The organism is Ideonella sp. A 288 (assembly GCF_002198735.1).
In the GTDB taxonomy this organism is placed as follows: Bacteria; Pseudomonadota; Gammaproteobacteria; order Burkholderiales; family Burkholderiaceae_C; genus Pseudaquabacterium.
This window is the reverse complement of record NZ_MWLO01000131.1, coordinates 1-54,053: the sequence shown is the minus strand read 5'-3', so window position 1 is coordinate 54,053 and position 54,053 is coordinate 1. Positions and strand designations below refer to the sequence as shown.

At 70.6% G+C, this 54,053-nt stretch carries 55 protein-coding genes, 1 pseudogene and 1 riboswitch (1 of these 57 running past the window's edge); of the genes and pseudogenes, 33 read left to right on the top strand and 23 right to left on the bottom strand.

The genetic code is table 11. The features are described from left to right. The 3 genes in view from hpaE to EOINJALH_RS18080 are tightly spaced (each overlapping or abutting the next) and all read right to left on the bottom strand, a layout consistent with a single transcriptional unit that may run on beyond the window. Positions 1–50 carry the start of a 5-carboxymethyl-2-hydroxymuconate semialdehyde dehydrogenase gene (gene hpaE / locus EOINJALH_RS18090; RefSeq protein ID WP_088282602.1) on the bottom strand. 1,411 nt of this gene lie to the left of the window's left edge, so 50 of the gene's 1,461 nt are visible here — the first part of the coding sequence; its start codon is at positions 48–50; its stop codon lies beyond the left edge, outside the window. Then, a complete protein-coding gene (locus EOINJALH_RS18085; RefSeq protein ID WP_088282600.1) occupies positions 47–832 on the bottom strand; it encodes a fumarylacetoacetate hydrolase family protein in 786 nt (261 codons plus the stop codon). The genes hpaE and EOINJALH_RS18085 overlap by 4 nt, the downstream gene beginning before the upstream one ends. Continuing rightward, positions 829–1,509, bottom strand: a complete 681-nt coding sequence (locus tag EOINJALH_RS18080; RefSeq protein ID WP_088282598.1) for a fumarylacetoacetate hydrolase family protein — start codon at positions 1,507–1,509, stop codon at positions 829–831. The genes EOINJALH_RS18085 and EOINJALH_RS18080 overlap by 4 nt, the downstream gene beginning before the upstream one ends. 147 nt (positions 1,510–1,656) lie before the next feature. Between EOINJALH_RS18080 and hpaR the strand changes: the two genes are divergently transcribed. Together hpaR and EOINJALH_RS18070 are read left to right on the top strand one after the other, a co-directional pair. Beyond that, positions 1,657–2,118, top strand: coding sequence for a homoprotocatechuate degradation operon regulator HpaR (hpaR, locus tag EOINJALH_RS18075; protein ID WP_088282596.1), 462 nt, complete (start codon positions 1,657–1,659; stop codon positions 2,116–2,118). Between the two features lie 150 nt (positions 2,119–2,268). Further along, positions 2,269–2,613, top strand: a complete 345-nt coding sequence (locus tag EOINJALH_RS18070; protein ID WP_088282594.1) for a hypothetical protein — start codon at positions 2,269–2,271, stop codon at positions 2,611–2,613. A gap of 71 nt (positions 2,614–2,684) precedes the next feature. Here the strand turns inward: EOINJALH_RS18070 and EOINJALH_RS18065 are convergent, their stop codons facing one another. Continuing rightward, positions 2,685–2,936 (bottom strand): HypC/HybG/HupF family hydrogenase formation chaperone, encoded by a 252-nt coding sequence (locus EOINJALH_RS18065; protein ID WP_088282592.1) that lies wholly within the window; start codon positions 2,934–2,936, stop codon positions 2,685–2,687. A 164-nt stretch (positions 2,937–3,100) separates the two neighbouring features. Between EOINJALH_RS18065 and EOINJALH_RS18060 the strand changes: the two genes are divergently transcribed. From EOINJALH_RS18060 to EOINJALH_RS18025, 8 genes are all read left to right on the top strand, one after another. After that, entirely contained in the window at positions 3,101–3,580 is a 480-nt protein-coding gene (locus EOINJALH_RS18060; protein WP_199873414.1) for a hydrogenase maturation protease, read from the top strand. 5 nt (positions 3,581–3,585) lie between these two features. Continuing rightward, positions 3,586–4,008 carry a hydrogenase expression/formation C-terminal domain-containing protein gene (locus tag EOINJALH_RS18055; RefSeq protein WP_144290076.1) on the top strand — a complete coding sequence of 141 codons (423 nt, stop codon included), beginning with the start codon at positions 3,586–3,588 and terminating at the stop codon, positions 4,006–4,008. Further along, on the top strand, positions 4,001–5,059 hold the full coding sequence (locus EOINJALH_RS18050) for a hydrogenase small subunit (protein ID WP_088282586.1): 1,059 nt from the start codon (positions 4,001–4,003) through the stop codon (positions 5,057–5,059). The genes EOINJALH_RS18055 and EOINJALH_RS18050 overlap by 8 nt, the downstream gene beginning before the upstream one ends. A gap of 5 nt (positions 5,060–5,064) precedes the next feature. After that, positions 5,065–5,724 carry a nitrate reductase gene (locus tag EOINJALH_RS18045; protein WP_088282584.1) on the top strand — a complete coding sequence of 220 codons (660 nt, stop codon included), beginning with the start codon at positions 5,065–5,067 and terminating at the stop codon, positions 5,722–5,724. Then, entirely contained in the window at positions 5,721–7,025 is a 1,305-nt protein-coding gene (locus EOINJALH_RS18040; RefSeq protein ID WP_088282582.1) for a (Fe-S)-binding protein, read from the top strand. Before EOINJALH_RS18045 ends, EOINJALH_RS18040 begins: the two co-directional genes overlap by 4 nt. 119 nt (positions 7,026–7,144) lie before the next feature. Then, on the top strand, positions 7,145–8,887 hold the full coding sequence (locus tag EOINJALH_RS18035; protein ID WP_088282580.1) for a nickel-dependent hydrogenase large subunit: 1,743 nt from the start codon (positions 7,145–7,147) through the stop codon (positions 8,885–8,887). A gap of 15 nt (positions 8,888–8,902) precedes the next feature. Then, positions 8,903–9,154 (top strand): HupE/UreJ family protein, encoded by a 252-nt coding sequence (locus EOINJALH_RS18030; RefSeq protein ID WP_088282578.1) that lies wholly within the window; start codon positions 8,903–8,905, stop codon positions 9,152–9,154. 205 nt (positions 9,155–9,359) lie between these two features. Further along, on the top strand, positions 9,360–10,235 hold the full coding sequence (locus EOINJALH_RS18025; protein WP_088282576.1) for an alpha/beta fold hydrolase: 876 nt from the start codon (positions 9,360–9,362) through the stop codon (positions 10,233–10,235). 28 nt (positions 10,236–10,263) lie between these two features. On the opposite strand, the gene EOINJALH_RS18020 is transcribed toward EOINJALH_RS18025, so the two are convergent. Then, positions 10,264–12,180 (bottom strand): LTA synthase family protein, encoded by a 1,917-nt coding sequence (locus EOINJALH_RS18020; protein ID WP_088282574.1) that lies wholly within the window; start codon positions 12,178–12,180, stop codon positions 10,264–10,266. Positions 12,181–12,346: 166 nt separating this feature from the next. Continuing rightward, positions 12,347–13,585 (bottom strand): acyl-CoA dehydrogenase family protein, encoded by a 1,239-nt coding sequence (locus tag EOINJALH_RS18015; RefSeq protein ID WP_088282572.1) that lies wholly within the window; start codon positions 13,583–13,585, stop codon positions 12,347–12,349. A gap of 193 nt (positions 13,586–13,778) precedes the next feature. Between EOINJALH_RS18015 and EOINJALH_RS18010 the strand changes: the two genes are divergently transcribed. From EOINJALH_RS18010 to EOINJALH_RS18000, 3 genes and pseudogenes are all read left to right on the top strand, one after another. Beyond that, positions 13,779–14,960: an acetyl-CoA C-acyltransferase family protein gene (locus EOINJALH_RS18010; protein WP_404872774.1), complete on the top strand. Its 1,182-nt coding sequence runs from the start codon at positions 13,779–13,781 to the stop codon at positions 14,958–14,960. 93 nt (positions 14,961–15,053) lie between these two features. Beyond that, positions 15,054–16,019: pseudogene (locus EOINJALH_RS18005) on the top strand (aldo/keto reductase). A gap of 67 nt (positions 16,020–16,086) precedes the next feature. Continuing rightward, positions 16,087–16,968, top strand: coding sequence for a diacylglycerol kinase family protein (locus tag EOINJALH_RS18000; RefSeq protein WP_158219805.1), 882 nt, complete (start codon positions 16,087–16,089; stop codon positions 16,966–16,968). A 30-nt stretch (positions 16,969–16,998) separates the two neighbouring features. On the opposite strand, the gene EOINJALH_RS17995 is transcribed toward EOINJALH_RS18000, so the two are convergent. From EOINJALH_RS17995 to EOINJALH_RS17965, 7 genes are all read right to left on the bottom strand, one after another. Further along, complete coding sequence (locus tag EOINJALH_RS17995; RefSeq protein ID WP_088282568.1) at positions 16,999–17,676, bottom strand: DUF4197 domain-containing protein; 678 nt, start codon at positions 17,674–17,676, stop codon at positions 16,999–17,001. 53 nt (positions 17,677–17,729) lie between these two features. Next, on the bottom strand, positions 17,730–18,314 hold the full coding sequence (locus EOINJALH_RS17990) for a DUF7024 domain-containing protein (RefSeq protein ID WP_088282566.1): 585 nt from the start codon (positions 18,312–18,314) through the stop codon (positions 17,730–17,732). Further along, a complete protein-coding gene (locus EOINJALH_RS17985; RefSeq protein WP_088282564.1) occupies positions 18,311–19,444 on the bottom strand; it encodes a mannosyltransferase family protein in 1,134 nt (377 codons plus the stop codon). The genes EOINJALH_RS17990 and EOINJALH_RS17985 overlap by 4 nt, the downstream gene beginning before the upstream one ends. A 3-nt stretch (positions 19,445–19,447) precedes the next feature. Then, positions 19,448–19,885, bottom strand: a complete 438-nt coding sequence (locus tag EOINJALH_RS17980; RefSeq protein ID WP_088282562.1) for a GtrA family protein — start codon at positions 19,883–19,885, stop codon at positions 19,448–19,450. Continuing rightward, the gene (locus EOINJALH_RS17975) at positions 19,878–20,834 is read right to left on the bottom strand and encodes a glycosyltransferase family 2 protein (RefSeq protein WP_234413912.1); all 957 of its coding nucleotides are present in this window, start codon (positions 20,832–20,834) and stop codon (positions 19,878–19,880) included. Before EOINJALH_RS17975 ends, EOINJALH_RS17980 begins: the two co-directional genes overlap by 8 nt. A 197-nt stretch (positions 20,835–21,031) precedes the next feature. Beyond that, positions 21,032–22,840, bottom strand: coding sequence for a GGDEF domain-containing protein (locus EOINJALH_RS17970; protein ID WP_234413911.1), 1,809 nt, complete (start codon positions 22,838–22,840; stop codon positions 21,032–21,034). Then, on the bottom strand, positions 22,837–23,937 hold the full coding sequence (locus EOINJALH_RS17965; RefSeq protein ID WP_088282556.1) for a 5-methyltetrahydropteroyltriglutamate--homocysteine S-methyltransferase: 1,101 nt from the start codon (positions 23,935–23,937) through the stop codon (positions 22,837–22,839). The genes EOINJALH_RS17970 and EOINJALH_RS17965 overlap by 4 nt, the downstream gene beginning before the upstream one ends. Positions 23,938–24,057: 120 nt before the next feature. Between EOINJALH_RS17965 and EOINJALH_RS17960 the strand changes: the two genes are divergently transcribed. Next, positions 24,058–25,248 carry a M20 aminoacylase family protein gene (locus EOINJALH_RS17960; protein ID WP_088282554.1) on the top strand — a complete coding sequence of 397 codons (1,191 nt, stop codon included), beginning with the start codon at positions 24,058–24,060 and terminating at the stop codon, positions 25,246–25,248. Between the two features lie 90 nt (positions 25,249–25,338). Here the strand turns inward: EOINJALH_RS17960 and lysM are convergent, their stop codons facing one another. Then, positions 25,339–25,839, bottom strand: a complete 501-nt coding sequence (gene lysM, locus EOINJALH_RS17955; RefSeq protein ID WP_088282552.1) for a peptidoglycan-binding protein LysM — start codon at positions 25,837–25,839, stop codon at positions 25,339–25,341. 235 nt (positions 25,840–26,074) lie between these two features. Here lysM and EOINJALH_RS17950 point away from each other — a divergent pair, with 235 nt between their 5' ends. After that, on the top strand, positions 26,075–27,052 hold the full coding sequence (locus tag EOINJALH_RS17950; protein WP_088282549.1) for a PEP-CTERM sorting domain-containing protein: 978 nt from the start codon (positions 26,075–26,077) through the stop codon (positions 27,050–27,052). A gap of 42 nt (positions 27,053–27,094) precedes the next feature. Here the strand turns inward: EOINJALH_RS17950 and uvrB are convergent, their stop codons facing one another. Next, the gene (uvrB, locus tag EOINJALH_RS17945) at positions 27,095–29,206 is read right to left on the bottom strand and encodes an excinuclease ABC subunit UvrB (protein WP_088282547.1); all 2,112 of its coding nucleotides are present in this window, start codon (positions 29,204–29,206) and stop codon (positions 27,095–27,097) included. 168 nt (positions 29,207–29,374) lie between these two features. Between uvrB and EOINJALH_RS17940 the strand changes: the two genes are divergently transcribed. The 5 genes from EOINJALH_RS17940 to EOINJALH_RS17920 all read left to right on the top strand — a co-directional run bounded on the left by EOINJALH_RS17940 (position 29,375) and on the right by EOINJALH_RS17920 (position 34,533). Beyond that, positions 29,375–30,571 (top strand): amino acid aminotransferase, encoded by a 1,197-nt coding sequence (locus EOINJALH_RS17940; protein WP_088282545.1) that lies wholly within the window; start codon positions 29,375–29,377, stop codon positions 30,569–30,571. A 281-nt stretch (positions 30,572–30,852) separates the two neighbouring features. Beyond that, entirely contained in the window at positions 30,853–32,271 is a 1,419-nt protein-coding gene (locus tag EOINJALH_RS17935; RefSeq protein ID WP_088282543.1) for a polyhydroxyalkanoate depolymerase, read from the top strand. Between the two features lie 8 nt (positions 32,272–32,279). Beyond that, positions 32,280–32,966 carry an electron transport complex subunit RsxB gene (gene rsxB, locus EOINJALH_RS17930; RefSeq protein WP_234413910.1) on the top strand — a complete coding sequence of 229 codons (687 nt, stop codon included), beginning with the start codon at positions 32,280–32,282 and terminating at the stop codon, positions 32,964–32,966. After that, positions 32,963–33,601, top strand: coding sequence for an endonuclease III (gene nth / locus EOINJALH_RS17925; RefSeq protein ID WP_088282539.1), 639 nt, complete (start codon positions 32,963–32,965; stop codon positions 33,599–33,601). Before rsxB ends, nth begins: the two co-directional genes overlap by 4 nt. Next, positions 33,598–34,533 carry a cobalamin-binding protein gene (locus EOINJALH_RS17920; RefSeq protein WP_088282672.1) on the top strand — a complete coding sequence of 312 codons (936 nt, stop codon included), beginning with the start codon at positions 33,598–33,600 and terminating at the stop codon, positions 34,531–34,533. The genes nth and EOINJALH_RS17920 overlap by 4 nt, the downstream gene beginning before the upstream one ends. A 31-nt stretch (positions 34,534–34,564) precedes the next feature. On the opposite strand, the gene EOINJALH_RS17915 is transcribed toward EOINJALH_RS17920, so the two are convergent. The 3 genes from EOINJALH_RS17915 to EOINJALH_RS17905 all read right to left on the bottom strand — a co-directional run bounded on the left by EOINJALH_RS17915 (position 34,565) and on the right by EOINJALH_RS17905 (position 38,217). Then, positions 34,565–35,302, bottom strand: coding sequence for an ABC transporter ATP-binding protein (locus EOINJALH_RS17915; protein ID WP_088282537.1), 738 nt, complete (start codon positions 35,300–35,302; stop codon positions 34,565–34,567). Then, a complete protein-coding gene (locus tag EOINJALH_RS17910; protein ID WP_088282535.1) occupies positions 35,299–36,234 on the bottom strand; it encodes an iron ABC transporter permease in 936 nt (311 codons plus the stop codon). The genes EOINJALH_RS17915 and EOINJALH_RS17910 overlap by 4 nt, the downstream gene beginning before the upstream one ends. 138 nt (positions 36,235–36,372) lie before the next feature. Next, a complete protein-coding gene (locus EOINJALH_RS17905) occupies positions 36,373–38,217 on the bottom strand; it encodes a TonB-dependent receptor domain-containing protein (RefSeq protein WP_088282533.1) in 1,845 nt (614 codons plus the stop codon). 81 nt (positions 38,218–38,298) lie between these two features. Next, positions 38,299–38,547, bottom strand: a riboswitch (cobalamin riboswitch). 58 nt (positions 38,548–38,605) lie between these two features. Here EOINJALH_RS17905 and zapB point away from each other — a divergent pair. From zapB to EOINJALH_RS17885, 4 genes are all read left to right on the top strand, one after another. Beyond that, positions 38,606–38,815, top strand: a complete 210-nt coding sequence (gene zapB, locus EOINJALH_RS17900; protein WP_234413909.1) for a cell division protein ZapB — start codon at positions 38,606–38,608, stop codon at positions 38,813–38,815. Next, on the top strand, positions 38,812–39,144 hold the full coding sequence (locus EOINJALH_RS17895) for a cell division protein ZapA (protein ID WP_088282529.1): 333 nt from the start codon (positions 38,812–38,814) through the stop codon (positions 39,142–39,144). Before zapB ends, EOINJALH_RS17895 begins: the two co-directional genes overlap by 4 nt. Before the next feature lie 242 nt (positions 39,145–39,386). Beyond that, complete coding sequence (locus EOINJALH_RS17890; protein ID WP_088282527.1) at positions 39,387–39,866, top strand: EVE domain-containing protein; 480 nt, start codon at positions 39,387–39,389, stop codon at positions 39,864–39,866. A gap of 9 nt (positions 39,867–39,875) precedes the next feature. Continuing rightward, the gene (locus EOINJALH_RS17885; RefSeq protein ID WP_199873413.1) at positions 39,876–40,694 is read left to right on the top strand and encodes a sulfite exporter TauE/SafE family protein; all 819 of its coding nucleotides are present in this window, start codon (positions 39,876–39,878) and stop codon (positions 40,692–40,694) included. 36 nt (positions 40,695–40,730) lie between these two features. Here EOINJALH_RS17885 and EOINJALH_RS17880 read toward each other — a convergent pair whose 3' ends face one another. Further along, the gene (locus EOINJALH_RS17880; protein ID WP_234413908.1) at positions 40,731–41,738 is read right to left on the bottom strand and encodes a sensor domain-containing diguanylate cyclase; all 1,008 of its coding nucleotides are present in this window, start codon (positions 41,736–41,738) and stop codon (positions 40,731–40,733) included. A 248-nt stretch (positions 41,739–41,986) separates the two neighbouring features. Between EOINJALH_RS17880 and ybiB the strand changes: the two genes are divergently transcribed. The 7 genes from ybiB to EOINJALH_RS17845 all read left to right on the top strand — a co-directional run bounded on the left by ybiB (position 41,987) and on the right by EOINJALH_RS17845 (position 48,337). Further along, the gene (ybiB, locus tag EOINJALH_RS17875; protein WP_088282523.1) at positions 41,987–42,928 is read left to right on the top strand and encodes a DNA-binding protein YbiB; all 942 of its coding nucleotides are present in this window, start codon (positions 41,987–41,989) and stop codon (positions 42,926–42,928) included. A gap of 170 nt (positions 42,929–43,098) precedes the next feature. Continuing rightward, positions 43,099–44,301: an NAD(P)/FAD-dependent oxidoreductase gene (locus tag EOINJALH_RS17870; RefSeq protein WP_088282521.1), complete on the top strand. Its 1,203-nt coding sequence runs from the start codon at positions 43,099–43,101 to the stop codon at positions 44,299–44,301. 273 nt (positions 44,302–44,574) lie between these two features. Then, positions 44,575–44,787 carry a 30S ribosomal protein S21 gene (gene rpsU / locus EOINJALH_RS17865; RefSeq protein ID WP_009551973.1) on the top strand — a complete coding sequence of 71 codons (213 nt, stop codon included), beginning with the start codon at positions 44,575–44,577 and terminating at the stop codon, positions 44,785–44,787. 154 nt (positions 44,788–44,941) lie between these two features. Then, the gene (locus EOINJALH_RS17860; protein WP_088282519.1) at positions 44,942–45,397 is read left to right on the top strand and encodes a GatB/YqeY domain-containing protein; all 456 of its coding nucleotides are present in this window, start codon (positions 44,942–44,944) and stop codon (positions 45,395–45,397) included. A gap of 10 nt (positions 45,398–45,407) precedes the next feature. Further along, on the top strand, positions 45,408–45,752 hold the full coding sequence (locus EOINJALH_RS17855; RefSeq protein ID WP_088282517.1) for a TIGR01244 family sulfur transferase: 345 nt from the start codon (positions 45,408–45,410) through the stop codon (positions 45,750–45,752). Positions 45,753–45,919: 167 nt separating this feature from the next. After that, complete coding sequence (locus EOINJALH_RS17850) at positions 45,920–46,519, top strand: TRAP transporter small permease subunit (RefSeq protein ID WP_088282515.1); 600 nt, start codon at positions 45,920–45,922, stop codon at positions 46,517–46,519. Positions 46,520–46,522: 3 nt separating this feature from the next. Continuing rightward, on the top strand, positions 46,523–48,337 hold the full coding sequence (locus EOINJALH_RS17845; RefSeq protein ID WP_088282513.1) for a TRAP transporter large permease subunit: 1,815 nt from the start codon (positions 46,523–46,525) through the stop codon (positions 48,335–48,337). Positions 48,338–48,446: 109 nt separating this feature from the next. Here EOINJALH_RS17845 and EOINJALH_RS17840 read toward each other — a convergent pair whose 3' ends face one another. Beyond that, complete coding sequence (locus EOINJALH_RS17840) at positions 48,447–49,529, bottom strand: TRAP transporter substrate-binding protein (protein ID WP_088282511.1); 1,083 nt, start codon at positions 49,527–49,529, stop codon at positions 48,447–48,449. A gap of 215 nt (positions 49,530–49,744) precedes the next feature. Continuing rightward, complete coding sequence (gene pmbA, locus EOINJALH_RS17835) at positions 49,745–51,130, bottom strand: metalloprotease PmbA (protein WP_088282509.1); 1,386 nt, start codon at positions 51,128–51,130, stop codon at positions 49,745–49,747. A gap of 118 nt (positions 51,131–51,248) precedes the next feature. Between pmbA and yjgA the strand changes: the two genes are divergently transcribed. Beyond that, entirely contained in the window at positions 51,249–51,809 is a 561-nt protein-coding gene (gene yjgA / locus EOINJALH_RS17830; protein WP_088282507.1) for a ribosome biogenesis factor YjgA, read from the top strand. Next, entirely contained in the window at positions 51,802–52,392 is a 591-nt protein-coding gene (mog, locus tag EOINJALH_RS17825) for a molybdopterin adenylyltransferase (RefSeq protein WP_088282505.1), read from the top strand. Before yjgA ends, mog begins: the two co-directional genes overlap by 8 nt. 56 nt (positions 52,393–52,448) lie before the next feature. Here mog and cysE read toward each other — a convergent pair whose 3' ends face one another. Both cysE and EOINJALH_RS17815 read right to left on the bottom strand, forming a co-directional pair. After that, entirely contained in the window at positions 52,449–53,228 is a 780-nt protein-coding gene (gene cysE, locus EOINJALH_RS17820; protein WP_088282503.1) for a serine O-acetyltransferase, read from the bottom strand. Between the two features lie 80 nt (positions 53,229–53,308). Then, on the bottom strand, positions 53,309–54,040 hold the full coding sequence (locus tag EOINJALH_RS17815; RefSeq protein ID WP_088282501.1) for an RNA methyltransferase: 732 nt from the start codon (positions 54,038–54,040) through the stop codon (positions 53,309–53,311). Between the last annotated feature and the right edge of the window lie 13 nt (positions 54,041–54,053).

Genomic DNA, 54,053 nt, shown 5'->3' with positions numbered 1-54,053 from the left:
TCTCGGCCTGCGACGGCCTTGCCGTCGATCAGGTGGTGGATGCGGGTCATGGGTGTGCTTCCTGGACGATGCCGTAGGCCTCGTCGCCGACGAGGGTGTTGACGAGCCGGCCGATGCCGTCGATCTCGGTGACGACCTCGTCGCCGACCTCGACGTTGACCACGCCCTCGGGCGTGCCGGTGAGGATGACGTCGCCGGCGCGCAGCGTCATGAAGGCGCTGAGGTACTCGATCAGCGCCGGGATGCGGTTGACCATGTGCCCGGTGTGCCCCTGCTGCGTGACGCGGCCGTTGACGAGCGTGCGCAGCGCCAGGTCGTGCGGATCGGGCACGTCGGCAGCGTCGACGAACCAGGGGCCGAGCACGGTGCCGCCATCGCGGTTCTTCACGCGCAGGTTGGGCCGGTACCAGTTCTCGAGGTGGTCGCGGATGGCGTAGTCGTTGCACACGGTGTAGCCCGCCACGTGGGCCATCGCGTCGGCGGCATTCACGTGCCGCGCGGTGGCGCCGATGACCACCGCCAGCTCGCATTCGTAGTGCATGAACTGCACGCCGGCCGGCCGGCGCGTGTGGCCGCGGTGGCCAACCAGCGCGCCGCGGCTCTTCAGGAACACCAGCGGCTCGTCCTGCGTGGACACCGTGAGCTCGCGCGCCAGTTCCTTCACATGGTCGGCGTAGTTCAGGCCCAGCGCGATGACCGTGCCGACCTCGAAGGGCGGCAGCCACACCACCTCGTGCTCGGCCAGCACGCGGCCGTCGGCCAACTGCAGGCCGCGGTCGTGGGGCCGGGCCTCGTGGACGGCGCCGGCGTAGGCGACCCGAGCGGTCTTCATGCGGTGGCCTCCTCGGCTGCCAGGGCCAGCGACAGCGCACCGAGCCCGTCGATCTCGACCCGGGCGTGCTGCCCCGCCCTCATCCTGGGCGCGCCGGCCGACAGGCCCAGCACCAGCACGTCGCCGGGCGACAGCGTCATGAACTCGCTGACGTCGGCCAGCAGCCGCGCGGCGCCGCGCACGCGCTCGCCAGTGGTGGTGCGGTGCACCTGCGCGCCGTCGACGAAGACGCGCACGCCCAGCGCATCGGGGTCGGCCAATCGCTCGACGCGCGGCCCGATCGGGCAGAAGCCGTCGCGCGCCTTCAGCCGCACCGACGGGCGGTAGAAGCTGGCGTGCGGCACGCAGAGTTCGGCCACGATCACGCCACCGGCGATGTGCGACAGCGCATCGGCCTCGCGCACGCGGCAGGCGGTGCGGCCGATGACCAGGCCCAGCGCGGCGCCCAGCTCGAGTTCGGCCACGTCGGCCGGCACCGCCACCGTGGCGCCATCGCCGGCCAGCGCATTGCGCGGGTGCACGTACAGCACCGGTGCGCGCGGCGGCGCCTTGTAGGGCGGCGCGTGCGCCGCGTCGCCCAGCGCGGCCAGGGCCGGCGCGTGGTTCAGCAGGCAACCCACCACCACCCCCGACAGGCGGTATGGCGCAAAGGCGAATTCGATCTCGGGCAGGGCCATGGCGGGAGCAGAAGCGACTTTGGAGGGGCCGAATCGGCGCCGCGCGCCGCGAACCGGGCTGGTTCGGGCTGCGTCGGCGACGCGATATCACTAACAAGTGAGCAATGTAGCCGCTAAAATGCGTGGACGTCAAGCCACCGCCCTGCCATGACCCGACCGGCCCCGCCTCCCTTGACCCGCCGCAACCTGCCGCTGCTGCTGCTGCATGCGCGCGAGAGCGTCTTTGCGCACTTTCGCCCCATCCTCAACGCCCATGGCGTGACCGAGCAGCAGTGGCGCATCATCCGCGCGCTGCTCGAATCGGGGCCGCTGGAGCCGCGCGAGATCGTCGGCCACTGCCACATCTCCAGCCCCAGCCTGGCCGGCGTGCTGGCCCGCATGGACGACCTGGGCCTGGTGCACCGCGAACGCCTGCCGCACGACCAGCGCCGGGTGATGGTGTCGGTCACCGCCCGCAGCCGCACCCTGGCGCGGCAGATGGCACCGCAGATCGAGGCCACCTACCAGCGCATCGAGGCCCAGCTGGGGGCCGACGTCATCGAGGGCGTCTACCGCACGCTCGACGACCTGATTGCACGCCTGGGCGAGCAGCCGGCCGACGACGAGTGACGCCGCCGGCGGGGCGTCACACGGGCACGCGGTCCCGAGACGGCCACTGCAGCAGCGCCTCGCGGAGCCGGTCGGGCTCCACCGGCTTGGTGATGAAGCCGTGCATGCCGGCCTCGAGGCAGCGGCGGCGGTCTTCGACGAAGCACCGTCGTGGGCGCACTCGACCGCCAGTCCGGCGTCGTCGAGCAGGGCCTGGGTGATCTCGCAGTTCACCGGCTCGTCCTCGACGACGGGGATGCGACGGTCGGCCAGGTCGCGACGCAGTCTCCGCCCGCCCGAACGGGCCGCGGCGAGTCGCACCGGCCCGACGTGCGGCCCAGCACGGTCTCGGGCAAGGCCGGCTGCATCGCCAGCACGTGCTGCGAGCCTTGCCAAAACTCGCGCCACTTCGGCACCATGCCATTGCAGGACGTGATCGGTCGCGTGCGGCAGGTGTGGTTCTCGTGCGGCGAAGGCGGTGTGCGCTGGGAGCACCTGGGCCGGGTGGCGCAATGAGAGCGCCGCCGTGTCGCTGAGTCATGGGCGCGCGCAGGCCGACGGCATGCGCCGTCAGTGCGCGGGCCATCTCAGGCGTCGTGCGCTTCGCGGGCCTTCGCGTCGGCCGCCAGCATCTCGTCGTACAGCGCCCAGGTGGAGCGGGCCTCGTCGGGCGTGAGCTTCTGCAGCGCGTTGCCGATGTGGACCATCAGCATGTCGCCGCGCTCGATGGTCTCGTGCTGAAGCAGGAACAGGCTCACCGTGCGTTCGATGCCCTTGGCCTCGCAACGCGCATTGAGCCCGTCGATCTCCAGCACGCACATCGGGATGCCAAGGCACATCGGGGTGTCACTCCAGGGTCATGACCGGCAGGTCGCCCGCCAAAGGGCGGCGCCGAGCGGTCACAAAGAATAGGTGGGGCGCCGGCCGCGCCAATGACCTGGGTCAAATCCGCGCGAGGTCGTGCGGCATACCGTCACGCGTATTCTGTCCGATGGGATGCGGCATGGATCTGCGAGACGACAACACGGTGCTGGTGCTCGGCCTGGGCAATCGCCTGCTCAGCGACGACGCCGCCGGCCCGCTGGCGGTGGACGCGCTGGCCGCGTCGCCGCGGGGGTGCGGGGCCGTGTTCCGCGACGGTGGCACGATCGGCCTGAGCCTGCTGCCCGAGATCGAGGACGCCGCTTCCTTCATCGCTGTCGATGCGGCACTGTTCGGCGCCGAGCCCGGCACGGTGCGGGTGTTCGAGGGCCTGGAGATGGATGCCCAGCTCAGCGGGCGCAAACGCAGCGCCCATGAGGTGGCCCTGTTCGATCTGATGGCCACGGCCGCGCTCAATGGCCACCTGCCGGCCCGCCGCGCCCTGGTGGCCGTGGAGCCGGCCAGCACCGCCCTCGGGCTCGAGCCCACACCGGCGGTGGCGGCGGCGATCCCGCAGCTGTGCGAGTCGGTGCACGCGCTGATTCAGCGTTGGAAGGCCTGACGGGCATGGCCGCTGCTGCGCCCATCGTTTCGACCGGCAGCGATGTCGCACGGGCGGTGCTGCGCGAGGTGGCGCGCCTGCTCGACGCACTGGCGCACGACCCGATGCTCGACGAGACCGTCGACCTGCACAGCCTGCCCTTGAGCGAGCCCGACCGCGAGGGGCTGCGCCAGCGGCTGGGACGCGGCGAGGTGGAGGCCGTCTTCAACCTGGCGGGCCCGACGCGCGTCACCGAGACCGCCTACGCCGGCGTCTGGTGGGTGCGACACGCCGACGCCGACGCCGACGACCGCAGCGTGCTCGAACAGATCGTCGTTGCGCGCGTGCCCGCGCTGCTGCTCGCGCACCCGGACGACATCGCCACCGCGTCGCACCGCCTCGCCGCGGAGCTCGAGACGCCGATTACCGAGGAGACCCTTGATGACTGAACCACTGCTGCTCGGCGACATGCTGCGCGAACGGGGCGTCTCGCGCCGTGCGTTCCTCAAGTACGCCAGCTACATGAGCTCGCTGATGGCGCTGCCGCCGTCGGCCGCCGCAGCGATGGCCGATGGCCTGGCCAAGGCGCGCCGGCAGGCCGTGATCTGGCTGTCGTTCCAGGAGTGCACGGGCTGCACCGAATCCTTGACGCGCTCGTTCAGCCCCAGCCTCGAGGACCTGATCTTCGACTTCATCTCGCTCGACTACCACCACACGCTGCAATCGGCCTCCGGTGAGGCGGCCGAGGAAGCGCGCCGGCAGTCGATGCGCGACAACAAGGGCAAGTACATCGTCGTCGTCGACGGCTCGGTGCCCACTGCCGACGGCGGGGTGTATTCGGTCATTGCCGGCCAGAGCAACATGGCCATGCTGGCCGAGACGGTGGAACATGCGGCCGCGGTGGTCGCGGTGGGCACCTGCGCGGCCTACGGTGGCCTGCCCGAGGCCAACCCCAACCCGACCGGCGCGGTGGCCGTCTCGAAGCTGGTCTCCGGCAAGCCGGTGATCAACATCCCCGGCTGCCCGCCGATGCCGCAGGCGATGGCCGGCACCCTGGTGCACATCCTCTCGTTCGGCCGCCTGCCCGAGCTGGACCACCTGGGCCGCCCGCGCGCCTTCTTCGGCGAGAGCATCCACGACCGCTGCTATCGGCGCCCGTTCTACGAGCGCGGCCTGTTCGCCAAGACATTCGACGACGAAGGTGCGCGGCAGGGCTGGTGCCTTTACGAACTGGGCTGCAAGGGGCCGGTGACCTACAACGCCTGCGCCTCGCAGAAGTGGAACGGCGGTGTGTCGTTCCCGATCCAGTCGGGGCATGGCTGCATCGGCTGTTCGGAGCCGCGCTTCTGGGACCGCGGCGGCCTGTACAAGCCGCTGTCGGTCGGCACCACCGATTTGCGCAAGGTCATCGGCATCACGGCGGTGGCGGGCGTGGCGCTCGGCGCTGCCTCGGCCGCCCTGGCGCGCCAGCGGCGCGCTTCCACGGACACCAAGGAGTGACGGCGATGGAACTGCTCGATTTCGCCCGCGGCCCGGCGCTCACCTTCGCCGTCGCCGTCTTCGTGCTGGGCACCCTGTGGCGCCTGGCCGGCGTGCTGCTGCTGCCACGCATGCGCGACCTCTCCCCCGCCCGCGAAGGCGCGCCGCCGCTGCTGCTCGGCGCGCTGCGCACCATCGTGCGCCGCATGTGGCCGCGCAAGGAGTTCGTGCAGGCCACGATGTTCATCACCATCAACAGTTTCGTCTTCCACATCGGGCTGGCGATCGTCGTCTTCGGGCTGGCGCCGCACATCCTGTTCATCCGCAGCCTGACCGGGCTGTCCTGGCCGGCGCTGCCGAGCAACCTCGTGCTGGCCGTTGGCGTCGTCACGCTGGCCTCGCTGCTGGCCATCCTGACGCGGCGCCTGACGCACCCGGTGATGCGCCTGCTGTCGCACACCGGCGACTACCTCAGCTGGCTGGTGACCGCGCTGCCCGTGCTCACCGGCCTGCTGGCCACTGCCCACATCGGCGCGCGCTACGAGACGCTGCTGGCGCTGCACATCCTGAGCATCGCTGTCTTCCTGATCTGGTTTCCGTTCGGCAAGCTGATGCATGCCTTCCTGTTCGTCTTTTCGCGCGGTGCCACCGGCATGCGCTTCAGCCACCGGGGAGTGAACACATGAACACCGTTGCCAAAGCCCCGGCCGCCTTCGACAAGCAGGGCGAGCAGACCGAAGAGGCCCGTGTCGACGCAGCCATGCGCAGTTTCGTGCGCGAGTTCGGCGTCACCGCCGCCGTGCACATGGAAAGCTGCGTGCGCTGCGGCATGTGTGCCGAGGCCTGCCATTTCCACGCCGCCTCGGGCGAGGCCAAGCACACGCCGATCTACAAGCTGGAGTTGTTCCGCCGCGCCTATTTCCGCGAGGCCTCGCCGTTCGCCCCGGTGATCCGCGCGCTCGGGCTGGTGAAGAAGCCGAGCATTGCCGAACTGCAGCAGTGGCAGGAACTGATCTACGACTCCTGCAGCATGTGCGGCCGCTGCACCATGGTGTGCCCGATGGGCATCGACATCGCCGAGCTGGTGAAGGAAGCGCGCCACGGCATGTTCAAGGCCGGCCTGATCCCCGAGCGGCTGGCGCTGATGGACCGCACCGCGCGGCAATGGGGCAGTCCTGCCACGCCGGCCGAAGACCTGCCCGACATCCTGGCCGAGGTGTCCGAAGAGCATGGCGTGTCCATCCCCTGCGATCTGGAGCAGGCCGACATCCTCGTCACCGCCGCGCCGGCCGAACTGGGCGACCACACCAAGGCGCTGGCCGATGCGGCCAAGATCCTCAACCGCATCGGCGTGAAGTGGACGATGCACCAGGGCGGCTTCGATGCCTCCAACATCGGCTTCAACAATGGCGACCTCGAACTGCAGGAGCGGCTGACCCGCGCGCTCATCGACACCGCGATGAAGATCGGCGCGCACACCATTCTGCTGCCCGAATGCGGCCACGCCTATGGCGCCGCCCGCTGGGAGGCTGCCAAGTGGTACGGCCATGCGCTGCCGGTGCGCATCATCCACATGACCGAGTTCCTCGATGAGCTGATCACCGGTCAGAAGATCAGGCTCAAGCCGATCGGCCAGACGGCCACCTTCCACGACCCCTGCCAGATCGTGCGCCGCGGCGGGCTGGAGGCGGCGGCGCGGCGCGTGCTGGCCGCGCTCGGCTTCGAGCTGATCGAGTTGCAGGACCACGGCATCGCCGGCTACTGCTGCGGCGGCGGTGGCGGCGTGGTGTCCAACGTGCGTGCCGCGCCGTTGCGACACAAGGTGTTCGAGATCAAGAAGAACCAGGTCGAGGCCACCGGTGCCAAGCGCTTCGTCACCAGCTGCGGCCAGTGCCGCATCACGATGGAGATGGGCGCCAAGCACGCCCACTGGGACCGCAAGACCGAAAGCCTGCTCGAGCTCGTGGCCGACAACCTTGCCGACTGAGAACGCGCCCAGGCGGCGGCAAAAGCCGGCCGCCGGCCGCCCCGTGTCAGTGGCCCTCGAGCGCCCGAGGGGGTGAGAAGACCCATGAGCGCCCTCTCGTCCTAACAGGAGAACAACCCATGTCCCGCCGTATCGTCGTCGACCCCATCACCCGCATCGAAGGCCACCTGCGCATCGAGGCCGAAACCTCCGCCGACGGCAACATCACCGGCGCCTGGAGTTCGGGCACCATGGTGCGCGGCATCGAGCTCATCCTGAAGGGGCGCGACCCGCGCGAGGCCTGGGCCTTCGCGCAGCGCATCTGTGGCGTGTGCACGCTGGTGCACGGCATCGCCTCGGTGCGCTCGGTGGAGGACGCGCTGAAGTGGTCGATTCCCGCCAATGCGCAACTGATCCGCAACCTGATGATCGCCGCGCAGCACGTGCACGACCACGTGATGCACTTCTACCACCTGCACGCGCTCGACTGGGTGGACGTGGTCTCGGCGCTGAAGGCCGATCCCAAGGCCACCTCGGCGCTGGCGCAGTCGATCTCGAGTTACCCGAAATCCAGCCCGGGCTACTTCGCCGACACGCAGAAGCGCGTCAAGCAGTTCGTGGAGAGCGGGCAGCTCGGCATCTTCGCCGGCGGCTTCTGGGGCCACCCCGAGTACAAGCTGCCGCCCGAGGCCAACCTGATGGCGGTGGCGCATTACCTGGAGGCGCTGGCCTGGCAGCGCGAAGTCGTCAAGCTGCATGCCATCTTCGGCGGCAAGAACCCGCACCCCAACTTCCTGGTGGGTGGCTCGCCCAGCCCGATCAGTGCCGGCCCCGGCAGCAGCGGCGCGGCGGCGACCACGGTCAACATCGTCACGCTCGACGAAGTGCGGCAGATCATCAGGTCCATGCAGGCCTTCGTCGATCAGGTCTACCTGCCCGACACGCTGGCCATCGCCAGCTACTACAAGGACTGGTTTGCCCGCGGCGAGGGCCTGGGCAACTTCCTCACCGTGGGTGATTTCCCGTCCAAGGGCATGGGCGATGCGTCGACCAACTTCATCCCCTCGGGCGTGATCCTCGGCCGCGACCTGTCGCACATCGAGCCGGTGGATCTGCGCGACCCGGCACAGGTGCAGGAATTCGTGGCGCACTCGTGGTACGACTACGCTGGCGGCAAGAAGACCGGCCTGCACCCGCACCAGGGTGAGACGCGGCTGAACTACACCGGGCCCAAGCCGCCGTACGAGCAGCTCGACGTCGACAGCAGCTACTCGTGGCTGAAGTCGCCGCGCTGGCGGGGCAAGCCGATGGAGGTGGGGCCGCTGGCGCGGCTGGCGATGCTGTATGCCAACAAGCACGAGCCGACCAAGGCGCTGGCCGACCATGTGCTGCGCACGCTGGACCTGCCGCTCACCGCCATCTTCTCGACCATGGGCCGCACGGCGGCACGAACGATCGAATCCAAGGTGCTGGCCGACCAGATGATGAACTGGCTCGACACCCTGGTGGCCAACATCAAGGGCGGCGACCTGTCGGTGCAGAACACCACGCTGTGGGAGCCGTCGAGCTGGCCGAAAGAGGCCAAGGGCGTGGGCTTCATGGAAGCACCGCGTGGCGCACTGTGCCACTACGTCGTCATCAAGGACGGCCTGATCGACAACTACCAGGCCGTGGTGCCCAGCACCTGGAATGCCGGCCCGCGCGATGCCGTCGGCCAGCCCGGCGCCTACGAGGCGGCGCTGATGGACCGCCACCACCTGCACGACCCGAAGCAGCCGCTGGAGATCCAGCGCACCGTGCACAGCTTCGACCCCTGCATCGCCTGCGCAGTGCATGTGGTCGACCCCCAGGGCGAAGAGCTCACCCGCATCAGCGTTCGTTGACTCGACGAGACCCCGATGCAGCGCACCACGGTCAGGGCAGTTGCCCTGCTGGCCCTGCCCCTGCTGCCGTCGCTCGCCGTGGCCCACGTGGGCGCGGGTTCGACGATGGATTTCGCAGCCGGCCTCGCGCATCCGTTGTACGGCGCCGATCACCTGCTGGCCATGGTCGCCGTCGGCGCCTGGCTGGCCGCGAGGTCGGTCCGCTTCGCCCGCGTGGCCGGTGGCGTGATCGCCGTGGCCGGAGCAATGCTGCTCGCTGCGCGGTAGCTCATCCGCATCATCTCGCGGCGGGCGACGGGAGATTTGACCGCCCTCCACTCGGCTCGAGACCGGGACCAGGCCGTGACCTGGCGAAACAGTGCCGTGAAGTGCCTCGATGAGGGCGCGCAGCCGCTGCACGGCGCTGGCGCGCGCACTGGTACTCTGAGCGGGGTCGCGACCGATCGAGATCCACAGCTGGACCGCACCCTGCATGAGCCTGCCTGCCCCCACCCCGCCTGCTCCCAGCCCGGCCGACCAGTCCATCGCCCGCCTCGACGGCCTGGCGCACCGCGTGGACACGGGCGCCGAAGGCCAGCGCATCGCCTGGCGCCTGTTCGGCCAGGGGCCGGCCCTGGTGCTGCTGCACGGCGGCCATGGCAGCTGGCTGCACTGGGCGCGCAATGTCGAGGCCCTGGCCCAGCGGCACCGGGTGCTGGTGCCCGACCTGCCGGGCTTCGGCGATTCGGACGACCTGCCCGGCCCGCCGCACGCCCCTGACCGCCTCGACCGGCTGGTGCAGGCACTGGGCCAGGGCATCGTCGACTGCCTGGGCCCACGGCCGCAGGTGGACCTGGCCGGCTTCTCCTTTGGCGGCCTGATCGCCGCCACCGCCGCCGCAGCCTGGGCGCCCGACCTGCCCGTGCGCCGCCTGCTGTTGCTCGGACCGGGCGGCCATGGCCAGCGCCGGCCCCGGCACGTGGACTTCGTCGACTGGCGCCTGCCCGACCCCGGGCAGCGCCGGGCCGCGCTGCGGCGCAACCTCGAGGCCTTCATGTTCCACGACCCGGCGCGGGCCGACGACCTGGCCCTGGCCATCCACACCCTGGCCTGCGAGCGCACCCGCTTTCGCAGCCGGGCGCTGTCGGTGGACGACGGGCTGTGGCCGGCGCTGGCGGCCTTCGGCGGCCCGGTGCACGCGCTGTGGGGCGAGCACGACGCCACCGCCGTGCCCCACGAACTGGGGCCGCTGCTGCAGGCCCGCCACGCCGGCGCCACCTGGCAGGTCATCCCCGGCGCCGGGCACTGGGCGGCCTACGAGGCGGCCGATGCCGTCAACGCGGCGATGCTCGGGGCGCTGGCACCTTGAGGCCGCCGCAGGTCGCCTGCGCGGCCGGTCAGCGAAACGGCAGGGCCAGCTTCAGGTCGCCGCGCTTGTAGGCTTCGCTGGCCACCTGGTAGTAGGCGATGGCCTCCTGGGTGAGTTCGCGCGACAGCGCGTCGTCGGGCATCGGCGCGCCGGTGAGGGCGTCCACCACCCGCACCCGGCCGTTCGGCTTGAGCTCGACCGTGCGGCCGCGCTCGTAGTAGCCCACCGTCTGGTAGTTGGCCATCACGGCGCGCTGGTGGGTCAGGCCCTCGCGCAGGATGTCCTGGCCGAAGAAGCGGCTGCGGTAGCTCATGCCCAGCAGGCCCAGCACGGTGGGCGACACATCGATCTGCGAGGCGATGGTCTCCACCCGCCCCGGCTTCACGTGCGCCGGTGAGTAGATGATCATCGGGATGTGGTAGTTGGCGATCGGCAGCTCCTGCTGGCCGCGGCCCTTGTGGGTGTGGTCGGCCACGATGACGAACATCGTGTCGCGGAACCAGGGCTTGGCGCGGGCGCGGTCGATGAAATCGCCGATGGCGTAGTCGGTGTACTTCACGCCACCGTCGCGGCCGGTCTTGCTGGGGATGTCGATGCGGCCTTCGGGGTAGGTGAAGGGCCGGTGGTTCGACGTGGTCATGACGTGGGCATAGAACGGCTTGCCGGCGGCGTGGCGGCGGTCCAGTTCGCGCAGCGACAGGGTGAACAGGTCCTCGTCGGCGACACCCCAGATGTTCTCGAAATGGATGTCGGCCTTGTCCAGCCGGGTGCGGTCGATCACCGTGTAGCCGTTGCCCGAGTAGAAGGCGTTCATGTTGTCGAAGTAGCCGTAGCCGCCGTACAGGTAGAGCGCCTCGTAGCCCTGGGCCTTGAACACCTCGCCGACGGTGAACAGCTCGTCGTTGTTCGGCCGCTTGACGATCGAGTGGCCAGGTGTGGGCGGCACCGACAGCGTCAGCGCCTCGAGGCCGCGCACGGTGCGCGTGCCGGTGGCGTACAGGCGGGTGAACAGCAGGCCCTCGTCGGCCAGCCGGTCGAGCCGGGGCGTCAGGCCCTTGCGGTTGCCGAAGGCCGACATGAACTCGGCACTGAAGCTCTCCACCGAGACCATCACCACGTTCAGCCGCTTGACGGGCCCGGGGTGGACGACCTGCCGGTCGAAGGGCCGCTGTGCCCCCTCGCCCGAGGCCGCGCCGCCCGGGATCTCCAGGCCCAGCCGGCGCAGCGCCTGCTCGCGCGGTACGGTCTTGTAGAAGCGGCCGTAGTCGATCTCGTTGGTCCAGAAGGCGTGCCAGAAATCGTAGTAGCCGTTGCCGGCCAGCTCGTTGGCCTGGGCGTCGGACGAGAACTCCTTCTGTCTCGCGTCGAGCGAGGCCACCGCCACGAAGGGCAGCGCCACCAGCACCGCCATCGAGCCCAGCCGGGCTGGCCAGCCGGCCTGCCCGGACCAGTGCGGGCGCAGCGCGCGCGCCAGTCCGGCCCAGATGGCCAGGGACAGCGCGGCCACGCCGCCCAGCAGCAGCGGCAGGTTGTAGCTCTCGCGGATGTTGCCGACGACCTCGTTGGTGTAAATGAGGTAGTCGACGGCGATGAAGTTGAAACGCGACGCGAATTCGTTCCAGAAGGTGAACTCCGAGAACGCGACGAACACCACCAGCACGCTCAGCGGCAGCAGCAGGCCGAGCAGCACCCGGCGCAGCCAGCGGCCAGACCCGTTGCGCCAGGCCAGCACCAGCACGCCCAGCGGCGCCAGGAAGAAGGTGGCCGCGCCCAGGTCGAACCAGGCGCCGATGGCCAGCGCCGGCACCAGCCGCACCGGCATCAGCGGCGCCGACTCACCGTTGTAGACGGCCAGCCCGAGGCGGACGACGGCGTTGATCGCCAGGAAGGCCAGCAACAACACGCCCAGGAGGCGCAGGCGACCCGGCAATCGGCGGTGGATCATTCGCGTGGGCTGGAAGCAACCGGAAGGGAGATCCACCGGATTGTGGGCGAGGCGGCTGAATCCATGTTCAGCCGATGCCGCCGGGCCGGGCGCCCTTCATGCTGGGTTCACGCCCGAGGCAGGCCCCCGCCACCCGCAGGCGGCAGGTGGGCCCGGGGCCGCCGCGTCAGGCCGCCTTCGCCCGCACCGCGCTGCGCTTGGCCAGTTCGATCTTGGCGATGGCGTTGCGGTGCACCTCGTCCGGCCCGTCGACGATGCGCACCGTGCGCTCGTGGGCGTAGGCCTCGGCCAGCCAGAAATCCTGGCTGATGCCGGCCGCGCCGTGGGCCTGGATGGCCCAGTCGACCACCTTGCAGCTCATGTTGGGGGCCACCACCTTGATCATCGCGATCTCGGCGCGGGCGGCCTTGTTGCCGGCCACGTCCATCTTGTGGGCAGCATTCAGGGTCAGCAGGCGGGCCTGGTCGATCATGCAGCGCGATTCGGCGATGCGCTCGGCCCAGATGCTCTGCGCGGCCAGTTCGCGGCCGAAGGCCACCCGGGTCTGCAGGCGGTCGCACATCATCTCGAGCGCTCGCTCGGCGGCGCCGATCGAGCGCATGCAGTGGTGGATGCGGCCCGGCCCGAGGCGGCCCTGGGCGATCTCGAAACCGCGCCCTTCGCCGAGCAGCATGTTGGCGACCGGCACGCGCACGTTCTCGAGCAGCACCTCCATGTGGCCATGCGGCGAATGCTCGTAGCCGAAGACGGTGAGGTGGCGCACCACGGTGACGCCCGGGGCGTCGCGCGGCACCAGGATCATCGACTGCTGGGCGTGCCGCGGGGCGTCGGGGTCGGTCTTGCCCATCACGATGAAGATGGCGCAGGTGCTGATGCCGGCGCCCGACGAGAACCACTTGCGGCCGTTGATGACGTAGTGGTCGCCGTCGCGCCGCATGCTGCACTGGATGTTGGTGGCGTCGGAGGAGGCCACCGCCGGCTCGGTCATCAGGAAGGCCGAGCGGATTTTGCCGTCCAGCAGCGGCACCAGCCACTGCGCCTTCTGCGCCTCGGTGCCGTAGCGCTCGATGGTCTCCATGTTGCCGGTATCGGGCGCCGAGCAGTTGAACACCTCGCCCGACCAGCTGACCCGGCCCATCACCTCGCACAGCGGGGCGTAGTCCAGGTTCGACAGGCCGGTGGGCGCGTGCGCGCTGTGCGGCAGGAACATGTTCCACAGGCCGGCCTCGCGCGCCTTGGGCTTGAGCTCCTCGACCAGCGCCGAGGGCTCCCAGTCCTTGCCCGCCTTCTGCTGGGCATGGCGCTCCTCGTGGTAGCGGCCTTCGTTGGGGTAGATGTGGCGGTCGAAGAACTGCGCCATGCGGTCGAGCAGTTCGCGGGTGCGGGCAGAGGGTTCGGCGATCATCGGGGCGTCTCCTGGGGAAGGGGCGGCCGGTGCGCAGGCCGCCGTGTCGGGCGCCTGCCGTGCCGGGCCAGCGGGCGATTCAACCACCCGGCCCGCTGCGGGGCGGTCGCCAACGTGACGCGATGTCAGCCTCGCGACATCCGTCCGGCCTATGCTCCGGGTTCCTGAAAGCCTAATCCAAGAGGAGCACATCATGGCTAAAGACGTCTTCGTCGTCGGCGCAGCGCGCACCGCAATCGGCACCTTCAACGGCATGCTGAAGGACACCCCCCCGATCGACCTGGCCACGCTGGCCATCAAGACCGCTCTGGAGCGCTCGGGCGCCGACGCCGGCAGCATCGGCCATGTGACGATGGGCACGGTGATCGTCACCGAGCCGCGCGACGTGTACCTGAGCCGCGTCGCCGCAGTCAACGCCGGCATCCCCAAGGAAGCCTCGGCCTACAACGTCAACCGCCTGTGCGGTTCGGGCCTGCAGGCCATCCTGCTGTCGTCGCAGGCGATCATGCTGGGCGAGGTCGAAGTGGCCGTCGGCGGCGGTGCCGAATCGATGTCGCGCGGCGCCTACCTGGTGCCGTCGGCGCGCTTCGGTGCGCGCATGGGCGACACGCAGATGCTCGACCTGATGGTCGGCGCGCTGCACGACCCCTTCCACAAGATCCACATGGGCATCACCGCCGAGAACGTCGGTGAGCAGTTCGGCATCAGCCGCCAGCAGATGGACGAGACCGCGGCCGAAAGCCACCGCCGCGCCGCCGCCGCCATCGCCGCCGGCCGCTTCAAGGACCAGATCGTCCCCGTGATGATCAAGACCCGCAAGGGCGAGGTCGCCTTCGACACCGACGAGCACGTGAAGCCCGACACCACGGTGGAATCGCTGTCCAAGATGCGCGCAGCCTTCAAGAAGGACGGCGCGGTGACGGCCGGCAACGCCTCGGGCGTGAACGACGGCGCCGGCGCGGTGATCCTGGCCAGCGGCGACGCGGTCAAGGCCCAGGGCCTCAAGCCCCTGGCGCGCCTGGTCGGCTACGCCAACACCGGCGTCGAGCCCACCATCATGGGCATCGGCCCGGTCTCGGCCACCCGCAAGGCGCTCGAGCGCACCGGCCTGTCGGTCAAGGACCTGGACGTGATCGAGGCCAACGAGGCCTTCGCCGCGCAGGCCTGCGCCGTGTCCAAGGAGCTGGGCCTCGACCCGGCCAAGGTCAACGTCAACGGCTCGGGCATCTCGCTGGGCCACCCGATCGGTGCCACCGGCGCCATCATCACCACCAAGGCGATCTACGAGCTGCACCGCACCGGCGGTCGCTACGCGCTGGTGACGATGTGCATCGGCGGCGGCCAGGGCATCGCGGCGATCTTCGAGCGTTGCTGATCCCTGCGTGCTGAGGCACGCCGCGCTGCACTAGCATCGCTCCCCAAGGCGCCCGGCTTCGTGCCGGGCGTTTTCATTTCTGGAGCGAGCCCCATGCAACTTCGACCCCTCGGCCGCTCGGGCCTGCAGGTGGCGCCGCTGGCCTTCGGCGGCAATGTGTTCGGCTGGACGGCCGATGCCGCCACCTCGTTCGCGCTGCTCGACGCCTTCGTCGACACCGGCTTCAACCTGCTGGACACCGCCGACGTGTACTCGCGCTGGGTGCCCGGCCACCAGGGCGGCGAGAGCGAGACGCTGATCGGCCAGTGGCTGGCGGCCAGCGGCAAGCGCGACCGTGTGGTGTTGGCCACCAAGGTGGGCAAGCCGATGGGCGATGGCCAGGTGGGCCTGTCGCGCCGCTACATCCGGCAGGCGGTCGAGGCCTCGCTGCGCCGGCTGCAGACCGACCGCATCGACCTGTACCAGTCGCACGACGACGACACCGACACGCCGCTCGAAGAAACACTGGGCGCCTTTGCGGAACTGATCGCCGAGGGCAAGGTGCGGGCCATCGGCGCCAGCAACTTCACGGCGCCGCGGCTCGAACAGGCGCTGGCCACCAGCGCCCGCCTCGGCCTGCCCCGCTACGAAACCCTGCAGCCGCTGTACAACCTGGTCGACCGCGCGGCCTACGAGGCCGAACTGCAGGCGGTGTGCGTGCGCCACCAGGTGGGCGTGATCAACTTCTAAGGTCTGGCGCGCGGCTTCCTCACCGGCAAGTACCGCAGCGAGGCGGATCTGGCGCAGAGTCCGCGCGGCGCCGGCGTGAAGGCCAGTTGCTTCAACGACCGCGGCTGGCGCATCCTGGCCGCACTGGACGAGGTGGCGTCCGCCTGCCGGGCCACGCCGGCCCAGGTGGCGCTGGCCTGGCAGATGCGCCAGCCCGGCATCGTGGCGCCGATTGCCAGCGCCACCTCGGTCGACCAGTGGCACGAGCTGATCGGCGCGGCACGCCTGGTGCTGGACGACGTGGCGATGGCCCGGCTGGACCAGGCCAGCGCGGTGGATGGGCCCGCCTGACTCACCCGCCGCGCCATGGGCGCGGCTGCCAGCCGGCACACCGCCGCCGGGCGACCTCGCGCCCTGCGTGCTGCTGAACCCGCAAGCGGCCGGCGGGCGGGCGGCACGCCTGCTGCCACGGGTGCAGGCGCACCTGTCGCGCCACGCGCCCGGGGCCACGCTGCAGTGCTTCCACAGTGCCGACGAGGCACTGGCCTGGCTGCGCAGCCGCCCGCGCGGCAGCCGCGTGGTGCTGGCCGGCGGCGACGGCACGGTGCACCGCATGCTGCCGGCGCTGCTGGTGCGCGGCCACCAGCTGGGCCTGCTACCCTGCGGCACCGGCAACGACACCGCCCGCGCCTTCGGCGTGCACCGGCTGGCCGCCGAGGACGCGCTCGACCTGGCGCTGCGGGCCGAGGCCCGGGCCATCGACATTGGCGAGGTGGTCTGCGGCGCGGCTTGCACGCCCTTCGTCAGCAGCCTGGCCGCCGGGTTCGATGCGGCGGTGGCGCAGCGCGCGCTGCAGGCACCGGGCTGGCTGCGCGGCCTGCCGCGCTACCTGGCCGCCACCTTCGCTGAACTGGCCGCGCTGCGCCGCTTCGGCGTCGAGGCCTGGGTCGACGGTCAGCCGCGGCCGCTGGGCGACACGCTGTTCGCGTCGACGCTGAACACCCGCAGCTATGGCAGCGGCATGCCCGCGGCGCCGGCCGCGCGCATCGACGACGGCCGGCTCGACCTGCTGGTGGCCGGGCGCTTCGGTACGGTGGGTGCCTTGGCGATGATGCCGCTGCTGCTGGCCGGGCTGCACCTGCGGCATCCACGCGTGCGGGCCCTGCCCTTCACCACGCTGCGGCTGCGCGCCGACCCGCCCCTGCCGCTGGCCGCCGATGGCGAACCCCTGCCCGACGCCACCGAACTGACGGTGCGGGTGCGGCCCGCCGCGCTGATGGCCGTGCGCCGGCCGGCCTGAGGCCGCCTGCCGGCGACGTGGCTCACCGGGTCACTTGCCGAACACCGCCTTCAGCAGCGCGCTGCCGGTGCCCACCGGGTCCTGGCGGATCTTCTTCTCTTCCTGGCCGATCATGAGGTAGAGGCCGTCCAGCGCCTTGCGCGTCACGTACTGCTGGATGGTGGCGTCCTCCTTCTTCACCAGGCCCAGGCCCGACACCTTGGCGGCCACCGAGTTGTACTTGTCGGCCAGCGAGACGCGCTCGGTGGCCGTGGTGACGATGGGCAGGAACTTCTTGCCCAATGGCTCTCGGGTCTGGCGCGAGAAGAAATCGGTCACCGAGGTCTCGCCGCCGCGCACGATGCGGGTGGCGTCCTGCAGGCTGATGCCCTTGACCGCCTCGACCAGCAGCGTCTTGGCCTCGGGCACCGCCGCCTCGGCGGCTCGGTTCATCGCGGTGACGAGTTCGTCCACCCGCTTGCCCTGGCCTGCCAGCTTGAGCAGCTTGGTGGCGTCCTTCAGGTAGCCCGGCAGGGGGATGCGCACCAGCGGGTTGCCGAGGAAGCCGTCGGGCTTGCCGAGCAGCGACACCGCGGCCTCGGCACCGCGGCCCAGTGCCTCGCGGATGCCGCTGGCGGCATCGCCCTGGCTCAGCGCCCGCGCATACAGCGGCAGCAGGCTGGAGAAGGTGGCCAATGCGATGGCCCGGGACAGTTCACGTCGTTGCATGGGGGTACTCCTGATCCACAGGCCCGATCATCGCGCGTTCCGCGGCCAGGGCGTCACGACACGCGAAGGCGGCGCAAACCGATGCCCAGCTGCCGCGGGTCGCGCGACAGGCCCAGTTGGCGCGGCGAGGCGGCATCGGGCAGGTCCAGCCGCAGGCGCAGCAGCCCGTCGGTGCCGGCCCACGCCGCCTCGGGGATGTCGAACGACAGCGTCTGCGCCGACGTCACGCGCCGTGTGCCGAGCGGCTGGCCGTTGGCATGCACGGTGACGGTCTGCGCGCCAAGGCCCTTCTGCGGCACCAGCATCGGCAGCACCTCGAGGGTCAGGTGCCGCGGCCGGTCGGTGGCGGCCAGTTGCAGGTGGATCTCGGCCACAGGGCCGTCGGACCAGGTGCCCCAGTCCTCGTGCGGGCTCCAGCCCCGGCGCGACAGGAAGGGCTGGGCCCGCCCGAAGTCGATCGTGTCGCCCAGCCGGTAAATCGGGCCGATGCCGCGGTTCCAGTGGCGCAAGGACTGGTCGATGTAGAACGCCCGGTACATCGGGCTGACCTGCGGCCGGGCGGCCAGCAGGCCGACATGGGCATAGAAGGCGGCCAGCGCGGCCACACCCGCCAGCGTGAGCAGTCGCAGCGGCCTCATACCATGTAGGTTTTCTGCGCCACCCAGGACGCCACCAGGACCACGCTCGGCGGCAGCATGGCCCACACCACCAGGTGCCGGGCGCGCGGCGAGTGGCGCAGCGCCAGACCCAGCGCCAGGAACACAGGGTACAGCGTCAACGCGTAGCGCGGCGCCGAGTGGATGCGCACCGCGGCCGGGATCAGCGTGCCGATCAGCAGGATCAGCGCCTCGGCCCGCAGGCCGCGACGGTACAGCAGCACCGCTGCCGCCAGCGACAGGCAGGCCGCGACGGCGCAGTAGCGCTCGTAGCTGCTGCCGTGCCGCAGGGCGCCATACAGCGTGGCCAGCGGATTGCCGATGCCACCGCCCCAGGACACCTGCACATGCTTGAAGGCCAGCGCGTCGCCGATCAGGTGGTGCAGGAACAGCATGTACGCGGCCAGCCCCAGCGGCACCAGCGCCAGCGCCAACACGAAGCGCTCGGTGCCATCCGCCAGCGTGGCCACGCGGCGCCAGCCGAACTGCGACAGGCCCAGCACCAGCATCGGCAGCGCGATGAAGACGCCCAGGTTGCGCGTGGCCGACAGCGCCGCGGCACACAGGCCGGCCAGCAGCCACTGGCCGCCGCGCGCCGCATGCATCACCGCCACCATCAGCAGCAGGTACAGCGATTCGGTGTAGGGCGCGCTGAAGTACAGGCTGAATGGCGAGAACGCCAGTGCCACGACCACGAAACGCGCCGTCGCGTCGTCCACCAGGCGGCGCACATGCGCGTGCAGCAGCACCAGCGCGGCCAGGAAGGCCAGGTTCACGACCAGCTGGGACGCGACCAGCATGTGCCAGCCCGTGGCCTGCATCACCAGCCGCACCAGCATCGGGAACAGCGGGAAGAACGCCCAGTTGGCAGATTCACCCGCCCCGTCGGCCGCGGGCTGGAGGTGGTAGCCGCCTTCGATCAGGTTCCAGTACCAGCCGCAATCCCAGGAGCACATCAGCCGCTCGGTGCTGCGGCCCAGGCCGAGCCGGTCGTTGGCCAGCCAGGCCATGCCCAGCACCCAGGCCCGGCTCAGCAGGCCGACGGCCAGCACCCAGGCCGCGGCCTGCCATGGCCTGTCCTGGCCGGGGGGCGACGACGGCGCTGCGGCCATCGATCAGGCGCCGCGCGCGGGCGCGTCACGCCCGGGCCGGCGCCACACCCACAGCCGGTTGATGGCGTAGAAGCCGATCGTGTACACCGCCATCGCCACCAGTTGCGCCCAGGCCGGCGGCACCCCCAGGTCGAGCAATCGCCACAGCGTGGCCAGGTTCAGCGCATAGGCCACGCCGAAGCCCGCGGCGAAGCGGACGACGGCGCCGGGCGTGACGGTGGCGCCCTCGAAGACGAAGTAGCGGTTCAGCAGCAGCGCCAGGCACAGACCGACGGCATAGCTGCCGGCGTTGGCGGCACGCGGGCCGAGCCCTGCCCCCCACAGCAGCGCCAGGAAGGCCGCATAGCCGACCGCCGTGTTGGCCAGGCCGGCCAGCAGATAGCGCACGAACTCAGCGGACAGCCCTCGCCGCGCGGCGGCGGGTGGCGTGGCCTCAGTCACGGCGCGGTTCGAGGCCCACGGTCTCGCCGACCACGTACAGCGGACGGCGCTTGACCTCGTTGTAGATGCGGCCGATGTACTCGCCGAGGATGCCCACGGTGATGAGCTGCACGCCGCCCAGGAACAGCACCGCGATGAACAGGCCCGCCCAGCCCTCCACCCAGCGGTCGGTGAACAGGCGCACGCCCAGCACGTAGACGATGCCGGCAAAGGCCAGCAGCGACGAGAGCGCGCCCAGGCCGATCGACAACTGCAGCGGCTTGGTGGAGAACGACAGCAGGCCGTCGGCGGCAAAATGGATCATCTTGCGCAGCGGGTACTTGGTCTCGCCGGCAAAGCGTTCGGCGCGCCGGTACGGCAGCGCCGTCTGCCGGAACCCCACCCAGCTGACCATGCCGCGCACGAAGCGGTCGCGCTCGGGCATCGAACGCAGCGCATCGACGACGCGGCGGCTCATCAGGCGGAAATCGCCGGTGTCGAGCGGGATGACGGTGTCCGACAGGCGGTTCAGCAGGCGGTAGAAGGCCTTGGCGGTGAACCGCTTGAAGACCGACTCGCCTTCGCGATCGGTTCGGGTGCCGTACACCACGTCGTAGCCCTCGCGCCATTTGGCGAGCATGGCCGGGATGACCTCGGGCGGGTCCTGCAGGTCGGCGTCGATCAGCACCACCGCGTCGCCCGAGGCCGCGTCGATGCCGGCCGTCACCGCGATCTGGTGGCCGAAGTTGCGGGCGAAGCTGAGGATCTTCACGCGCGGCTCGGTGGCCGCGATCTGCCGCAGCAGCGAGCAGGTGGTGTCGCGGCTGCCGTCGTCCACGAAGATCAACTCGACATCGACCTCATCGAGGCGGTCAGCCAGCGCGATCAGTTGCGTGGCGGTTTCGGCGATGACCTGTTGCTCGTTGTAACAAGGCACCACCACGGACAGCAGCGGGCGGCTGCTGCGCATGGAAGCATCCATGTTTATCCCCTGGGATTTCGTTGAGTCGAATGGGGGATTCTCGCAGAGCCGCCCCGCCCCGCAGCCGCATGGGGCAGGGCCCGTTCAGGGGGCCAAGTGATCTGCGGCAAACCATCGATGCGCGTGCTTTGCATGACAGCATGCGCAAGGCCACTCGGGCGCTGTGCCCCTGTCGGCGCCGGCGCCTATGGCGTCGCCAGCACCACCCGGCCGCGCCCGCTGCGCTTGGCCTGCAGCGCGGCATCGTCGGCGGCGCGCAGCAGTTGCTCGGGCGCGATCCACTCGCCCGCGGCCGTGTCGGCCACACCGGCCGAGAAGCTCAGTTGGGTGAGCCGGCCAGCGTCCAGGTCGAAGGTCTGCGCGCGCCAGGCCTTCAGCATCGCCGCCAGCTTGCGACGCGCCATCGCCGCGGCGGTGCGTGGCATCAGCAGGCAGAACTCCTCGCCGCCGTAGCGGCAGGCCACGTCGCTGCGGCGCAGGTGCACCGCCAGCAGGGCGCCGAAGGCGCTCAGCACCCGGTCGCCGGCCAGGTGGCCATGGCGGTCGTTCACCGCCTTGAAGTGGTCGAGGTCGACGATGACCACCGACAGCGGCAGCCGGTCGCGCTGCGCCAGCAGGAACATCGGGCCCAGCACCTCGTTCATGTGGCGGCGGTTGTACAGGCCGGTGAGTGGGTCGCGCAGCGCCTGCTGCTGCAGTTCCAACTGCAGCGCCTGCACCTCGGCCACCCGGGCCGAGAGCTGCCGGTTGATGGCCGACAGCGCCTCGCGGGCGCGTTCACTGGCCTGCCGGCGGGCGTCGATCTCCTCGTGGCGGCGCTGCGCGCGCATCAATTCGGTCTGCAGCGAGGCCGCCTGCTGCCGCGCCCGCGAGGCCATCGCCGAGCGCGCCAGGTGCGCCAGCTGCCATTCGCGCAAGGCGTGCACCGCGCCGCTCGGGTCGCCCTGCAACTGGCACAGGTCGGCACGCAGTTGCCACGCCATGCAGCGCGCGCGCAGGCTGATGCCCTCGCGGGTCAATGGATCCAGCCGGGCCAGGTGACCGAGCGCGTCGTCGAGGCGGCCGGCGCAGCGCGCCGCCTCGGCCTCGGCCACGGCCAGTTCGATGTGCGTGTCCGGCAGGCCGTCGACGTCGACGGCCGCACGCGCGCGCTGCAGCAGGTCGCTGCCCAACGCCACGTCGCCCGCCCTCAGTGCGGCGATGGCCAGGCTCTCGAACGACATGTCCTGGACACCGAGGCCGACGGCGTCGTCGCGCATCGCGAGAAGCTCATGGATCACCGGCAGGGCGTCGGCCGCGCGGCCGACGTCGGTCAGGCTTTGCACCCGGTTGATCAGCAGCGCCGCGTGGAAGAGCGGCGTGTTCATCGTCGCGCAGCGGCGCAGGCCCTCTTCGACATAGGCCAGCGCCTCGTCCTGGTCGCCCAGCAGGCACAACTCGTGGGCCAGGTTGCAGTACAGCACCGTGTCGAAGCCGTGGCCGCGGGCGGGCCCGGCTTCGCGCAGCGCCTGGTACATGTAGCCGAAGGCCTCGTCGGGCCGCCCCATCACCGAACAGCACCCGGCGATGCTGTTGAGCAGCATGCCGCGTTCCTCGTGGCGCAGCAGGGCCATGCCGCGGTCGCGCAGCGGCAGCACGATGTCCAGCGCCTCGTGCAGGCGCCCCTGCCGCCAGGTGCAGCGGGCCACGCCGACATCGGCCAGCATCTGCCCGCGTTCGTCGCCCAGGCGGGCGAAGCCGCGCCGCGCGGCGCGGAACTCGCGCAGCGCCACCGGCATCGGGCCATAGCGCATGTGATGGTAGGCCTGCGCCAACCGTGCCCAGGCCACGGCCGACGCGTCGCCCAGCCGGTCGCCCATGGCCAGCGCCCGCTCGGCCAGGGCCAGGCTCTGCGCCGAATCGCGGTACTGCAAGCGCCAGGCCCGGCGGGCCAGCCGCAGCGCCGGCCCGGCGCGCGACGGTGGGGGCGGTGCCGGCATGACGTCGGTGGTCACGACTCGCCCCACACCTCGCGCGCCACCTGCACCACGCGCTCGAGCTTGCGCCACTGGTCGTCCTGCGACAGCGCATTGCCGTGGTGGGTGCTCGAGAAGCCGCACTGCGGCGACAGGCACAGCTGCGCCAGCGGCACCACCCGCGCGGCCTCGTCGATGCGGCGCCTCAGGTCGTCGGCGCTTTCCAGATCACCCTGCTTGGTGGTCACCAGGCCCAGCACCACCTTCTTGCCGGCCGGCAGGTGACGCAGCGGCTCGAAGCCGCCGGCGCGGGCCGAGTCGAATTCCATGAACCAGCCGTCGACGTCGGTGGAGAACATGGCCTCGACCACGGGGTCGTAGCCGCCCTCGGCCACCCAGGCGCTCTTGAAGTTGCCGCGGCAGGTGTGGATGGTGACGGCCATGTCGGCGGGGCGGTCGCGCAGCGCGGCGTTGATGACCTCGGCATAGCGCCGCGGCAGCCGGTCGGGGTCGTCGCCGTTGGCGATGCAGTTCTGGCGGATCTTCGGGTCGCAGAGGTAGGCGAAGGTGATGTCGTCGAGCTGCAGGTAGCGGCAGCCCGCGGCGGCGAGGTGGCCGATGGCCTGGCGGTAGGCGGCGGCCACGTCGTCCCAGAACTCGTCGAGATCGGGGTAGGCGCTGCGCGAGATGGCCGCGCGCCCGCCGCGCAGGTGCAGCATCGACGGCGACGGGATGGTCATCTTCGGCAAGCGCGTGGTCACCGACTTCAGGAACGCAAAGTGATCGACCATGATCGGCCGGCTGCAGGCCACGCGGCCGGTGACCGACGCGATGGGCGGTTGTTCGCCCTGCCCGGCCACGGTGAACTTCTGGCCGGCATTCTCGGTGAGCGTGACACCGTCGAGCTGCGACAGGAAATCGAGGTGCCACCAGTCGCGGCGAAACTCGCCGTCGGTGACGGCACGCAGGCCCAGGGCCTCCTGCCGGCGCACGGCGGCCCGCACCGCGTCGTCCTCTATCGCGCGCAAGGCCTCGGCGGCCAGTTCGCCACGGCGCCAGCGCTGTCGCGCCTGCGACAGCTCGGCAGGCCGCAGCAGGCTGCCCACCTGGTCGGCACGGAACGGGGGACGGCTCATCGTTGGCTCGCGCGGCGGTGGACAGGCCCGCATCATCGCGCCGGGCTCAGGGTCCCCACCATCCGTGCCGCCCCTGAGGCGGTGCAGAATCGTTCGCACCCTTTCTCCGAGGCCCCACCGATGAACGCCCCCCTGCCCTTGCCTGCGCTGGACGAGATCCGCGCCCATGAGCGCGAAATGGTCGACATCCGCCGCCAGATCCACTCGAACCCGGAACTGGCCTACGAGGAGAACGCCACCGCCGACCTCGTGGCCGAGAGGCTGGCGCGCTGGGGCTACGAGGTGCACCGCGGACTGGGCGGCACCGGCGTGGTGGGCACGCTGCGCGCCGGCACGTCCAACCGGCGCATCGGCCTGCGTGCCGACATGGACGCGCTGCCCATCCTCGAGACCAGTGGCAAGCCCTGGGCCAGCAAGGTGTTCGGCAAGATGCACGCCTGCGGCCACGACGGCCACACGGCCATGCTCTTGGCTGCGGCGCGCCACCTGGCCGCCACCAGGCGCTTTGACGGCATCCTGCACCTGGTGTTCCAGCCCGCCGAAGAAGGCCAGGCCGGCGCCAAGCGCATGCTGGACGAAGGCTTCCTCGACCTGTTCCCTTGCGAGGCCATGTTCGGCATGCACAACATGCCGGGGCGCGCCGAGGGCAAGTTCGTCGCCGTGCCGGGCTTTGCGATGGCCAGTTCCGACACCGCCATCATCAAGGTGCGCGGCAAGGGCGGCCACGGCGCGATGCCGCAGACCGCCATCGACCCGGTGGTGGCCGCGTCCAGCATCGTGATGGCGCTGCAGTCCATCGTCTCGCGCAACGTGCCGCCGCTCGAGGTGGGCATCGTCACCGTCGGCGCCTTCCTGGCCGGCGAGGCGGCCAACGTGATCCCCAACGAGGCCGAACTGCGCCTGACCGTGCGCGCCTTCAAGCCCGAGGTGCGCGACCTGCTCGAGCGCCGCATCACCGAGATCGCCCACGCGCAGGCCGCCGTCTACGGCGCCACCGCCGAGGTCGAGTACGACCGACGTTACCCGTGCCTGTACAACCACCCGGCGCAGACCGCCTTCTGTGAGCAGGTGGTGCGCGACTGGCTGGGCGACGACGGCCTGATCGACAAGGTGGAGCCCGTCACGGGCAGCGAGGACTTTGCGTTCTTCCTCGAGAAGGTGCCGGGCTGCTACGTCTTCATCGGCAACGGCGTCGGCGAGCAGGGCGGTTGCATGGTGCACAACCCCGGCTACGACTTCAACGACCGGGTGCTGCCCACCGGGGCAAGCTACTGGGTGCGGCTGGCCGAAACCTACCTGAAAGCCGCGTGATGAGGGCCGCCTGATCGGGCAGGCGGCTGCCCGACGGCATGGCATCGACGATAAGCCGGGCGATCCCTCGCCAGGCCCATCGTCGCGGGCTCACAGCGGCGGGATGCGCAGCATCTGGCCCGGGTAGATCTTGTCCGGGTGCGACAACATCGGCTTGTTGGCCTCGAAGATCACCGGGTACTTGTTGGCGTCGCCGTAGAACGCCTTGGCGATCTTCGACAGGTTGTCGCCGGACACCACGGTGTGCCACTTCGATTCGTCCTGCGGCGTGTTCACCGTCATCAGGTCATTGACCGCCGTGACGCCTGCCACGTTGCCGCAGCACAGCAGCACCTTTTCCTTGGTGGCCTGGTCGTCGACCGTGCCGGCCACGGTGACGGACGCATCGCTGCCGTCGAAGCTGACGTCCAGCCCACTGACCGACAGGCCCTGGGCGCCGATGTAGTCGGCGATCGCGCTGGCGGCGGCCTTGTTGGCGGCCTCCTGGTTCTCGGGCGAGGGCGACGCAGCAGCCGCCTCCTGGGCGGCCTTGGCCTCGCCCCGGTTGAACAGCTTCTCGCCGGCTTCCTTGATGAACGACATCAGACCCATGGGGAACTCCTCGTGGTGGGTGGTTGGAACCTTGTGTCCCATGCTAGCTCAGCAGGGGCGGCAGTCGCCCATCCCTTCGGCCAGTGGGGCGGGCCGGCACGCCGGCGCTCAAGCCCGCACGGTCGGCGGCCGATAACCCGGTCAACCCCCTTGACCCCGCCGCTCCGTGCCCAACGATCCGTTTCCCCGCCGCGTCCGCCGCCGCTGCCCGTCCTGCGGTCATGCGCTCAGGCGCGTGCCGAGGCTGCCCGAGGACCGACTGGCCGACGACGGCACCCCCGCGCACCGCTACCGCTGCCGGGCCGCCACCTGTGGCTGGGAAGGCCTGATCGAGCGCGGCGCCCTCGCGGCCGCGCCACCAGCGCCCGAGCCGGCCCCGCGGCACCGCCTGCGCCAGGCCACCTGGGCCTTGGCGGGCCTGGCCGGCGTGGCCCTGGCGGCCGTGGTGGTCAACGCCGCGTCGCACCGGCAGGGCCCGTCGGCGCGCGGCAGCGGCCCCGTCGTGGCCCAGGGCGTCAGCCACGATGGCGACGCGCTGCCCGCCGATCACCCGATGCTGGCCCTGGTCGACGAGGCCGTCCCCGCACCCGCCTCGTCGCCCGACCCGGCCCTGGCCCTGCGCCAGCGCTGCGCCTGGGGCCAGCCGGGCCGCAGTCCCTACAAGGGCACGGTCGAACAGGCACTGAACGCCGCCCGCCTGCCGGCACCGCTGGTGCAGCAGGTGGCCGCCAAGATCCGCGCGCACGACGTGAGCGATCGCGTGGCCATCTCCAACGCCACCATCCGGGCCGAGGCCAGCGGCCGCGAGTACGACCCAAAAGCCGTGGTCATGACCTATGGCCGCACGCTGTGCATGGCCACCCAGGTCAACTTCAAGGCCGGCCACACCGAGCGGGCCGACCTGTACGTGGTCTCGGACGACGCCGGCAAGCGCTACTCGGTGATGGTGCCCGACGTGTGCGGCAATGTCTCGGTGCTGGCCGAACGCGGCAAGTCGCTGCCGGTGGCGGTGCTGGCGGCCGCCCAGGCCCTGGCCGACGCCAAGCCGCTGCGCCTGGCCGGCGATCCGAAGGCCGGCGACCTGCTGCAGACGCTGGGCCTGCGCGATACGAGCGCGGCGCGCGAAGTGCCCGAGCCCGGGTCGCTGCCGATGGTGGCACTGGCCTTGGCCGCGCTGGCCTGGTCGCTGCGGCGGCGTCGCACGGGCCGGTAGCCCGACGACGCACCGCCGCCGACACGCCGGCGGCCGCGGCCCTCAGCCCCCCGGCCGCCCCGCCACCAGCGGCACCACGTTGACGTCGTGCCCGCTGGCGCCGAAGGCCTGCTCGCGCAGCAGCGCCAGTTGATCGCGCACCCGCGCCGCCTTCTCGAACTCGAGATTGCGGGCGTGGTCGAGCATCTGCTTCTCGAGCAGCTTGATGCGCTTGGCCAGGTCCTTCTCGCTCATGGCCTCGACCTCGGCCGCCTCGACCATGCCGCGCAGCTTGGTCTTGTCGTCCTGCGCGCTGACCACGCCGTCGATCATCTCGCGCACTTCCTTGCGCACGCTGCGCGGGGTGATGCCCTGCTCGAGGTTGTGCGCCGTCTGCTTGGTGCGGCGCCGCTCGGTCTCGCCGATGGCCTGGCGCATCGAGTCGGTCATGCGGTCGGCATACAGGATGGCGCGGCCGTTGAGGTGCCGCGCGGCGCGACCGATGGTCTGGATCAGGCTGCGCTCGCTGCGCAGGAAGCCTTCCTTGTCGGCATCCAGGATGGCCACCAGCGACACCTCGGGGATGTCCAGCCCCTCGCGCAGCAGGTTGATGCCCACCAGCACGTCGAACACGCCCAGGCGCAGGTCGCGGATGATCTCCACCCGCTCCACCGTGTCGACATCGGAGTGCAGGTAGCGCACCTTGACGCCGTTGTCGGTGAGGTAGTCGGTCAGCTGCTCGGCCATGCGCTTGGTCAGCGTGGTGATCAGCACCCGCTCGCCGATGACCGCACGGTCGCGGATCTCCTGCAGCACATCGTCCACCTGGTGCGTGGCCGGCCGCACCTCCACCATCGGGTCGACCAGCCCGGTGGGGCGCACCAGCTGCTCGACCACCGCGCCGGCGTGCTGCTGCTCGTAGTTGCCCGGCGTGGCCGAGACGAACACCGCCTGGCGCATCTTGCCCTCGAACTCGTCGAACTTCAGCGGCCGGTTGTCCAGCGCGCTGGGCAGGCGGAAGCCGTACTCCACCAGCGTGGTCTTGCGCGCGCGGTCGCCGTTGTACATGCCGCCGAACTGGCCGATCAGCACGTGGCTCTCGTCGAGGAACATGATCGAGTCGGGCGGCATGTAGTCCACCAGCGTCGGTGGCGGGTCGCCCGGGCGGGCGCCCGACAGGTGGCGGGTGTAGTTCTCGATGCCCTTGCAGTGGCCCACCTCCACCATCATCTCCAGGTCGAAGCGCGTGCGCTGCTCGAGCCGCTGCGCCTCGACCAGCTTGCCGGCCTTGACGAACTCGTCCAGCCGCTCTCGCAGCTCGATCTTGATGGTCTCCACCGCCGCCAGCACGCGCTCGCGCGGCGTCACGTAGTGGCTCGAGGGGTAGATCGTGAAGCGCGGCACCTTCTGGCGGATGCGGCCGGTCAGCGGGTCGAGCAGGCTCAGGGCCTCGATCTCGTCGTCGAACAGCTCCAGCCGCACCGCCAGCTCGCTGTGCTCGGCCGGGAAGACGTCGATGGTGTCGCCGCGCACGCGGAAGCTGCCGCGCGAGAAATCGGTCTCGTTGCGGGTGTACTGCATGCGGATCAGCTGCGCGATCACGTCGCGCTGGCCGATCTTGTCGCCCACCCGCAGGATGAAGCGCATCTGCGTGTAGTCCTCGGGCTTGCCGATGCCGTAGATCGCGCTCACCGAGGCCACGATCACCGTGTCGCGGCGCTCCAGCACGCTCTTGGTGGCGGACAGGCGCATCTGCTCGATGTGCTCGTTGATCGACGAGTCCTTCTCGATGAACAGGTCGCGCTGCGGCACGTAGGCCTCGGGCTGGTAGTAGTCGTAATAGCTGACGAAATACTCGACCGCGTTCTTCGGGAAGAACTCGCGGAACTCGCTGTACAGCTGCGCCGCCAGCGTCTTGTTCGGTGCGAAGACGATCGCCGGCCGGCCCAGCCGGGCGATCACGTTGGCCATCGTGAAGGTCTTGCCCGAGCCGGTGACGCCCAGCAGCGTCTGGTAGGCCAGGCCGTCCTCGATGCCCTCGACGAGCTGGTCGATCGCCTGGGGCTGGTCGCCGGCGGGCGCATACGGCTGGAACAGCTGGAACGGCGAGTCGGGGTAGCTCACGAACTCGCCTTTCGGCGGGGCGTCCGGGTCGACTTCGGCGATGGCGGTCATGGGGTATCCCTGGGCGACTAAAATCGGGGCGCCTCGGCGGTCTTGCCGGTGCGCGGTCCAACCCGACAGCGTATCGCAGCCCTGCCTGGCCTGCAGCCCACCCCCCCGACTGGACCAACCGTCCACAACCCCCGGCTGCTGCCACCGCACTGACAGGAAGCACTCGCAATGACGCTCTTCGCCGCCGTCGACATGGCCCCGCGCGACCCGATCCTGGGTCTGAACGAACAATTCAACGCCGACACCAACCCGGCCAAGGTCAACCTGGGCGTCGGTGTCTATTTCGGTGAGGACGGCAAGCTCCCGCTGCTGGCCTGCGTGAAGGCCGCCGAACGGCAGCTCACCGACGCCGCCAAGCCGCGGGGCTACCTGCCCATCGACGGCATCGCCGCCTACGACAAGGCGGTGCAGGGTCTGGTGTTCGGCGCCGACAGCGAGGTGCTCAAGGCCGGCCGCGTGGCCACGGTGCAGGCCCTCGGCGGCACCGGCGGTCTGAAGGTGGGCGCCGATTTCCTGAAGAAGCTCAACCCCGCCGCCAAGGTGCTGATCAGCGACCCGAGCTGGGAGAACCACCGCGCGCTCTTCACCAACGCCGGCTTCCCGGTCGAGACCTACGCCTACTACGACGCCGAAAAGCTGGGCGTGCGCTTCGACGCCATGCTGGCCGACCTGAAGTCCGCGCCGGCCGGCACCATCGTCGTGCTGCACGCCTGCTGCCACAACCCCACCGGCTACGACATCACGCCCGAGCAGTGGACGCAGGTCATCGCGGCCTGCCAGGCCGGCAGCCTGGTGCCCTTCCTCGACATGGCCTACCAGGGCTTCGGCGACGGCATCGCCGAAGACGGCGCGGTGGTGCAGCAGTTCCTGGCCTCGGGCCTCGACTTCTTCGTCTCGACCTCGTTCTCGAAGAGCTTCTCGCTGTACGGCGAGCGCGTCGGTGCGCTCAGCGTCGTGTGCTCGACCAAGGACGAGGCGGCGCGCGTGCTGTCGCAGCTGAAGATCGCCATCCGCACCAACTACTCCAACCCGCCCACGCACGGCGCCCAGGTGGTGGCCACCGTGCTCGACACGCCCGAGTTGCGCAAGATGTGGGAAGAAGAGCTCGCCGGCATGCGCCAGCGCATCAAGCAGATGCGCACGCTGCTGGCCGAGAAACTGGTGGCCGCGGGCGTGAAGAGAGACTTCAGCTTCATCGTGCGCCAGCGCGGCATGTTCAGCTACTCGGGCCTGTCGGCACCCCAGATGCAGCGGCTGCGCAGCGAGTTTGGTGTCTACGGCGTCGATTCGGGTCGCATCTGCGTGGCGGCCCTCAACACGCGCAACATCGACGGCGTCGTGTCCGCCATCGCGAAGGTGCTTTGACCTGCTCAATGCCCTCTTTCACACAAAAGCCCGGCCCTGGCCGGGCTTTGTGCGTTCTGGCGCCGCAACTTGTCGCCCTGGCGACAGCAAGGATCGATCCGAGGGACCCTAGTACGTGTTTTTCCGTAATGACGGATTCGCGTGCAAAGCCACCATGCAAGCGTTAACATCGGTTAATTGCTGCACTGCACAAATTTAGTGTCTGCCTGTCAGGTCTTGTTCAGTCGCGCTGTCACATGATGCGCCACTGAAGTCGACCGCACTCAACCCGGAGTCACCCCATGCTTTATCAGCTGTACGAGACCCAACGCGCCCTGATGGCACCGTTCTCCGAGTTCGCCAGCGCTTCGGCCAAGCTGTACAACCACCCGCTGTCGCCGTTCACGCACATCCCGCTGGCGCAGCGGCTCTCCGCCAGCTTCGACCTGATGCACCGCCTGGCCAAGGACTACGAAAAGCCCGAGTTCGGCATCCGCACCGCCACCGTCGAAGGCATCGAGGTGGCCGTGCAGGAGCAGGTGCCCATCACCAAGCCGTTCTGCCGGCTGCTGCGCTTCAAGCGCTTCACCGACGACGCCAAGGCGCTGGAAGTCATGAAGACCCAGCCCACCGTGCTGGTGGTGGCGCCGCTGTCGGGCCACCATTCCACGCTGTTGCGCGACACCGTCAAGGCCCTGCTGCACGACCACAAGGTGCTGATCACCGACTGGACGGATGCGCGCACCGTGCCTGCCGAGGTGGGCCCCTTCCACCTCAATGACTACGTGGCCTACGTGCAGGAGTTCATCCGCTACCTGGGCCCCGAGGTGAACGTGATCTCGGTGTGCCAGCCCACGGTGCCGGTGCTGGCCGCCGTGTCGGTGATGGCCACGCACGGCGAGTTCACGCCGCGCACGCTGACGATGATGGGCGGCCCCATCGACGCCCGCAAGTCGCCCACGTCGGTGAACAACCTGGCGATGAACAAGAGCTACAGCTGGTTCGAGAACAACGTCATCTACCGGGTGCCGCCGAACTTCGTCGGCGCCGGGCGCCGCGTGTACCCGGGCTTCATGCAGCACACCGGCTTCGTCGCGATGAACCCCGACCGCCACGTCAGCTCGCACTACGACTACTTCCAGGACCTGATCCGCGGCGACGACGACTCCACCGAGGCCCACCGCCAGTTCTACGACGAGTACAACGCCGTGCTGGACATGCCGGCCGAGTACTACCTCGAGACCATCAAGACGGTGTTCCAGGACTTCGCACTGGTCAATGGCACCTGGGACGTCGACGGCACCCTGGTGCGGCCGCAAGACATCACCACCAGCGCGCTGCTCACCGTCGAGGGCGAACTCGACGACATCTCCGGCGCCGGCCAGACCAAGGCGGCGCACGGGCTGTGCACCGGCATCCCGAAGGAACGCCAGTTCCATTACGACGTCGCTGGTGCCGGCCACTACGGCATCTTCTCCGGCCGCCGCTGGCGCGAGATGGTGTACCCGGAGGTCAAGGCCTTCATCAAGCGCTTCAACGAGCCCGGCAACAAGCGCGACCTCGAGCCGGCCACCCGTCGGCTGAGCGCCAACGCCGACGTGGCCGCGGCACCCAAGGCCAAGGCCCGCGCCAAGGTTGCTGCCAAGGCCACCTCGATGGCCAGCGCCAAGACGGGCACCAAGGCCGTCGCCCAGGCCAAGCCGCGCACCCGGAAGGGATGATCCGGCCGGTGGCCGCCGCCGCCACGGTCGCCAGCGCGCACGCCGCGCTGGCCGACCGCATCGACGCCGCACTGCCGCAGACGCAGTGCACGCGCTGCGGCTACCCCGACTGCCGCGCCTACGCCGAGGCCGTGGCCTCGGGCGAGGCGGCCCTGAACCGCTGCCCACCCGGCGGCGCCGAGGGCATCCTCCGCCTCGCGGCCCTCACCGGCCGGCCGGCCCTGCCGCTGGATGAGGCCTGCGGTGCCGAGGGCCCCGTCCGGCTGGCCGTGATCGACGAGGCCTGGTGCATCGGCTGCACGCTGTGCATCAAGGCCTGCCCGGTCGACTGCATCGTCGGCGCCAACAAGCGCATGCACACGGTGATCGACGCGCAGTGCACCGGCTGCGAACTCTGCATCCCCGCCTGCCCGGTCGACTGCATCGCGCTCGTCCCGGTCAGCGGCGATCGCAGCGGCTGGGCCGCCTGGTCGCCCGCGCAGGCCGAGGAGGCCCGCGACCGCTACGCCTTCCGGCAGCAGCGCCTGCAGCGCGAACAGGTCGAGCACGACGAGCGCCTGGCCGCCAAGGCCGCCGCCAAGCTGGCCGACCTGCCCAACCTCACCCGCCTGACCGACCCCGCCGCCATCGAGCGCAAGCGGGCCGTCATCGAGGCCGCCATGGCCCGGGCCAAGGCCAGGCGAGAGGCCGCATGAAGCCGTCCGACATCGAGCCCTTCTTCGCCACGCTGGCTGCGGCCAACCCGCGGCCGGTGAGCGAGCTCGAGTACACCTCGGTGTTCGAGTTGCTGGCCGCGGTGCTGCTGTCGGCCCAGGCCACCGACGTGTCGGTCAACAAGGCCACGCGGCGGCTGTTCCCCGTCGCCAGCACGCCGCAGGCGATGCTGGCGCTGGGGCAGGAGGCGGTGTGCGAGCACATCCGCACCATCGGCCTGTACCGCAACAAGGCCAAGCACCTGCTGCAGACCTGCCGCCTCCTGGTCGACCGGCATGGCGGCCGGGTGCCACGCTCGCGCGAGGCGCTCGAGGCGCTGCCGGGCGTGGGCCGCAAGACGGCCAACGTGGTGCTCAACGTGGCCTTCGGCGAGCCGACGATGGCGGTCGACACCCACGTCTTCCGCGTCGGCAACCGCACCGGCCTGGCGCCAGGGCGCACGCCGCTGGCGGTGGAGCAGCAACTACTGCAGCGCGTGCCGGCGCGATATGCCGTCGACGCGCACCACTGGCTGATCCTGCACGGCCGCTACGTGTGCACCGCCCGGGCGCCGAAGTGCAGCGCCTGCGGCGTGCGCGCCTGGTGCGATTTCGCCCGCGCGCAGCCGGCGGCATGACGACGCTGCGCCAGGGTGGCGACGCCGGTGCCGAGCGCGCCTGCCGACGCGGCGCGGCACCTGCCGCACGCGTGGCCGGCCTGGTCGCCGCGTTGCTCCTGGCCGCTGCGGGCGCGCAGGCCGCGCCAGTGAACGTGCGCGACGACGGCGGGCAGGTGCTCACCCTGCCGGCGCCCGCGCGGCGCGTGGTGGCGGTGTCGCCGCACCTGGCCGAGATGGTGTTCGCCGCCGGCGGTGGCGACCGCCTGGTGGGCGTGATGCGCTACAGCGATTTCCCGCCCGAGGCAGCCCGGCTGCCGGTGATCGGCGACGCCTTCGCGGTGAACCTGGAGGCCGTCGCGGCGCTCAAGCCCGACCTGCTGCTGGTGTGGCGCAGCGGCGTCAACCCGCGGCAGCAGCAGCGCCTGCGCACGCTGGGCGTGCCGGTGTACGAGAGCGAGACCACCAGCGTCGAGGGCATCGCCGACACGCTGCGGCGCCTGGGCCGCCTGCTCGGCACCGAGCCTGCGGCCGAGGCCGCCGCGGCACAGACCGAAACGGCCTGGGCCCAGTTGCGGGCCCGCCATGCCGGCCGGCCGCCGGTGCGGGTGTTCTACCAGCTGTGGCACGAGCCCCTGATGACGGTGAACCAGGGCCACCTCATCGACCAGGCCATCCGCGCCTGCGGCGGCGTCAACGTGTTCGCGCAGCAGCCCGGGCTCACGCCCACCGTCAGCTGGGAGGCCGCCGTGGCCACCAACCCGCAGGTGGTGGTCACCGGCGCGGCGCGCGACGAGCCGCCACACCTCGAAGGCTGGCAGCGTTTCTCGCGCGTGGAGGCCGTACAGCAGCACCGCCTGAAGGTGCTGGACGGCCACCGCCTGGCGCGCATGACGCCGCGCTTCGTCGAGGGCGCGCAGGCGCTGTGCTCGGCCATCGATTCGGCGCGTTAGCGGCAAGCCACCGCCGCGCACCGACGGCCGGCTACTCGGCCACCCACACCCCGCCGGCCTCGCGCCAGTCGCACCCGTACACCTGCCGCAGCGTGTCGACGGTCAGGATCTCGGCCAGAGGCCCGGCACGCCAGCGGCCGTCGCCCAGCAGGGCCAGGCCATGCGTGCCGGCGCGGGCGATCCAGTTCACGTCGTGGGCGCTGGCCACCAGAGCCGCCTCGCCACCGGGCGGCACCAGCGCGGCCAGCCAGCGCGCCACCTGGGCCTGGTGCGCCGGGTCCTGGAAGGACACCGGCTCGTCCATCAGCATCAGCGGCGCCCCCTGCAGCGCGCATTGCGCCAGCGCGATGCGCTGCCGCTCGCCGCCCGACAACTGCCGCACGCCGCGCTGCACCAGGTCTTGCGCGCCCAGCGCGGCCAGCACCTCGTCGACGCTGCGCGCGCTGGGTCGCACGGTGGACAGCGCCAGCAGGCGCTCGACGCTGATCGGAAAGCGGTCCACTGACTGCTGCGGCGCGTAGGCGCGTAGCCACGCCGCATCGGCCGGCGCCCAGTCGGCCTGGCGCCGGCCCATCCAGCGCAGCTCGCCCTGCGTCTGCGGCACCGACAGCCCGGCCAGCGCCCGCAGCAGCGTGCTCTTGCCAGCGGCGTTGCGGCCGATCACGCACCAGCGCTCGCCGGGCATCACCCGCCAGTCCAGGCCCTGCAGCAGCCAGCGGCCGGCGGCGTGCAGGCCCAGGCCACGGGTCTCGAGCAGCGGCGTCGTCACCGGGCCTCCCGTGTCAGCACCACGATGAACAGCGGCGCGCCCAGCAGCGCCATTACCGCACCCACCGGCAGTTCCAGCGGCGACACCACGGTGCGGGCCAGCAGGTCGGCCCAGATCAGCAGGGCCGCGCCGCCGACGGCCGACATCCACGCGAGGTCGCGGCTGCGCTGAACCCCCACCAGGCGCAGCGCCTGCGGCACCACCAGGCCGACGAAGCCGATGGCCCCGGCGCTGGCCACCGCCATGCCCGTGGCCAGCGAGGCCGACACCAGCAGCAGCAGGCGCAGCCGCCGCACCGGCTCGCCCAGCAGGGTGGCCACCTCGGTGCCCAGCAGCAGGCGGTCGATGGCGGTGTGCCAGCGCAGCAGCAGCAGCACCATCAACACCGCGCCGCCGATGCACGCGGCGCCGCCGCGCGCGCCCGACAGGTCGCCCACCAGCCAGAACACCGCGCCGCGCAGTTGCTGGTCGGGCGTGATGGCCAGCAGCAGCGTGGCCACCGCGCCGCACAGCGCGGCCAGCATCGCGCCGGTGAGCACCAGCCGCGGCGACGCGTCGTCGGCGGCGGCCAGCGCCGATCGCGTCAGCGCCAGCAGCGCCAGGCCCGCCGCCAGTGCGCCCAGCGCCGCGCCCAGCCACAGGCTGGCGCCGGCCATCAGGGCCAGCAGGCCACCCACCGACGCGCCGCCCGAACTGCCCAGCACGTAGGGGTCGGCCAGCGGGTTGCGCAGCAGCACCTGCATCGCCAGCCCGGCCATCGCCAACAGCGCGCCCACTCCCGCGGCCGCCGCCACGCGCGGCGCGCGCAGCGTGGCGATCAGTTCGGCGTCCAGCCCCGCGGCGCCGAACGACAACCCGGCCGCCAACGACAGCCCCAGCAGCGCCAGCAGGCCGATGGCCAGGGCGGTGAGGCGGGCGCCGGTCAGGCCCATGGCATCAGCGCGACACCGCGCTGTGGTCAGTGCAGCGCGCTGCCGCGCCGTGGTCGGCGCAGCGCACCGCGGCGCTGGCGGGGCTGGAGCGAGCGGCCATGCAACGCTCCGGGCGGTCCATCGCGCGCTGCACGCCGATCACAGCGCCATGCGCCACCGCAGGCCCATGAACAGGCCACGTGGCGGCTGCAGGTAGCCGCCCGCGGTCTCGTAGTGCGCATCGCCCAGGTTCTCGAGGCGCACGAACCACTGGCCCTGCGGATGGAAATCCCACTGCGCCGTCAGGTCGGCCACGGTGTAGGCCGCCAGCGTGGTGCCGTCGGCCTCGGGCCGCGCGCCGGCATGGCGGGCGGCCAGTCCGACGCGCCAGCCGCCGCCGAGGTCCTTCGAGGCGGACACCGAGGCCAGCCGCTCGCTGCGCCGCACGCGCACCTGCCCGGTGTCTTCGTCCACCGGCCGCTGCAGCGTCAGGCCGGCGCGCAGGTCGATCGACGCCACGCGGCCGGCGTGCGACAGCTCGAGCCCGCGGTTGCGGGTGCGATCGATGTTGCCGAAGGCAAAGGTGCGGGTGTCGTAGTCGATCTCGTCGCGCACACGGGTCTGGAACCAGGTGGCGCGCAGGCGTTGGCCGGCCGCGGCCCACTGCACGCCCAGCTCGGCCGAGCGCGAGGTCTCGGGCCGCAGCGCGGGGTTGCCGAAGAACGGTGCGTGCAGGTAGCCCAGCGGCGGCGCGCTGAAGGCATTGCCGGCGCTGGCCAGCAGCTTCCACTGCGGATCGAGGGCCCACGACCAGCCAACATTGGCGCTGTTGCGCGAGCCCACGCCGCCGATGTCGTCGTGCCGCAGGTTCAGCGACAGCGACTGCGCCCCCAACGCGGCCTGCACGCCGCCGAACACGGCCCACACGGTGCGCGCCCGGTCGTAGATGCCGCCGAAGCCGTCGTTGGTGTCGATGCGCTGGCGCTGCAGTTCAGCGCCGGCCACGGCCGACAGCCCGGACTGCAACGCCAGTTCATTCGACCAGTTCAGCGCATCGACGGTGGTGCGGTAGCGGCCCAGCGACCCGAACTCGCCGGTCTCGTCGTACGAGGCGTCGTCGCGCTGCGTCGACAGCGACAGGCGGCTGGTCCAGCCGGTGCCGAGGCGGTCGTCGCTGCCCAGCCGCAGCATCTGCTTGCGCGTGCGGCTGCACTGCACGTCGGCCGGCGTGGCAAAGAAGCTGTCGTAGTCGAGCCGGCCCTCGGTGTGCAGCAGCCCCGCGCTCAGCGTGTGGCCGTCGGCCCAGGCGTGCGACAGGTTCAGCGTGGCGCTGGTGTTGCGGTAGCCGTCGCGGTCGGGGTTGGCCGCGGGCACCCGGGCGGCGTCGAGCACCGACAGGCCGCGGTCGCGCTGGGCCGACAGGCCCGCCGACCACTGCGTGGCCCCGGTGCCGCCGGAGGCCTGCGCCGAGGCGCGTGCGTAGCCACGCGCACCGCCCTCGCCGACCAGCGACAGCCGCGGCTCGCCGCCACGGCGGGTGAACACCTGCACCACGCCGCCGACGGCGCCGCTGCCGTACAGCGCCGAGACATTGCCGCGCACGATCTCGACGCGCTCCACCTGGTCGAGCATCAGGTGCTCGACGCCCACCTGCCCGGTGGCGTCCTGGCGCGACAGCGGCACGCCGTCGACCAGCACCAGCACCTGGCGCATCGGCGCGCCGCGCACGAACAGCGACGTGGCCGTGCCGCGGCCACCGTTGGCGGCCAGTTGCAGGCCGGCCTCGGCGGCCAGCAGCGCGGCCAGGTCGACCGCCTGCGTGCGCTCGATGTCGGTGCGCGTGAGCACCGTGGTGTGCGGCAGCGCATCGGTCAACGCCTGCGGCGCGCGCGCCGCCGTGATGACCACGGTGGAAGCGTCGTCGGCCTGCGCCGACAACGAGAAGACGACGGCGCACGCCGCCGCCACGGAAGCGGCGCGGGGCGCCTGGAGACGAATCAACATGGGAACGAGGACCTGGAACACAACGCCTGCCCCCGCTTCCCCGCGAGGGCCATGGCCATGCGGCCGCACCAGGCGTGAACCCTGTGCGACCCCCTAGTTGGCCGGTATCCGGGCTGGCGGAGGCAACCCCTGTGGCCTTCCCGGCCGAGCGTTCGGCCAGTGGCTTGCAGTCACAGGAGCGGGGACATGCCGTGAGGCGATCCCGTCCGCTTACCGTTGCGGGGGCAGCGCAGGTTGGGTGACGTCCGGCGGACGCGGCACCTTCCTGCTTCCCGTTTAACCCGACCCCGCATGACGCGCGGCCGGAGCACCAACGGGCGAATCCTAACAGTGGCACCTGATGCGAAGCCTACAATCCGTGACCCCCACAGCAGTCAATGTGCCGTCCATGTCCAGACTCGATGAACTTGCAGAGCGCATCGAACGGCTCGCGCTGAGGCACGAGGAACTGCGGCGCACCAATGCGCTGCTCGAGCAGCAACTGGGCAGCGTCACCGCAGAGCGCGACAGCCTGAAGTCCCGGCTGGCTGCGGCCCGCGCGCGCATCGACGCCCTGCTCGACCGCCTGCCGGCCGAACCCACGCGAGACGGCGCATGAAGCAGATCGAAGCCACCATCCTGGGCCAGAGCTACGCACTGGCCTGCCCGCCCGGCGGCGAGCAACTGCTGCGCGAGGCGGTGGCCATCGTCGACCGCGAAATGAGCGGTATCCGCGACGCGGGCAAGGTCAAGGCGCGCGAGCGCATGGCGGTGCTCGCGGCACTGAACCTGGCCTACCAGCGCGCAGAGCAATCGGCCGCCGCGGCACTGGCCCCGCCGCCTGCGCCACCCATGTCCACCCCCCCTTCCACCGGCGTGGATTTCGACATCGAACAGTTGATCCGGCGCATCGATTCCGCACTCGGCGACGATGGCCATCTGCTGTGACTAAATCGTCGACACAAGACGCTCGGAGCCTGCTTAGAATGGGCTCGTCCGTCGCAGGTTGTGGGTTTTAATTCTCTGAACCGATGCTCGTTGAGCAAGGGCTTGGAACATCGCGAAGCTGGTGCGATCGTCTCGCGTCAGATGAACCCGAAGCCTCGCTGACCTCGCCCACCTGGATCTGACCACTTGGGTTCAGGAAAGCGGCCCGCGGCCCGCGGCGGACACCCCACCCCTCCCCCACGATGCCCGGCTTCTGGCTGATGAAGAGCGAGCCCGACGAGTGCTCGATCGACGACCTCGCGCGCGCGCCGGGCCAATGCGTGCCCTGGGTGGGCGTGCGCAACTACCAGGCGCGCAACTTCATGCGCGACGCCATGGCAGTGGGTGACGGCGTGCTGTTCTGCCATTCGTCCTGCGCCGATCCCGGCATCGTCGGCGTGGCCGAAGTGGCCAGCCGGGCCTACCCCGACGCCACGCAGTTCGACCCCACCAGCCCGTGGTTCGACGCCAAGGCCACGCGCGAGGCGCCGCGCTGGCTGCACGTGGACGTGCGGCTGCGCCACAAGACGCGCCTGCTGTCGCTGCGCGAGATGCGCAGCCGCCCCGAACTGGCCACGATGCGCGTGCTGCAGGCGGGCAACCGGCTCTCGATCACCCCGGTCAGCGAGGCCGAGTGGACAGCCGTGCTGGCCTTGCTGGGCGCCGCCGGGCCGCGCCCCTGAGAACACCTGATGGATTTCCTCAACCCCCTGCTGGTGGCCGAGTTGCTGCTTCTCGGCTGCTGCACCGGGTTCCTGGCGGGGCTGCTCGGTGTCGGCGGCGGCATGCTGATGGTGCCCTTCCTCACCATGATCCTCACGCACCGTGGCGTCGAACCTGCGCTGGCCGTGAAGATGGCCATCGCCACCTCGATGTCGACGATCCTGTTCACCTCGATCTCCAGCGTGCGCGCGCACCACAGCCGCGGTGCGGTGCGCTGGGACCTGGTTCGGCGCATGGCGCCGGGCATCGTCATCGGCGGGCTGGTCGCCGGGGCGGGGGTGTTCGCGCTGCTCAAGGGCGCGGTGCTGTCGATGTTCTTTGCGCTGTTCGTCGGCTTCTCGGCCACGCAGATGCTGCTCGACCGCAAGCCCGCGCCGACGCGCCAGATGCCCGGGCCGCTGGGTTCCGGCGCGGTGGGTGCAGGCATCGGCTTCCTGTCCAGCCTGGTGGGTGCCGGCGGCGCCTTCGTCTCGGTGCCGTTCATGACCTGGTGCAACGTGCCCAGCCACAACGCCGTGGCCACCAGCGCGGCGCTGGGCTTCCCGATCGCACTGGCCAGCACCGTGGGCTACGTGGTCGGCGGCTGGGGCCTCGACACCGGCGTGCCCGGCACGCTGGGCTACCTGGTGCTGCCGATGCTGCTGGTGATCGCCTCGTCGAGCGTGATCATGGCGCCACGTGGCGCCCGGGCCGCGCATGCGATGAACACCCGGCAGCTCAAGCGCGTGTTCGCGGTGCTGCTGTACGGCCTGGCCGCGTACATGGCCTGGCGGGCGTTCAGCACCTGACCGGCCCGACCCGGGCGACCCACCCGGGTGCCGGCCCTACTTGACCGGATCGAAGCGGATCGCCGCCAGCGCCACGGCATTGCCACCGCGGCGCCGCGCCTCGGCCAACGCCGACTGGCAGGCCTGCACCACCTCGTCCTGCGAATGGGCGGTGTGCGGAAAGCTGGCCACGCCCATCGACACGGTGAAGCCCAGGTCCTGGCCATCGACCACGATGAGCTGCGTGGCCACCTGGCGCCGCAGGCCCTCCATCCGCGAATGCGCGGTGGCCAGGCCGACGCCCGACAGCAGCACCGCGAAGTGGCGGTCGTCGATGCGGCACGAGGCGTCCATGGCCCGGGTGTTGCCGCGCAACAGGCGGCCCATGGCCTCGTGGATGCGCTCCTGGGCCCGGTCGCCGATCTGGCGCACGCGGTCGGAGAACTCGTCCAGCGCGATGTAGACCAGCGCGAACTCGCGGTGCTCCCGGTTGGACAGGTCGACCTCGCGGCGCAACTGGTCCTCGAAATGCGATGGCGTGTACAGGCCGGTGGCGGCGTCCCGCAGGCCCTGGTCGGCCAGTTCGCGGCGCAAGGCCTGGCTGGCCTTCTGCTCGCGCTCGATCTGCTCGAGCGCCGATTTCATCTGTGCATCGCGTTGGCGCTGCGGCACCAGGTCTTGCCAGACGCAACACAGCAGTCGGCGGCCGCCCAGCGCACAGGGCACGCGCAGCACATTGAACTCGCGGCGCTCGCCCCGCAGTTCGAACCGGTGCTCGCCCACCTGCACGCTGTCGCGCGCCACGGCGGTCTGGTCGGCGGTGCGCAGGGCCTGGGCCAGGCTGGCGTCGAAGCCATCGGCATCGGTGCGCCCAACCGCCTCGGCCGGGGCCATGCCCAGCAGCGCCGCCAAGGGTGCGTTGATGTGCACGTAGCGGCCGTCGACCGCGTCCTTCAGCCCGACCGGCAGCCCCTGCTGCCGAGCCAGCGCCAGCAAACCTTCGCCCATCGCCTGAAGCGCCAGAGCCTCGGCGGGGAGTTCGCTGCGATCGACCGGTGGCGGCATGACACTCCTATCTCGCGATCTTCGCGGCAGCCGGCATGGCCGCGGATCCACATGCTTCGCAGCCATGATAGCCGGGCCGCCGCGCCGACTGTCACCCAACTGGTGCGCGATCGTCGCCCTTTTGCGGCCGCTGCAACGGCCAGCCCTCATCCGCCGATCCCGAATCTTGCGACACTGGGGGTTGGCACGCCGGATTCGCGACCTCATCGCAACGGCACTTCTCTCCATCGCGGCACAGAAAGCGTTCCTTGAGCATCGCCCCCTACCTGAAGGAGATCGGCCGCGGCCACGCCGGCGCCCGCGCGCTCGACGTGGCCCAATCCACAGACCTCATGCGACAGGTGCTCGATGGCACCGCCACCGACCTGGAAGTCGGCGGCTTCGCGCTGGCCATGCGCATCAAGGGCGAGACCTGTGACGAACTGGTCGGCTTCTCCCGCGCGCTGGAGCCCCACCTGGCCTGCGTGCCCAGTGACAAACCGGTCCTGGTGATCCCCAGCTACAACGGCGCCCGCCGCCTGCCCAACCTGACCCCGCTGCTGGCGATGGCCATGGCGCGGCGCGGCGCCCGCGTGCTGGTGCACGGCCCGCGGCGCGACCCGACCCGCGTGACCAGCGCCGAGGTCTTCGCCGCGCTCGGGCTGCCCGCCTGCGATGGCGCCGCGGCCGTGCACGCCGCCTGGCGGCGGGGCGAGCCGGCCCATGTGCCCACCGACGTGCTGAGCCCGGCGCTGCAGCACCTGCTCGACGTGCGCTGGGTGGTGGGCCTGCGCAACTCCGGGCACACCATGGCCAAGCTGATCGCCCCGGTGGCCGGGGCGCCGGTGCTGCGGCTGGCCAGCCACACCCACCCCGAGTTCGGCCGCCTGATGGGCGAGTTTGCCCAGGCCACGGGCGCCAGCATGATGCTGCTGCGAGGCACCGAAGGCGAGCCGGTGGCCGACCCGCGCCGCTGCCCGCGCATGGACCTGTGGCTGAACGGCCGCCTCGACGACGCGATGGGCTGCCCGCCCCAGGACGGCCCGCTGGTGGAACTGCCGGCGCTGCCGCGCGAGATCACCGCGGCGAGCACCGCCGCCTACACCCAGGCCGTGATCGCAGGCACGCAGTCGCTGCCGGCACCGATCGAGCGCCAGGCCGGGCTGCTGGCGCAAGCCCTGGCCCAACTGCAATCGGCCCACGCCGGCTGAGAGTCTGAGAGTTTTTCGATCATGCCCGCTCACCACCCCCAAACGCACCCACTCGTTGTTGCAAATGCTCGCCATAGCCCGAGCTATGGCTGTGCTTTGCGCCTAGATCGGGCGCGTCTGGGGGCGTCGCTCGGGCACGCTCGAATTCCTCTAAGCCTCTGAGCCCACGGATGCGCCCGTTCGACGCCGTGGTCATCGGCGCCGGGGCTGCCGGCCTGTTCTGCGCCGCGCAGGCCGGCCAGCGCGGCCTGCGCGTGCTGCTGATCGACCACGCCGACAAGGTGGCCGAGAAGATCCGCATCTCCGGTGGAGGCCGCTGCAACTTCACCAACCTCGACACCGGCCCCGCCAACTTCCTGTCGGCCAACCCCGATTTCTGCCGCTCGGCCCTGGTGCGCTGCACGCCGGCCGATTTCATCGCGTTGGTGAAGCGGCACGGCATCGCCTTCCACGAAAAGCACCGCGGGCAACTGTTCTGCGACGACTCCAGCGAACAGATCATCGCGATGCTGCTGGCCGAGTGCGCGGCCGGCTCGGTGACCCGCTGGCAACCCTGCGCGGTGGCCGCCGTGCACGCCGCCGAGGGCGGCTTCGAACTCGACACCGCGCGCGGCCCGGTGGCCGCACGCCAGGTGGTCGTCGCCACCGGCGGCCTGTCGATCCCGAAGATCGGCGCCACCGATTTCGGCCACCGGCTGGCGCGACAGTTCGGCCACCGCATCGTCGAGCCGCGACCGGCGCTGGTGCCGCTCACCTTTGCTGCGGCCGACTGGGCGCCGCTGGTGCCGCTGGCCGGTGTGTCGCTCGAGGTGGCGATCATCGCCGGCCAGGGCCGGCAGCGCGTGCGCTTCGTCGAAGACCTGCTGTTCACCCATCGGGGGCTCAGCGGCCCGGCGGTGCTGCAGGCATCGACCTACTGGCGACCCGGTGAGGCACTGACCATCGACCTGGGCGCCGGCCAGGACCTCGCCGCGTTGCTTCGGGAGGCCAAGGCGGTGTCGCGGCGGCAACTCGGCACGCAGCTCGGCACCTGGCTGCCGCAGCGCCTGGGCGATGCCTGGCTGGCACGGCTGCAATTGCCGGCCGATCGGCCCATGGCCGAGCTGCGCGACCGCGATCTCGATGGCCTGGGACGGTCGCTGGCCGAATGGCAGGTGCGGCCCGACGGCACCGAGGGCTACCGCAAGGCCGAGGTCACGGCCGGCGGCGTGGACACCCGCGAGCTCGACTCGCGCAGCCTGCAAAGCCGGCGACAGCCCGGGCTGCACTTCATCGGCGAGGTGGTCGACGTGACGGGCTGGCTGGGCGGCTACAACTTCCAGTGGGCCTGGGCCAGCGCCGCGGCCTGTGCAGCAGCCCTGACGGCGGGATGATCGGCCGCGTGCTCGGCGCGCCGCAGGCTGCCTGGCCTCGGTGCCCTGCGGCCACGGCACCACGGCCGCACGCGAGGCACGCACGCTGCGCATTGTCAAGGCCTCGAAATGCACGCTAGAATCGCTGTCTTTGCTAGCAAACCGCGTGTCGATTCCCCGGACCCGGCGCTACCCGAGTGCATGGCTGGCGGCCCCGAAGGGGCTCCAGCAAGGACACAAGCGCGCGGGCCGAGCCAGGAACACCGAGCGCAACCCATAGGATCCAACCTGTCAATGACCACGATTCGCGTCAAAGAGAACGAGCCTTTCGATGTGGCCCTGCGCCGCTTCAAGCGCACGATCGAAAAGCTGGGCCTTCTGACCGAACTGCGCGCCCGCGAGTTCTACGAGAAGCCCACGTCCGAGCGCAAGCGCAAGAAGGCCGCTGCGGTCAAGCGCCATTACAAGCGCGTCCGCAGCATGCAGCTGCCCAAGAAGCTCTACTGATGCCCGGGGCCGCCCACCGCGGCCCGTCACCAGGGATCAGGGCCAACGCCGCCATGCCGCGCCGCGCCCAGAGCACCGAATCGACCGCAGACATGCCAACGCCCGCGCGGGAATCCGCAGCGGGCGTTTTGCGTTCCAGCCCCAGGAGCCCACGATGAGCCTGAAAGACCGCATCACCGACGACATGAAGAACGCGATGCGCGCCAAGGAGGCCGATCGCCTGTCCACCATCCGCATGCTGCTCGCGGGCATCAAGCAGCGCGAGGTCGACGAGCGCATCACACTCGACGACGCCGCCATCGTCGGGGTCGTCGACAAGCTGATCAAGCAGCGCAAGGATTCGATCGCCGCCTTCCAGTCGGCCGGCCGCACCGACCTGGTCGACAAGGAGACCGCCGAACTCGCGGTGCTTCAGGCCTACCTGCCAGCCCGCCTGTCGAACGACGAGGTCGCCGCCGAGGTGGCCGAGGTCGTGGCCTCGCTGGGCGGCGCCGCGGCACTGGGCCCGGGCGACATGGGCAAGGTCATGGGGGCCGCCAAGGCGCGCCTGGCGGGCAAGGCCGACATGGGCTTGGTGTCGGCGGCCGTCAAGGCGGCGCTCGCCAAGTGAGGGCCGGCCGATGAACACCAGCCTGCCCATCCGCGCCGTGTCGCCCGAGGTGTGCGTGGCGCCGCAGATGACGCCCGAGGCGATGGCCGAGGTGGCCGCGCTGGGCTTCCGCAGCGTCGTCAACAACCGCCCCGACTTCGAGCACGGCCCCGACCAGCCGACCAACGCCGCCGTCGAAGCCGCGGCGCGCGCCGCCGGGCTCGAGTACCGCTTCCTGCCGGTCTCCGGCGGCTACCAGTCGCCTGAAGAGATCGCCGCGTTCGCGCAACTGCTGCGCGAACTGCCCAAGCCCGTGCTGGCGTTCTGCCGCTCGGGCGCGCGCTCCACGCGCCTGTTCATGTCCGCCACGTCCTGACCGAGCGAGCCGCCCCGCCGCCCCAGAACGGGGCGCGCCGGGTTCAGCGGTTTTTCAGCGCCTGCCGGTAGATTGCGGCCCGTCCGGACGACACGGCTGGGGTACACCCCCGGCCGCGCGACGAGACATGCTTTCTAGAATCGATCAGGTCAAGAGGAGACGCGCCTGTGAATGGACTGCTCAAACTTTCGGATGGTGTGGACGCCGTCAGCCACCGCATCGGCCAGCTGATCCGCTGGCTGGTGCTGGCGTCGGTCCTCATCAGCGCCGCCAACGCCATCATCCGCAAGGCGTTCAACATCAGCTCGAACGGCTTCCTCGAGATCCAGTGGTACCTGTTCGCCGGCGTCTTCCTGCTGGGCGCCGGGTTCGCCTTCATGAACAACGTGCACGTGCGCATCGACTTCATCTCGTCGAAGCTGTCCAAGCGCACCAACACCCTGATCGACGCCGTCGGCATCGTGGTCTTCCTGATCCCTCTGTGCGTGATCATGATCAGCCTGAGCTGGCCGTTCTTCGTCAACGCATTCCAGTCTGGCGAGATGTCGCAGAACGCCGGCGGTCTGATCCGCTGGCCAGCCTATTTGCTGATGCCGGTCGGCTTCGGCCTGTTGCTGGCCCAGGCGCTGTCCGAGCTGATCAAGCGCATCGCCTTCCTGAAGGGGCTGCGCGATGAGCCGATGAGCATCGAAGGCGGCATGAGCGACGAAGAAAAGCTCGCCGAGGAACTGGCCGCCGCGGCGGCCAAGAAGCTGGCGGGGGGCTGAGCCATGGAAGCCTCGTTCCTCGCCCAGAACTTCGTCCCGCTGATGTTCGCGGGCCTGTTCATCTTCCTGCTGTCCGGCATCCCCGTGGCCTTCGGCCTGGCGGCCACCGGCCTGTTCTTCGGCTTCGTCGGCATGGAGGCCGGCCTGTTTGGCAGCAACCTGTTCCAGGCCCTGCCCTTGCGCGTGTTCGGCATCATGCAGAACGACACGCTGCTGGCCATCCCGTTCTTCACGCTGATGGGCATCATCCTCGAACGCTCGGGCATGGCCGAAGACCTGCTCGAGACCGTGGGCCAGGTGTTCGGCCCGGTGCGCGGCGGCCTGGCCTTTGCGGTGATCCTGGTCGGCGCGCTGCTGGCGGCCACCACCGGCGTGGTGGCGGCGGCCGTCATCTCGATGGGCCTGATCTCGCTGCCCATCATGCTGCGCTACGGCTACAACCGCACCATCGCCACCGGCACCATCACCGCCTCGGGCACGCTGGCCCAGGCCATCCCGCCGTCGCTGGTGCTGATCGTGCTGGCCGACCAGCTCGGCCGCTCGGTCGGCGACATGTACGCCGGCGCGCTGATCCCCGGGCTGATCCTCGTCGGCCTGTACCTCGGCTTCGTGGCCATCGTCGCCATCGTCAAGCCCGACTGGGTGCCCGCGCTGCCCGCCGAGGCCCGCATCTACCGTGAGCCCAACGGGGCCAGCGGCCACCGCTCGCTGCTGATGCTGTTCCTGCTGGTCGCGGCCGTCGGCTATGGCTGGTCCAAGGTGCACCAGGGCATCATCAACCCGCTGGTCGGCCGCGAGCTGCCGGCACCGGGCGACGAGGTCTTCATCCTGTCGATGACGGTGGCCTCGCTGCTGGCGCTGACGCTGGCGCTGGTCAACAAGTTCATGAAGATCGGCCTGCTGTCGCGCCTGACCGAGCAGGTCACCTTCGTGTTGATCCCGCCGCTGGTGCTGATCTTCCTGGTGCTGGGTACCATCTTCCTGGGCATCGCCACGCCCACCGAGGGCGGCGCGATGGGCGCGCTGGGCGCGCTCATCATGGCGGTGGGCCGCGGCAAGCTGAACCGGTCGCTGCTGGTGCAGGCGCTGGACAGCACCGCGCGGCTGTCCTGCTTCGTGCTCTTCATCCTGGTCGGCTCGACGCTGTTCAGCTTCACCTTCAACGCGGCCGACGGCCACATCTGGGTCGAGCACCTGTTCGACAAGATGCCCGGTGGCGCGATGGGCTTCCTGATCGTGGTGAACATCCTGGTGTTCATCCTGGGCTGCTTCATCGACTTCTTCGAGATCGCCTTCATCGTGATCCCGATCCTGGCCCCGGTGGCCGAGAAGATCCTGCCCGCCCTGCTGCCGGAGGGCACGCCGGCCGACATGACGCTGATCTGGTTCGGCGTGATCATCGCGATGAACCTGCAGACATCGTTCCTCACGCCACCGTTCGGCTTCGCGCTGTTCTACCTGCGCAGCGTGGCGGCCAAGTCGGACTACTTCGACGTGGTCACCGGCGAGAAGATCCCGGCGGTGCAGACCAGCCAGATCTACAAGGGCTCGATCGCCTTCATCCTGGTGCAGGTGGTGATGGTCGGCTGCCTGATCGCGTTCCCGGCACTGGTGACGGGCGGCATCGAGAAGACCGTCACCATCGATGCGGACAAGGCCCTCGAGCAGCTGCAGCAGCAGTCGCAGAGCGATGCGGGGGCGGCCTCGGCACCGGGCGCGGGTGCCGCGTCGGCAGCCGGCACGGGCGACAGCGACAAGGAAGACCCGATGAAGGGCCTGCTCGAATCGATGAAGGCCGACCAGGGCAAGAAGCCCTGACCCCCGGGCGGCGCTGCGGCCACAGCGCCGCGCCGCTCAGGCAAAGAAAAACCCCGCCTCGGCGGGGTTTTCTCTTTCGGGGCGCGCATGAAGCGCGCCAACGGGACGATCAGAGCTTCTGGCTCTGCATGAAGTCGTCGAACTTGCTCTCGGTGAAGCGGAACCACAGGTTCGCATCGCGACGGAAGTTCGAGTAGTCCTCGTAGATCTTCTTCCACGCCGGGTTGCTGGCGTTCAGCTCGGCGTACACGTCCATCGCTGCCTTGAACGACGCATCCATCACGTCCTTCGGGAAGGCATGCAGCTTGGTGCCGGCGGCGACCAGTTGCTTCAGCGCACCCGGGTTGCGGCCATCGTACTTGGCCTGCATGTCCACATGGGCGTTGGCGGCCGCGTTCTCGACGATCGCCTTGTACTCGGGCGTCAGCGCGTCGTAGGCCTTCTTGTTGACGTACAGCGACAGCTGCGGGCCACCTTCCCACCAACCCGGGTAGTGGTAATGCGGGGCCACCTTGTGCAGACCCAGCTTCAGGTCGTCGTACGGACCCACCCATTCGGCTGCGTCGATCGTGCCCTTTTCGAGGGCCTGGTAGATCTCGCCGCCCGGGATGTTCTGCGGGATGGTGCCCAGGCGCTCGAGCACCTTGCCGCCGAAGCCGCCGACGCGGAACTTCAGGCCCTTCATGTCGGCCACCGACTGGACCTGCTTGCGGAAGAAGCCCCCCATCTGCGCGCCGGTGTTGCCCATCGGGAAGTTGACGATGTTCGACTTGGCGTAGAACTCGCGCAGCAGCTTCAGGCCATTGCCCTCGTACATCCAGGCCGTCATCTGGCGGCTGTTCAGGCCGAACGGGATGGCGCAGTCCAGGGCGTAGGTCGGGTCCTTGCCGAAGAAGTAGTACGGCGCGGTGTGGCCGGCCTCCACGGTGCCGTTGCCGACGCCGTCGAGCACGCCGAACGGGGGCATCAGCTCGCCACCCGCGTGGGTGGTGATCTGGAACTTGCCGCCGGTCATCGCACCGACCTGTTTGGCGAACTCGTCGGCGGCACCGAAGATGGTGTCGAGCGCCTTCGGGAAGCTCGAGGCCAGACGCCAGCGGATGTTCGCCTGGGCGTGGACGATGGCTGGGGCGGCGCCAGCCGCCAAGACGCCAGCCAAGCCGGCGCCACGAACAAAGGAACGACGTTCCATGCAGATCTCCTAGGCAAAATTGCAGTGAAGCGGGCGCATTCTAGGAGGGCGCCGCGACCGCGCTGGGGGGTGAAACCCCCACGACCCTGTGCACCAATGCCCGCGTGCTGGCCGCTGCCCCAGACCGCACGACATGGATGCAGCCCGCAGTGGCAGGCCACCGCGCGACGACACCTCTTTGGGGTGAATGCCAGCGTCGCAGCGCGTGGCCGAGATCAGCTGCCCGCCACCTTCATGCCCTCGACGAGCACCGAGCCGATGGTCTTGCCGCCCATGGTGTAGGTGTCGGCGCCGACGGCGACGATGCGGCGGAACATGTCGCGCAGGTGGCCGGCGATCGTCACCTCGCTGACCGGGTGCACGATGCGGCCGCCTTCGACCCAGAAGCCGGCCGCGCCGCGCGAGTAGTCGCCGGTGACGTGGTTGACGCCCTGCCCCATCAGTTCAGTCACGAACAGGCCGCGGCCCAGCTTGCGCAGCATCTCGTCGAGGTGGTCACCCGGTTGGGTGAGCCGGCTGGTGAGCACCAGGTTCTGCGAGCCGCCGGCATGACCGGTGGTGCGCATGCCCAGCTTGCGCGCCGAGTAGCTGGACAGGAAATAGCCCTGCACCACGCCGGCGTCCACCGCCCGGCGGCAGCGGGTGCGCACGCCTTCGTCGTCGAACGGCGCGCTGGCCTTGCCCTTGGGGATGAACGGATCCTCGTCGACGTCGAGGTGGTCGGCCAGCACCGGCTGGCCCAGGCTGTCGAGCAGGAACGTGGCGCGCCGGTACAAGGAGCCTCCACTGACCGCGTGCACGTAAGCGCCCAGCAGGCCGGCGGCCAGCGTGTTCTCGAACAGCACCGGCACTTCGCAGGTGGGCACCTTGCGGCCATTCAGGCGCGACAGCGCCCGCTCCGCGGCGTAGCGGCCGACGGACTCGGGCGACGACAGCGCCATCGCGTCGCGCATCGAGCTGTACCAGGCGTCGCGCTCCATGCTGGCCTTGCGACCGCGCCCCTGCGAGGCGATGGGCGACACCGAGATCGAGTGGCGCGAGCTGGCATAACCGCCGCGGAACCCACGGCTGTTGCCGGCCCAGAAGTGCGACTGCTGTGCCGACGTGGCCCCGCCTTCGCTGTTGGTGATGCGGGCATCGGTGGCGAAGGCGGCGTCTTCGCAGCGGCGGGCCAGGTTGGCAGCGCCCTCGGCGTCCAGCGCCCAGGGGTGGAACAGGTCCAGGTTGCGCGCCACGTCCTCGGCCGTGGCCAGGTCTTCGGCGTCGGGCAGGCCGGCGGCCGGGTCTTCGGCGGTGAAGCGTGCGATGTCGAAGGCCGCCCGCACGGTCTGCTCGATCGCCGCGCGGGAAAAGTCCGAGGTACTGGCGTTGCCGCGTCGCTGGCCCAGGTAGACGGTGACGCCGAGCGACTTGTCGCGGTTGCGTTCGACGTTCTCGATCTCGCCCTTGCGCACCGACACCGACAGGCCGGCACCCTCGGACACCTCGGCCGCGGCGTCGCTGGCGCCCAGGTGCCTGGCGATGGACAAGGTGTCCTCGATGAACTGCTGGAACTGCTCGCGGGTGTACGCAAAGCCCTGGGAAGTGGTGGAACCGGACATCGAGGAGACCAATCGAGAGGTGGGAGACAATCATAGCCACGACACGCCCCGCGCTTCGGCACCCGCCGCACGGCATCCAATTTCAGGCCTCGGCCCCTTGGCCCCGCACTCCCGGCCCATGCACCCACACCCCGCAGACCCTGCCCCCGACGACGAAGACGACCGCGACGGCATCGTCTACCAGCCCGAGCGCCCCAGCAAGACGCGGCTCAAGCAGCAGAGCCACGAGTTGCAGGAGCTCGGCGCCGAACTGGCCGCCCTGCCGGAGAACCGGCTCGCGGCCGCGCCCATGCCCGACGGCCTGCGCGACGCCATCATGCTGTACCGCCGCACCACGTCGCACGAGGGGCGGCGGCGCCAGTTGCAGTACATCGGCAAGCAGATGCGCCTGGCCGACCCCGAGCCGCTGCGCGAGGCCGTGGCAGCGTTCAAGCTGGGCTCGGCCAAGGACACGCTGCGGCTGCACCTGGCCGAGCGCTGGCGCGACGAGCTGATCGCCGACGACGGCGCCGCCACGCGCTGGGCGCAAACCCACCCCGGCAGCGACCTGCAGCGCCTGCGCAGCCTGGTGCGTGCCGCGCGCAAGGACGCCTCGGCGGCCCCCGAACAGCGCAGCGGACGCGGCTTCCGCGAGCTGTTCCAGTTCATCAAACCCTGGCTGGAAGACGACCATGAGTGAGTTCGACCCGGTGCGCATCGGCGTGGTGTCCATCAGCGACCGCGCGTCCAGCGGCATCTACGAGGACAAGGGCATCCCGGCCCTGCAAGAGTGGCTGGGCAGCGCCCTGCGCAACCCCATCGCCTGGGAGACCCGCCTGATCCCCGACGAGCGCGAGGCCATCGGCGCCACCCTGCGCGAACTGGTGGACGTGGCGCACTGCGACCTCGTCCTGACCACCGGCGGCACCGGCCCGGCGCTGCGCGACGTGACGCCCGAGGCCACGCTGGACGTGGCCGACAAGGAGATGCCGGGCTTCGGCGAGCAGATGCGGCAGATCAGCCTGCGCTTCGTGCCCACGGCCATCCTGTCGCGGCAGGTGGCGGTGATCCGCGGCAAGGCCTTGATCATCAACCTGCCCGGCCAGCCCAAGTCGATCGCCGAGACGCTGCGCGGGCTGCCCGATGCCCAGCCGCCGGTGCATGGCATCTTCACGGCCGTGCCCTACTGCATCGATCTGATGGGTGGGCCCTACATTGAAACCGACGACGCGGTGTGCAAGGCCTGGCGGCCGAAGACCGCGATCCGCCCGCCGAAGGGCTGACGCCCGCACCGCGCCGCGGCGCGTTGCCGCGGGCCCCGAGCGGGCCGTGCGCCGCCCTACTTGACCAGGCGGTTCAGGCCCTCGGCGTCGAAACGCTCGGTGGTGTGCGCGTCCTGCGGCACGCAGTCGGTGGCCGGCAGCTCGCGAGAGCGTGCCGACAGCTTCTCGATCGCCTGCCACAGCAGCGCGATCTGGTGCTCGTGGCTCGAGGCGTTGTCGATCAGGCCCTTCATGGCCTGAGCCACCGGGTCGTCGCCCAGCGTCACACCGTAGGCCGAAAAGCCCATCTTGGCGGCCGCTTCCTCGCGCGCCGCATCGGCGGACTTCTGCACGATGCGCGCCGGGATGCCCACCGCCGTGGCCCCAGGCGGCACCGGCTGCAGCAGCACCGCGTTGGAGCCCACGCGCGCGCCGTCGCCCACGGTGAAGCCGCCCAGCACCTTGGCACCCGCGCTGACGATCACGCCCTTGCCCAGCGTCGGATGGCGCTTGGCGCCCTTGGCCAGCGAGGTGCCGCCGAGCGTGACGCCCTGGTAGATGGTGCAGTCGTCGCCGATCTCGGCGGTTTCGCCGATGACGACGCCCATGCCGTGGTCGATGAAGACGCGCCGGCCGATGGTGGCACCGGGGTGGATCTCGATGCCGCTGAAGAAGCGGCCCAGGTGCGACAGGAAGCGGCCGGCCCAGCGCAGGCCGGCCGTCCAGGCGGCGTGCGCCAGGCGGTGCCAGATCAGCGCGTGCAGGCCCGGGTAGCAGGTGAGCACCTCCCAGGTCGAGCGGGCCGCGGGGTCGCGCTCGCGGATGCAGGCGATGTCTTCACGCAGGCGGCTGAACATGGCGGGTTCCGAACGTTGAGACGCCAGTGTATTCGGGCCGGCCGGCTGCTGCAGGCGGCCTGGCACGGCCCACCCGGTGCCTACGGTCGAGGCTTGGCCACCGCCCGCGCGATGCCGCGCAGGATGTGGATCTCCTCGCGCGTGAGCTGGGCCCGGTTCAGCACCTGCTGCAGCCGCGGCATCAGCCGCTTCGGCGCAGCCGGGTCGAGGAAGCCGATCTGCTCGAGCACCTGCTGCCAGTGGTCGAGCGCCCCCATCACCTCGGGCAGGCTGGCGCGGTCGGGCTCGGCGGTGCGGGGCTGCACCCCATAGCCGCCCAGCGCCTGGCGCCAGTCGTAGGCCAGCAGCTGCACCGCCTGAGCCAGGTTGAGCGAGCCGTAGTCGGGGTGGGTGGGGATGCTCAGGCAGGCGTGGCAGCGCCACACGTCCTCGTTGGACAGGCCATGGCGTTCGCCGCCGAAGACGAAGGCCACCCGCCGGCCCGCCGTGGCCAGCGTGGCGAAATGCTCGCGCGGCGCGTGGGTGGGCGGGCCGAAGTCGCGCGGCGTCATCGCGGTGGCGCAGGCGTGGTCGATGCCGTCCAGCGCCTCGGCCAGCGTGCCCACCACCCGCGCCCGCACCAGGATGTCGGCCGCGCCGCTGGCCAGCGCCACGGTGTCCTCGTGGCACAGCACGTCGGGGAAGCGCGGCTTGACCAGCACCAGGTCGGCGAATCCCATCACCTTCATCGCCCGCGCGGCCGCCCCCACGTTGCCGGGGTGGCTGGTGTGCATCAGCACGAAGCGTGTGGCGTCGGCGGTGGTCGGGGGCATCGGCGGCTAAAAT

What these genes read in the sequence shown, in the direction of transcription:
- EOINJALH_RS18085 (WP_088282600.1), bottom strand. Translation starts at nt 832, where the DNA reads ATGAAGACCGCTCGGGTCGCCTACGCCGGCGCCGTCCACGAGGCCCGG.
- EOINJALH_RS18080 (WP_088282598.1), bottom strand. Translation starts at nt 1,509, where the DNA reads ATGGCCCTGCCCGAGATCGAATTCGCCTTTGCGCCATACCGCCTGTCG.
- hpaR (WP_088282596.1), top strand. Translation starts at nt 1,657, where the DNA reads ATGACCCGACCGGCCCCGCCTCCCTTGACCCGCCGCAACCTGCCGCTG.
- EOINJALH_RS18065 (WP_088282592.1), bottom strand. Translation starts at nt 2,936, where the DNA reads ATGTGCCTTGGCATCCCGATGTGCGTGCTGGAGATCGACGGGCTCAAT.
- EOINJALH_RS18060 (WP_199873414.1), top strand. Translation starts at nt 3,101, where the DNA reads ATGGATCTGCGAGACGACAACACGGTGCTGGTGCTCGGCCTGGGCAAT.
- EOINJALH_RS18055 (WP_144290076.1), top strand. Translation starts at nt 3,586, where the DNA reads ATGGCCGCTGCTGCGCCCATCGTTTCGACCGGCAGCGATGTCGCACGG.
- EOINJALH_RS18050 (WP_088282586.1), top strand. Translation starts at nt 4,001, where the DNA reads ATGACTGAACCACTGCTGCTCGGCGACATGCTGCGCGAACGGGGCGTC.
- EOINJALH_RS18045 (WP_088282584.1), top strand. Translation starts at nt 5,065, where the DNA reads ATGGAACTGCTCGATTTCGCCCGCGGCCCGGCGCTCACCTTCGCCGTC.
- EOINJALH_RS18040 (WP_088282582.1), top strand. Translation starts at nt 5,721, where the DNA reads ATGAACACCGTTGCCAAAGCCCCGGCCGCCTTCGACAAGCAGGGCGAG.
- EOINJALH_RS18035 (WP_088282580.1), top strand. Translation starts at nt 7,145, where the DNA reads ATGTCCCGCCGTATCGTCGTCGACCCCATCACCCGCATCGAAGGCCAC.
- EOINJALH_RS18030 (WP_088282578.1), top strand. Translation starts at nt 8,903, where the DNA reads ATGCAGCGCACCACGGTCAGGGCAGTTGCCCTGCTGGCCCTGCCCCTG.
- EOINJALH_RS18025 (WP_088282576.1), top strand. Translation starts at nt 9,360, where the DNA reads ATGAGCCTGCCTGCCCCCACCCCGCCTGCTCCCAGCCCGGCCGACCAG.
- EOINJALH_RS18020 (WP_088282574.1), bottom strand. Translation starts at nt 12,180, where the DNA reads ATGATCCACCGCCGATTGCCGGGTCGCCTGCGCCTCCTGGGCGTGTTG.
- EOINJALH_RS18015 (WP_088282572.1), bottom strand. Translation starts at nt 13,585, where the DNA reads ATGATCGCCGAACCCTCTGCCCGCACCCGCGAACTGCTCGACCGCATG.
- EOINJALH_RS18010 (WP_404872774.1), top strand. Translation starts at nt 13,779, where the DNA reads ATGGCTAAAGACGTCTTCGTCGTCGGCGCAGCGCGCACCGCAATCGGC.
- EOINJALH_RS17995 (WP_088282568.1), bottom strand. Translation starts at nt 17,676, where the DNA reads ATGCAACGACGTGAACTGTCCCGGGCCATCGCATTGGCCACCTTCTCC.
- EOINJALH_RS17990 (WP_088282566.1), bottom strand. Translation starts at nt 18,314, where the DNA reads ATGAGGCCGCTGCGACTGCTCACGCTGGCGGGTGTGGCCGCGCTGGCC.
- EOINJALH_RS17985 (WP_088282564.1), bottom strand. Translation starts at nt 19,444, where the DNA reads ATGGCCGCAGCGCCGTCGTCGCCCCCCGGCCAGGACAGGCCATGGCAG.
- EOINJALH_RS17975 (WP_234413912.1), bottom strand. Translation starts at nt 20,834, where the DNA reads ATGCGCAGCAGCCGCCCGCTGCTGTCCGTGGTGGTGCCTTGTTACAAC.
- EOINJALH_RS17965 (WP_088282556.1), bottom strand. Translation starts at nt 23,937, where the DNA reads ATGAGCCGTCCCCCGTTCCGTGCCGACCAGGTGGGCAGCCTGCTGCGG.
- EOINJALH_RS17960 (WP_088282554.1), top strand. Translation starts at nt 24,058, where the DNA reads ATGAACGCCCCCCTGCCCTTGCCTGCGCTGGACGAGATCCGCGCCCAT.
- lysM (WP_088282552.1), bottom strand. Translation starts at nt 25,839, where the DNA reads ATGGGTCTGATGTCGTTCATCAAGGAAGCCGGCGAGAAGCTGTTCAAC.
- uvrB (WP_088282547.1), bottom strand. Translation starts at nt 29,206, where the DNA reads ATGACCGCCATCGCCGAAGTCGACCCGGACGCCCCGCCGAAAGGCGAG.
- EOINJALH_RS17940 (WP_088282545.1), top strand. Translation starts at nt 29,375, where the DNA reads ATGACGCTCTTCGCCGCCGTCGACATGGCCCCGCGCGACCCGATCCTG.
- EOINJALH_RS17935 (WP_088282543.1), top strand. Translation starts at nt 30,853, where the DNA reads ATGCTTTATCAGCTGTACGAGACCCAACGCGCCCTGATGGCACCGTTC.
- nth (WP_088282539.1), top strand. Translation starts at nt 32,963, where the DNA reads ATGAAGCCGTCCGACATCGAGCCCTTCTTCGCCACGCTGGCTGCGGCC.
- EOINJALH_RS17920 (WP_088282672.1), top strand. Translation starts at nt 33,598, where the DNA reads ATGACGACGCTGCGCCAGGGTGGCGACGCCGGTGCCGAGCGCGCCTGC.
- EOINJALH_RS17910 (WP_088282535.1), bottom strand. Translation starts at nt 36,234, where the DNA reads ATGGGCCTGACCGGCGCCCGCCTCACCGCCCTGGCCATCGGCCTGCTG.
- EOINJALH_RS17905 (WP_088282533.1), bottom strand. Translation starts at nt 38,217, where the DNA reads ATGTTGATTCGTCTCCAGGCGCCCCGCGCCGCTTCCGTGGCGGCGGCG.
- zapB (WP_234413909.1), top strand. Translation starts at nt 38,606, where the DNA reads ATGTCCAGACTCGATGAACTTGCAGAGCGCATCGAACGGCTCGCGCTG.
- EOINJALH_RS17895 (WP_088282529.1), top strand. Translation starts at nt 38,812, where the DNA reads ATGAAGCAGATCGAAGCCACCATCCTGGGCCAGAGCTACGCACTGGCC.
- EOINJALH_RS17890 (WP_088282527.1), top strand. Translation starts at nt 39,387, where the DNA reads ATGCCCGGCTTCTGGCTGATGAAGAGCGAGCCCGACGAGTGCTCGATC.
- EOINJALH_RS17885 (WP_199873413.1), top strand. Translation starts at nt 39,876, where the DNA reads ATGGATTTCCTCAACCCCCTGCTGGTGGCCGAGTTGCTGCTTCTCGGC.
- EOINJALH_RS17880 (WP_234413908.1), bottom strand. Translation starts at nt 41,738, where the DNA reads ATGCCGCCACCGGTCGATCGCAGCGAACTCCCCGCCGAGGCTCTGGCG.
- EOINJALH_RS17870 (WP_088282521.1), top strand. Translation starts at nt 43,099, where the DNA reads ATGCGCCCGTTCGACGCCGTGGTCATCGGCGCCGGGGCTGCCGGCCTG.
- rpsU (WP_009551973.1), top strand. Translation starts at nt 44,575, where the DNA reads ATGACCACGATTCGCGTCAAAGAGAACGAGCCTTTCGATGTGGCCCTG.
- EOINJALH_RS17860 (WP_088282519.1), top strand. Translation starts at nt 44,942, where the DNA reads ATGAGCCTGAAAGACCGCATCACCGACGACATGAAGAACGCGATGCGC.
- EOINJALH_RS17855 (WP_088282517.1), top strand. Translation starts at nt 45,408, where the DNA reads ATGAACACCAGCCTGCCCATCCGCGCCGTGTCGCCCGAGGTGTGCGTG.
- EOINJALH_RS17845 (WP_088282513.1), top strand. Translation starts at nt 46,523, where the DNA reads ATGGAAGCCTCGTTCCTCGCCCAGAACTTCGTCCCGCTGATGTTCGCG.
- EOINJALH_RS17840 (WP_088282511.1), bottom strand. Translation starts at nt 49,529, where the DNA reads ATGGAACGTCGTTCCTTTGTTCGTGGCGCCGGCTTGGCTGGCGTCTTG.
- pmbA (WP_088282509.1), bottom strand. Translation starts at nt 51,130, where the DNA reads ATGTCCGGTTCCACCACTTCCCAGGGCTTTGCGTACACCCGCGAGCAG.
- yjgA (WP_088282507.1), top strand. Translation starts at nt 51,249, where the DNA reads ATGCACCCACACCCCGCAGACCCTGCCCCCGACGACGAAGACGACCGC.
- mog (WP_088282505.1), top strand. Translation starts at nt 51,802, where the DNA reads ATGAGTGAGTTCGACCCGGTGCGCATCGGCGTGGTGTCCATCAGCGAC.
- cysE (WP_088282503.1), bottom strand. Translation starts at nt 53,228, where the DNA reads ATGTTCAGCCGCCTGCGTGAAGACATCGCCTGCATCCGCGAGCGCGAC.
- EOINJALH_RS17815 (WP_088282501.1), bottom strand. Translation starts at nt 54,040, where the DNA reads ATGCCCCCGACCACCGCCGACGCCACACGCTTCGTGCTGATGCACACC.